General features: G+C 67.2%; 55 protein-coding genes and 2 tRNA genes (1 of these 57 only partly in view). 28 read left to right on the top strand and 29 right to left on the bottom strand.

All coding sequences use genetic code 11. The annotated features are described in order from the left end of the window. Positions 1–204: 204 nt before the first annotated feature. Positions 205–1,497 (bottom strand): MFS transporter, encoded by a 1,293-nt coding sequence (locus RF646_RS08090; RefSeq protein ID WP_206399036.1) that lies wholly within the window; start codon positions 1,495–1,497, stop codon positions 205–207. Positions 1,498–1,672: 175 nt separating this feature from the next. On the opposite strand from RF646_RS08090, the gene RF646_RS08085 reads away from it, so the two are divergent. Then, positions 1,673–2,146 (top strand): MarR family winged helix-turn-helix transcriptional regulator, encoded by a 474-nt coding sequence (locus RF646_RS08085; protein ID WP_368835682.1) that lies wholly within the window; start codon positions 1,673–1,675, stop codon positions 2,144–2,146. 24 nt (positions 2,147–2,170) lie between these two features. Here RF646_RS08085 and RF646_RS08080 read toward each other — a convergent pair whose 3' ends face one another. Then, complete coding sequence (locus tag RF646_RS08080; protein WP_368835681.1) at positions 2,171–2,671, bottom strand: helix-turn-helix domain-containing protein; 501 nt, start codon at positions 2,669–2,671, stop codon at positions 2,171–2,173. A 619-nt stretch (positions 2,672–3,290) separates the two neighbouring features. Beyond that, positions 3,291–3,482, bottom strand: a complete 192-nt coding sequence (locus tag RF646_RS08075; protein ID WP_368835680.1) for a hypothetical protein — start codon at positions 3,480–3,482, stop codon at positions 3,291–3,293. Here RF646_RS08075 and RF646_RS08070 point away from each other — a divergent pair. The 3 genes from RF646_RS08070 (at position 3,465) to RF646_RS08060 (ending at position 5,441) form a co-directional block, all read left to right on the top strand. Continuing rightward, positions 3,465–3,845 carry an amidohydrolase family protein gene (locus RF646_RS08070; RefSeq protein ID WP_240919021.1) on the top strand — a complete coding sequence of 127 codons (381 nt, stop codon included), beginning with the start codon at positions 3,465–3,467 and terminating at the stop codon, positions 3,843–3,845. The two genes, RF646_RS08075 and RF646_RS08070, sit on opposite strands and share 18 nt — an antisense overlap. Before the next feature lie 530 nt (positions 3,846–4,375). Beyond that, a complete protein-coding gene (locus tag RF646_RS08065) occupies positions 4,376–4,516 on the top strand; it encodes a hypothetical protein (protein WP_167319054.1) in 141 nt (46 codons plus the stop codon). 76 nt (positions 4,517–4,592) lie between these two features. After that, entirely contained in the window at positions 4,593–5,441 is an 849-nt protein-coding gene (locus tag RF646_RS08060; RefSeq protein ID WP_167319055.1) for an alpha/beta fold hydrolase, read from the top strand. A gap of 28 nt (positions 5,442–5,469) precedes the next feature. On the opposite strand, the gene recQ is transcribed toward RF646_RS08060, so the two are convergent. From recQ to RF646_RS08045, 3 genes are all read right to left on the bottom strand, one after another. Then, on the bottom strand, positions 5,470–7,320 hold the full coding sequence (recQ, locus tag RF646_RS08055) for a DNA helicase RecQ (RefSeq protein WP_368835679.1): 1,851 nt from the start codon (positions 7,318–7,320) through the stop codon (positions 5,470–5,472). Positions 7,321–7,390: 70 nt separating this feature from the next. Further along, positions 7,391–7,738 carry a hypothetical protein gene (locus RF646_RS08050; RefSeq protein ID WP_368835678.1) on the bottom strand — a complete coding sequence of 116 codons (348 nt, stop codon included), beginning with the start codon at positions 7,736–7,738 and terminating at the stop codon, positions 7,391–7,393. 20 nt (positions 7,739–7,758) lie between these two features. Further along, positions 7,759–8,523: a Fic family protein gene (locus RF646_RS08045; RefSeq protein ID WP_368835677.1), complete on the bottom strand. Its 765-nt coding sequence runs from the start codon at positions 8,521–8,523 to the stop codon at positions 7,759–7,761. A gap of 535 nt (positions 8,524–9,058) precedes the next feature. Here RF646_RS08045 and RF646_RS08040 point away from each other — a divergent pair. Further along, on the top strand, positions 9,059–9,562 hold the full coding sequence (locus RF646_RS08040) for an FBP domain-containing protein (protein WP_085107263.1): 504 nt from the start codon (positions 9,059–9,061) through the stop codon (positions 9,560–9,562). An 88-nt stretch (positions 9,563–9,650) separates the two neighbouring features. Here RF646_RS08040 and RF646_RS08035 read toward each other — a convergent pair whose 3' ends face one another. From RF646_RS08035 to RF646_RS07985, 11 genes are all read right to left on the bottom strand, one after another. Then, on the bottom strand, positions 9,651–11,000 hold the full coding sequence (locus RF646_RS08035) for a threonine/serine exporter ThrE family protein (protein WP_167319057.1): 1,350 nt from the start codon (positions 10,998–11,000) through the stop codon (positions 9,651–9,653). 125 nt (positions 11,001–11,125) lie between these two features. Continuing rightward, a complete protein-coding gene (gene dnaB, locus RF646_RS08030) occupies positions 11,126–12,433 on the bottom strand; it encodes a replicative DNA helicase (protein WP_231885474.1) in 1,308 nt (435 codons plus the stop codon). 310 nt (positions 12,434–12,743) lie between these two features. Beyond that, positions 12,744–13,049, bottom strand: a complete 306-nt coding sequence (locus tag RF646_RS08025) for a hypothetical protein (protein WP_240919022.1) — start codon at positions 13,047–13,049, stop codon at positions 12,744–12,746. Positions 13,050–13,211: 162 nt separating this feature from the next. Next, positions 13,212–13,661: a 50S ribosomal protein L9 gene (gene rplI / locus RF646_RS08020; RefSeq protein WP_035962847.1), complete on the bottom strand. Its 450-nt coding sequence runs from the start codon at positions 13,659–13,661 to the stop codon at positions 13,212–13,214. A 20-nt stretch (positions 13,662–13,681) separates the two neighbouring features. After that, positions 13,682–13,918 carry a 30S ribosomal protein S18 gene (gene rpsR, locus RF646_RS08015; protein ID WP_012399405.1) on the bottom strand — a complete coding sequence of 79 codons (237 nt, stop codon included), beginning with the start codon at positions 13,916–13,918 and terminating at the stop codon, positions 13,682–13,684. A gap of 66 nt (positions 13,919–13,984) precedes the next feature. Continuing rightward, positions 13,985–14,623, bottom strand: coding sequence for a single-stranded DNA-binding protein (locus RF646_RS08010; RefSeq protein WP_193519212.1), 639 nt, complete (start codon positions 14,621–14,623; stop codon positions 13,985–13,987). Between the two features lie 124 nt (positions 14,624–14,747). Next, positions 14,748–15,053 (bottom strand): 30S ribosomal protein S6, encoded by a 306-nt coding sequence (gene rpsF, locus RF646_RS08005; RefSeq protein WP_012399407.1) that lies wholly within the window; start codon positions 15,051–15,053, stop codon positions 14,748–14,750. A 129-nt stretch (positions 15,054–15,182) separates the two neighbouring features. After that, a complete protein-coding gene (locus RF646_RS08000; protein WP_144997593.1) occupies positions 15,183–15,602 on the bottom strand; it encodes a TM2 domain-containing protein in 420 nt (139 codons plus the stop codon). Positions 15,603–15,652: 50 nt separating this feature from the next. Further along, positions 15,653–16,822, bottom strand: a complete 1,170-nt coding sequence (locus RF646_RS07995; RefSeq protein WP_368835676.1) for a hypothetical protein — start codon at positions 16,820–16,822, stop codon at positions 15,653–15,655. A 9-nt stretch (positions 16,823–16,831) separates the two neighbouring features. Then, on the bottom strand, positions 16,832–18,091 hold the full coding sequence (locus RF646_RS07990; RefSeq protein ID WP_085107246.1) for a glycosyltransferase 87 family protein: 1,260 nt from the start codon (positions 18,089–18,091) through the stop codon (positions 16,832–16,834). A 113-nt stretch (positions 18,092–18,204) separates the two neighbouring features. Then, positions 18,205–19,629 carry a CCA tRNA nucleotidyltransferase gene (locus RF646_RS07985; protein WP_368835675.1) on the bottom strand — a complete coding sequence of 475 codons (1,425 nt, stop codon included), beginning with the start codon at positions 19,627–19,629 and terminating at the stop codon, positions 18,205–18,207. Between the two features lie 213 nt (positions 19,630–19,842). On the opposite strand from RF646_RS07985, the gene RF646_RS07980 reads away from it, so the two are divergent. The 6 genes from RF646_RS07980 to RF646_RS07955 all read left to right on the top strand — a co-directional run bounded on the left by RF646_RS07980 (position 19,843) and on the right by RF646_RS07955 (position 26,895). Further along, complete coding sequence (locus RF646_RS07980) at positions 19,843–20,343, top strand: NUDIX hydrolase (protein ID WP_064845478.1); 501 nt, start codon at positions 19,843–19,845, stop codon at positions 20,341–20,343. 65 nt (positions 20,344–20,408) lie between these two features. After that, positions 20,409–22,064: a murein biosynthesis integral membrane protein MurJ gene (gene murJ / locus RF646_RS07975; protein ID WP_098055754.1), complete on the top strand. Its 1,656-nt coding sequence runs from the start codon at positions 20,409–20,411 to the stop codon at positions 22,062–22,064. Between the two features lie 67 nt (positions 22,065–22,131). Next, the gene (locus RF646_RS07970; RefSeq protein ID WP_368835674.1) at positions 22,132–24,000 is read left to right on the top strand and encodes a hypothetical protein; all 1,869 of its coding nucleotides are present in this window, start codon (positions 22,132–22,134) and stop codon (positions 23,998–24,000) included. 102 nt (positions 24,001–24,102) lie between these two features. Beyond that, on the top strand, positions 24,103–25,140 hold the full coding sequence (trxB, locus tag RF646_RS07965; protein WP_368835673.1) for a thioredoxin-disulfide reductase: 1,038 nt from the start codon (positions 24,103–24,105) through the stop codon (positions 25,138–25,140). A gap of 88 nt (positions 25,141–25,228) precedes the next feature. Then, positions 25,229–25,564: a thioredoxin gene (gene trxA / locus RF646_RS07960; protein ID WP_085107233.1), complete on the top strand. Its 336-nt coding sequence runs from the start codon at positions 25,229–25,231 to the stop codon at positions 25,562–25,564. A gap of 152 nt (positions 25,565–25,716) precedes the next feature. Continuing rightward, complete coding sequence (locus RF646_RS07955) at positions 25,717–26,895, top strand: peptidoglycan-binding protein (RefSeq protein ID WP_368835672.1); 1,179 nt, start codon at positions 25,717–25,719, stop codon at positions 26,893–26,895. A gap of 156 nt (positions 26,896–27,051) precedes the next feature. Here the strand turns inward: RF646_RS07955 and RF646_RS07950 are convergent, their stop codons facing one another. The 8 genes from RF646_RS07950 to rpmH all read right to left on the bottom strand — a co-directional run bounded on the left by RF646_RS07950 (position 27,052) and on the right by rpmH (position 33,522). Next, entirely contained in the window at positions 27,052–28,302 is a 1,251-nt protein-coding gene (locus RF646_RS07950; RefSeq protein ID WP_368835671.1) for a ParB/RepB/Spo0J family partition protein, read from the bottom strand. Between the two features lie 824 nt (positions 28,303–29,126). Next, on the bottom strand, positions 29,127–30,176 hold the full coding sequence (locus RF646_RS07945) for a ParA family protein (protein ID WP_368835670.1): 1,050 nt from the start codon (positions 30,174–30,176) through the stop codon (positions 29,127–29,129). A gap of 72 nt (positions 30,177–30,248) precedes the next feature. After that, complete coding sequence (gene rsmG / locus RF646_RS07940; protein WP_239320721.1) at positions 30,249–30,839, bottom strand: 16S rRNA (guanine(527)-N(7))-methyltransferase RsmG; 591 nt, start codon at positions 30,837–30,839, stop codon at positions 30,249–30,251. Positions 30,840–30,976: 137 nt separating this feature from the next. Further along, the gene (locus RF646_RS07935) at positions 30,977–31,519 is read right to left on the bottom strand and encodes a R3H domain-containing nucleic acid-binding protein (RefSeq protein ID WP_167319065.1); all 543 of its coding nucleotides are present in this window, start codon (positions 31,517–31,519) and stop codon (positions 30,977–30,979) included. Between the two features lie 13 nt (positions 31,520–31,532). Beyond that, on the bottom strand, positions 31,533–32,513 hold the full coding sequence (gene yidC, locus RF646_RS07930) for a membrane protein insertase YidC (protein WP_064845485.1): 981 nt from the start codon (positions 32,511–32,513) through the stop codon (positions 31,533–31,535). Beyond that, positions 32,510–32,947 carry a membrane protein insertion efficiency factor YidD gene (yidD, locus tag RF646_RS07925; protein ID WP_064845486.1) on the bottom strand — a complete coding sequence of 146 codons (438 nt, stop codon included), beginning with the start codon at positions 32,945–32,947 and terminating at the stop codon, positions 32,510–32,512. Before yidD ends, yidC begins: the two co-directional genes overlap by 4 nt. Before the next feature lie 67 nt (positions 32,948–33,014). After that, entirely contained in the window at positions 33,015–33,356 is a 342-nt protein-coding gene (gene rnpA, locus RF646_RS07920) for a ribonuclease P protein component (protein WP_035962805.1), read from the bottom strand. 28 nt (positions 33,357–33,384) lie between these two features. Beyond that, positions 33,385–33,522, bottom strand: coding sequence for a 50S ribosomal protein L34 (gene rpmH, locus RF646_RS07915; RefSeq protein ID WP_035962803.1), 138 nt, complete (start codon positions 33,520–33,522; stop codon positions 33,385–33,387). Between the two features lie 458 nt (positions 33,523–33,980). Between rpmH and dnaA the strand changes: the two genes are divergently transcribed. The 11 genes from dnaA to RF646_RS07860 all read left to right on the top strand — a co-directional run bounded on the left by dnaA (position 33,981) and on the right by RF646_RS07860 (position 46,786). After that, on the top strand, positions 33,981–35,609 hold the full coding sequence (gene dnaA, locus RF646_RS07910; RefSeq protein WP_167317866.1) for a chromosomal replication initiator protein DnaA: 1,629 nt from the start codon (positions 33,981–33,983) through the stop codon (positions 35,607–35,609). A gap of 600 nt (positions 35,610–36,209) precedes the next feature. Then, complete coding sequence (dnaN, locus tag RF646_RS07905; RefSeq protein ID WP_144997575.1) at positions 36,210–37,334, top strand: DNA polymerase III subunit beta; 1,125 nt, start codon at positions 36,210–36,212, stop codon at positions 37,332–37,334. Positions 37,335–37,338: 4 nt separating this feature from the next. Continuing rightward, the gene (gene recF, locus RF646_RS07900) at positions 37,339–38,586 is read left to right on the top strand and encodes a DNA replication/repair protein RecF (protein WP_167317867.1); all 1,248 of its coding nucleotides are present in this window, start codon (positions 37,339–37,341) and stop codon (positions 38,584–38,586) included. After that, on the top strand, positions 38,583–39,176 hold the full coding sequence (locus RF646_RS07895) for a DUF721 domain-containing protein (RefSeq protein WP_064845489.1): 594 nt from the start codon (positions 38,583–38,585) through the stop codon (positions 39,174–39,176). Before recF ends, RF646_RS07895 begins: the two co-directional genes overlap by 4 nt. Before the next feature lie 239 nt (positions 39,177–39,415). Then, positions 39,416–41,485, top strand: a complete 2,070-nt coding sequence (gene gyrB / locus RF646_RS07890) for a DNA topoisomerase (ATP-hydrolyzing) subunit B (protein ID WP_085107213.1) — start codon at positions 39,416–39,418, stop codon at positions 41,483–41,485. A gap of 74 nt (positions 41,486–41,559) precedes the next feature. Further along, positions 41,560–44,286: a DNA gyrase subunit A gene (gyrA, locus tag RF646_RS07885; protein WP_368835669.1), complete on the top strand. Its 2,727-nt coding sequence runs from the start codon at positions 41,560–41,562 to the stop codon at positions 44,284–44,286. Continuing rightward, the gene (locus tag RF646_RS07880; RefSeq protein ID WP_035962792.1) at positions 44,283–44,765 is read left to right on the top strand and encodes a DUF3566 domain-containing protein; all 483 of its coding nucleotides are present in this window, start codon (positions 44,283–44,285) and stop codon (positions 44,763–44,765) included. The genes gyrA and RF646_RS07880 overlap by 4 nt, the downstream gene beginning before the upstream one ends. A gap of 92 nt (positions 44,766–44,857) precedes the next feature. After that, a tRNA-Ile gene (locus RF646_RS07875) sits at positions 44,858–44,931 on the top strand. 49 nt (positions 44,932–44,980) lie between these two features. Further along, complete coding sequence (locus tag RF646_RS07870; RefSeq protein WP_255359867.1) at positions 44,981–45,103, top strand: hypothetical protein; 123 nt, start codon at positions 44,981–44,983, stop codon at positions 45,101–45,103. Positions 45,104–45,156: 53 nt separating this feature from the next. After that, a tRNA-Ala gene (locus tag RF646_RS07865) sits at positions 45,157–45,229 on the top strand. Positions 45,230–45,490: 261 nt separating this feature from the next. Then, the gene (locus tag RF646_RS07860) at positions 45,491–46,786 is read left to right on the top strand and encodes an Nramp family divalent metal transporter (protein WP_064845492.1); all 1,296 of its coding nucleotides are present in this window, start codon (positions 45,491–45,493) and stop codon (positions 46,784–46,786) included. Between the two features lie 201 nt (positions 46,787–46,987). Here the strand turns inward: RF646_RS07860 and RF646_RS07855 are convergent, their stop codons facing one another. Continuing rightward, a complete protein-coding gene (locus RF646_RS07855; protein WP_098053827.1) occupies positions 46,988–47,893 on the bottom strand; it encodes a hypothetical protein in 906 nt (301 codons plus the stop codon). Positions 47,894–48,060: 167 nt separating this feature from the next. On the opposite strand from RF646_RS07855, the gene RF646_RS07850 reads away from it, so the two are divergent. The 5 genes from RF646_RS07850 (at position 48,061) to RF646_RS07830 (ending at position 53,052) form a co-directional block, all read left to right on the top strand. Further along, complete coding sequence (locus tag RF646_RS07850) at positions 48,061–48,606, top strand: peptidylprolyl isomerase (RefSeq protein ID WP_064845494.1); 546 nt, start codon at positions 48,061–48,063, stop codon at positions 48,604–48,606. Positions 48,607–48,709: 103 nt separating this feature from the next. Further along, a complete protein-coding gene (locus tag RF646_RS07845; RefSeq protein WP_368835668.1) occupies positions 48,710–49,468 on the top strand; it encodes a rhomboid family intramembrane serine protease in 759 nt (252 codons plus the stop codon). A gap of 509 nt (positions 49,469–49,977) precedes the next feature. Continuing rightward, positions 49,978–51,228, top strand: coding sequence for an MFS transporter (locus RF646_RS07840; RefSeq protein WP_144932786.1), 1,251 nt, complete (start codon positions 49,978–49,980; stop codon positions 51,226–51,228). 17 nt (positions 51,229–51,245) lie between these two features. Further along, positions 51,246–52,244, top strand: a complete 999-nt coding sequence (locus tag RF646_RS07835) for an amino acid--tRNA ligase-related protein (RefSeq protein WP_368835667.1) — start codon at positions 51,246–51,248, stop codon at positions 52,242–52,244. A gap of 133 nt (positions 52,245–52,377) precedes the next feature. Next, positions 52,378–53,052 carry a DedA family protein gene (locus RF646_RS07830; RefSeq protein WP_064845497.1) on the top strand — a complete coding sequence of 225 codons (675 nt, stop codon included), beginning with the start codon at positions 52,378–52,380 and terminating at the stop codon, positions 53,050–53,052. Here the strand turns inward: RF646_RS07830 and RF646_RS07825 are convergent. Then, the gene (locus RF646_RS07825; protein ID WP_368835666.1) at positions 53,036–53,413 is read right to left on the bottom strand and encodes a hypothetical protein; all 378 of its coding nucleotides are present in this window, start codon (positions 53,411–53,413) and stop codon (positions 53,036–53,038) included. The two genes, RF646_RS07830 and RF646_RS07825, sit on opposite strands and share 17 nt — an antisense overlap. 140 nt (positions 53,414–53,553) lie before the next feature. Here RF646_RS07825 and RF646_RS07820 point away from each other — a divergent pair, with 140 nt between their 5' ends. Next, entirely contained in the window at positions 53,554–54,810 is a 1,257-nt protein-coding gene (locus tag RF646_RS07820) for an MFS transporter (protein WP_368835665.1), read from the top strand. A 93-nt stretch (positions 54,811–54,903) separates the two neighbouring features. Here the strand turns inward: RF646_RS07820 and RF646_RS07815 are convergent, their stop codons facing one another. Further along, the gene (locus RF646_RS07815) at positions 54,904–56,565 is read right to left on the bottom strand and encodes a thiamine pyrophosphate-dependent enzyme (protein ID WP_368835664.1); all 1,662 of its coding nucleotides are present in this window, start codon (positions 56,563–56,565) and stop codon (positions 54,904–54,906) included. 202 nt (positions 56,566–56,767) lie between these two features. Next, on the bottom strand, positions 56,768–57,250 hold the 3' portion of the coding sequence (locus tag RF646_RS07810) for a sugar porter family MFS transporter (protein WP_368835663.1). The gene runs 948 nt beyond the window's last position; only the last 483 of its 1,431 coding nucleotides appear in the window; its start codon lies off the right edge, out of view; its stop codon occupies positions 56,768–56,770.

Below are 57,250 nucleotides of genomic sequence, written 5' to 3'. Positions count from 1 at the left end.
GACCCCGGACCCGGCGGAGGGCGCGGAGGCGCGGGTGCCGTGCTGGTGGTCCCGTGACCAGTGGATCCAGGAAGAGAGGGCACCGCCTGGCGCGGAGACGACGAGACGCGCCCACCCGGCCCCTCACCGTCGTCGTCCCCGAACGCAGCCGTACAACGGAAAGGGGCCCGCAGTGAAAACCACGGGCCCCCGAAAGAGCGAACCTCAGTCCACCACGAGCCGCCCCCGCTTGGCGTGCGGGTGCCGCCCGTGCACCGCGTGGTATAGCACGGCGGCAACGACTACCAGCACGGCGAGAACCGCGTACATGGCCCCGAAACCGGCGGCGGAGAGCAACAGACCCAGGATCACGGGGCCCACGCCCACGCCCACGTCCATGAGCAGCAGCAGCGTGGAGATGCCGGTGCCCAGCTTGTGGGCGGGCACCGCGTTCACGGCTATGGCCTGCGCGGCCGGCATGAGCGTGCCGTAGCCCAGACCAGTCATGGCGCCGGCCACGACCACCTGCCAGTCCTGGTTCGCCACCGCCAGGAAGCCCAGGGCCACAGCGAAGCAGACGAGGCCCAGGTAGACCACCACGTTGTCGCCGCGCTGGTCCTGCACCTTGCCCAGCACTAGGCGCATGATCAGCATGGCCACGGCGTACGCCACGAAGAACAGGGCGGCACCGGTGGTGACTCCGCGGTCCTCGGCATAGGCGTTGAGGTAGGTGATGACGCCCGCGTAGCAGACGCCCACCACCAGCATGAAGGAGCCGATGGGCAGCACTGCCGGGTGGGCGATGTCGCTGAGCGAGAAGGCGGCGCGCTGCTTGTCCACCTCCTGGTTGGCCTGGGCTTCACGCTTGACCAGGGGCTCCCGCAAGAAGACACCCAGCACCAGGCCGAGCACGGCGGTGACGAGGGTCGTCCAGAACAGCCACGTGTAGTTCAGCGAACCCACCAGGAAGAGCCCCAGCGCGGGCCCCACCGCAGTGGCCAGCGTGGTGCCCAGCGCGAAGTACCCGGTGCCCTCGCCGCGGCGGGAGTCGGGGATCACGGACTGCGCGATCGTCATGACGGCGGTGCTCGCGAACGCGTACCCGAAACCGTGCAGCAGACGCACCCCGATCAGCACGGGCAGAGACCCGGCAGGCAGGTACAGCGCGCACGCGACCACCACGACCACGAGCGCGATCAGCAGCATCTTCCGGCGGCCAAGGATGTCGACAAGGTATCCGGAGACCAGCCGCGCGACGGTCGCCCCCACCACGAATGCACTGGACGCGAAACCGCCCACCGCGTCCGAGGCGGCAAAGCTCTTTACCGCGTACAGCGCCATGGTGGTGACCAGCATGTAGAAGGTCAGGTACTGCAGGAAGTTGACCACCCACGCGACCACGAACGTGGGAGTGACCAGCCGTGCCGGGCCCGCCGAGTGCGCGGGACCGGGCGTGGCCTGCTCCACCACAACCGGCAGTTGACCTGTGGGAACGTCGTCCTTCGCGTCGACCGACACGGGCACCTCCTGGAGTTTTTGGGTTTGTATAGTGCAAGATATTACCCCAGGATTTGTATTATGCAATTTTTGCCGACGACGCCGCTCCGCCGCCTTTCCGCCCCGCCTACCGTTGAGAGCCGCCAGGGCGGCAGTTCCTCGGAAGCCGTCCACCCGGGGATGAAAGGATGGAACCGTGCACAGCGATGACTCAGTGAGCGAACTCGTCTACGAGAACATGTTGCTCTCGAGATACGCCCTCCAGGGAGCACCACCCCAGTCCCGCCGGGAGGCGCTGGACCGCAGCTCCACCGTGCTCCTCGCCCGCCTGCAGGCCGGCGGCCCCATGAGCGTGGCCGAGCTGGCCCAGTCCTTCGGCCTGGACATCTCCACTGTCCACCGGCAGGTCGCAGCCGCCATGAAGAGCGGTCTGATCGAGCGCATCAAGGACCCTGAGGGCGGCGTCGCCAAGAAGCACCAGCCCACCGAGGAGGGCGTGCGCCGCCTCGCGGAGGAACTGGAGGTCCGCCGCGAGTCCTACCAGCGTTTCATCGCGGACTGGCCGCAGGAGGACGTCACCGCGCTGGCCCGTCTCACCCGCCGTTTCAACGAGAGCGTGGAGGCGAGCCTCGGCCACAGCTGGCCGCGCGACTACCCCGCCGAGTCCTAGCGCACGACGCCGCCCGGGCCGTGTTCAGCACCCCTCCACCTCCGCGATCAGCAGCGCCACGTGCAGGGACGTCCGCGACTCCGGATCGTCCAGCGACACCCCCAGCCTGCGTTCCAGCTGGACCAGCCGCCCGTAGAGCGCCGGGCGGGAGAGGTGGATCCGCTGGGCCAGCAGGCTCTTGTTCCCGCCGCACGCCAGGAACTGCGTCAACAGCTCACGGTCCTCGTGGCGCTCCACGTCCAGGACGCTCCCGAGTTCCGCGCGCGCGAACATCTGCACGCGCTCGTCCCCGCGCAGCATCGCGAGCAGCCCGCGCAGCCGCACGTCCTGTGCGCGGAAGCACCACCGCCGAGCGGAACCGGAGCGCACAGAACCGGACCGGGCGGCGTCCTGCCGTGCCGCGCGGTCCGCCACGGTCCCGTCCTGCGAGGGGCCACCTTCCGCGCAACCGTCCCGCACGAGCAGGGACACCGCGGCCTCCGCGATCATTCCGGCCTCGTCCAGGCGGGCGGCCGCGCCGATCATCCCCGACTCTGGATGGAGACCCCCGCGAGCACCCGCCACGCTCCCCCAGGCGCTGCTCCGCCGCCGTAAGCACCCGTTCCACCACCGCGTCCTGCGGGGTGCGCGCGGCCAGCGGCACCAGCACGGCCACGGAGGCGGCGCCGAGACGGCCCGCGAGCGCCGTCGTGCCCTCCCGGCCCAGCGCCCACGCGAGCGCGTCGAGCACGGCGCCGCCCTGGTGCTCGCCCAGCGGGTCCGCGCCCGGGCGCTCCCAGCGCACGACCACCGGTAGCCACGCGGCCGGGGCCGCCTCGCTCAGCACCCCGTGGCGCAGCACGCCGATCCCGAGTTCGTGCGCGCGCCGCCGCGCGGAGTCATCGTCCACGTTCCACGGGCGCCGAAGCTCGTGCAGCAGGGCGGTCTCCGCCTGGCGCTTCTCATTCCGGCGGCTGCGCTCGGACAGCAGCGTGAGCGCCACCGCCTGCCCCGCCCGCTCCGCAGCCCGCGCCCCGGGGACGACGCCGCCGCGTCGACTCCCGGGGCGGCGTCGTCGTCCCCGGAGCACCCGCCCCAGAGAACTGGAGAAGTCCATGGCACCCCCCCCCGTCGTCCACCCGGCCCGCGTGATGCAACCGGGCTACTACGGGGACCAGCCCAACGGGATCTGCAACGTGACCCCGGAGGAGTTCCTGCGGGCCTTCGAGACCTTCCACCGGCACACGTGCACCCACTCGCAGATGACCACTCCCGCCCAGTACCGCCGGATGGCCGCCCCGGGGGCGTGCGCCAACGTGTTCGCCAACCACATCTGGGCGTGGGGGGGGACCAGCACCTGGACCTCACCGTGGGTCCGGACTGTGCGCGCCGGAACAACGCCGCGGCCACCGCGCTGCGCTGCGGAGTGCCCATCAGCCTTCACTCGGACTCCCCCGTGACCCCGCTCGGGCTGCTGCACACCGTCCAGCACGCGGTCACGCGCCGTACCCAGTCCGGCCGCGTGATGGGCGAACACGAACGGATCACCGCGCAGCAGGCCCTGGAAGCCGTGACCATCGGTGCCGCCCTGATCTCCTCCCGCGGTGAGAACACCATCGAACTGACCAAGGGCTGCATCTGCTGCCAAATCACCGACGACGTGCAGCGCACCAGGACCGCCCTTGGCCCGGCGGTCCGACCTCGACCACGTGGTCTGTGAGGTCAGCGGCGTGGGCGATCCGGGTCAGCTGGCCTCGTCCGTCGAGGTCGACGACGCCACCGCACCGAACGTCCGCGTTCACCGTCAGGACCCGCACGACCCCGCGCAGTCGTTGCGGGCCATCGCCGTAGCCCGCCCCGCACACGGAATGCGACGCGGTTCCCCCTGACCACTCACTGGTTCTCCTCGCAGCGGGACCGGATGCCGGAGCGCAGCTGCGGTCCGCCGCGGTGGCGCCCGCTCCGTTCCTGGGATCCGGGCCGACCCCGGGTGCATGAGCCCCCGCCACGTCGCCGTGCCCTTCCCTTGCCGCCCTTCCCTTGCCCCGGGCGGGGGACGATTCCGGATACCCAGCCTGCGTGCCACAGTGGCTCCACCAACTCCGCACGAGCACCCAGGACATGGGCTGCGGTGGCGGACATCGATCCGGGGGAATACGAGCGGGACCGCAGCAAGGCGGCCGCAGCAGCCAGCGAGCACTCCGGGTGCAGTGTGAAGGGGGGACACCCCGCCCGCCGAGGGACTCGGCGTTGGGACCCACCAACAACGAGCTGGACCGCGAGCGCTCCGGTGAGGGCGCCGTGGGCAAGGTCGTGCTGATCGGACTGGCCGTGGTCGTGACACCGTTCACCGTCCTGGCCATCATTGGGCGCGTCATCGGGGGCTTCTAGACCCGCTCCGCCGCAGACCCACCCCAGGTCCGGGGCCACGGCTGACGAGCCCCTCCGTGCGTCATAGGGTGGAGGCATGACTCGGATCACCAGCTTCACGCGACAGGGACTCACGTTCGACGTTCTCGACCAGGGCCCGGAGGACGGCCCCGTGGTCCTGTTGCTGCACGGTTTCCCGCAGGATGCCCGCGGCTGGGACGACGTCGCCGAACGGCTGAACGCGCAGGGGCTGCGCACTCTCGCCATGGACCAGCGTGGGTACTCCCCGGGCGCCCGACCCACCGAGCTGGCCGCGTACCGCCGCGAGGAGCTCTCCGCGGACGCGCTGGCCCTCGCGGACGAGGCCGGAGCGGAGCGGTTCCACCTGGTGGGCCACGACTGGGGCGGGGTGCTCGCCTGGGACATCGCCCTGCGCGCACCGGAGCGGGTGACCTCGCTGACCGTGCTGTCCACCCCGCACCCCACCGCGCTCGGGCACGCGCTCAAGACCCCGGACCAGGTCAAGAAATCCTGGTACATCGGCATGTTCCAGATCCCCGCCGCACCGGAGCGTCTGCTCGCCGGTCGCGTGGGAACCCTTACCCGCCGTGCGGGCATCCCCGAGGAGGCCGCGGAACGCTACGGGCGTCGCTTCGCCACCGCGGACGACCTGCGCGGGCCCATCAACTGGTACCGCGCCATGCTGCGCAAGGACGGCGTGACCGGTAAGAATGCCGGAAACGGCATCATCACGATGCCCACCACGTTTGTGTGGGGCAACCGGGATCCCGCCCTGGGCCGAACGGCCGCGGAGGAGACCGAGGTGTACGTGCACGCGCCGTACGAGTTCATCGAGCTCGATGCCGGGCACTGGCTGCCCGAGCGCGAGGCCCCCGCGGTGGCCGAGGCCATCGTGGACCGCATATCCTCCGTCACGTCCGACTGACGCCGAACGGCCGGGGCAGTTCTCACCGTCAGGACCCCGGGGAGCCCAGCACCTCCAACACGGCGTCCCCGTACTCGGCGAGCTTCTTGGCGCCCACTCCGCTGATGCCGCTGAGCTGCGCGGTCGAGGCGGGGGCGGCCTCCACGATGCCGACGAGCGTGGCGTCCGAGAACACCATGTAGGGCGGGATCTGCTTCTCCTTGGCCACCGATGTCCGCCACTCCCGCAGCGCCTCGAAGGTCTCCTTCGCGGCCTCGTCCAGGGTGTCTGCGGCCCGTGAGCGCCCGCTGCCCCCGCCGCTGCGGGCGCGTCCGTTCGCGCGCGCCGTCGGCGCCCTGTCCACCGCCAGCTCCAGGGTGCCTTCACCGCGCAGCACGGGTCCGGCCTCCGGGCCGGGAACGAGCATGCCGAAATCACCGATGGCCTCCACGACCCGGCGGGCAAGCAGCTGCCGCAGTACCGAGCGCCACTCCCGCTCGGAGAGGTCCTGCCCGATCCCCCACACGCTCAGCTCCTGGTGGCGCGACGCCTCCGTGCGCTCGTTGCTGCGGCCCAGCAGGATGTCGAAGACCTTGCCGGAGCCGAACTGCTCACCGCGTTCGCGTTGCAGCCTGATGAGCGTGGACAGCAGCTTCTGGGCGGGCACGGTGGCGTCCCAGACCTTGGGCGGGTTCAGGCACGTGTCGCAGTTGCCGCACGGCTCGGAGTCCTGGCCGAAGTACCGCAGCAGCTGGACACGACGGCAGTCCGTGGTCTCGCACAGGGCGAGCATGGCGTCCAGGTGCGAGCGCGCATTGCGTTTGTGCAGGTCAGATCCGTCTCCCTGGTCGATCATGCGCCGCTGGTTGACCACGTCGCCCAGGCCGTACGCCATCCACGCCGTTGCGGGCATACCATCGCGGCCGGCGCGGCCTGTCTCCTGGTAGTACCCCTCGATGCTCTTGGGCAGATCCAGGTGGGCGACGAAGCGGACGTCCGGCTTGTCGATGCCCATGCCGAACGCGATCGTGGCGACGACGACGATTCCCTCCTCCCGCAGGAACCGCACCTGCGTGTCCTGGCGCACTGCGGCGTCGAGACCCGCGTGGTAGGGCATGGCGTCGACCCCGCGGGCGCTGAGCCACGCGGCGGTGGACTCCACGCTCTTGCGGGACATGCAGTAGACGATGCCTGCCTCCCCCGGGTGCTCCGACTGGATGAGCCGCAGCAGTTGGTCCTTCGCGCGGTCCTTGGACTCGATCCGGTACTGGATGTTGGGGCGGTCGAAGTTGGAGACGAAGTGCCGCGCGTTCTCCATGCGCAGCCGCTCGGTGATCTCCTGGTGGGTGGCCCGGGTGGCGGTCGCGGTGAGTGCGATGCGGGGAACATCCGGGAAGGCGTCCGCAAGCACGGACAGCCCCATGTAATCGGGGCGGAAGTCATGCCCCCACTGGGAGACGCAGTGCGCCTCGTCGATCGCGAACAGGGCGATCGGTGCGCGCTTCAGCAGCTCAACGGTGCGCGGCAGGATGAGCCGTTCGGGGGCCATGTAGAGCAGGTCAATGTCCCCGGCGAGAAGCTGCTGCTCCACCTCCTGCGCCTCGTAGGGCTCCAGGGTGGAGTTGAGGTACGCGGCGCGGATGCCCACGGCCTCGAGCGCGGCCACCTGGTCCGCCATGAGCGCGATCAGCGGGGAGACCACCACGCCCGTGCCGTCCCGCAGCAGGGCGGGGATCTGGTAGCACAGGGACTTGCCGCCGCCGGTGGGCATCAGCACCACGGCGTCCCCGCCACCCACCACCTGCTCGATGATCTCCGCCTGCTCCCCACGAAAGGCGTCGTACCCGAAAACCTCCTGTAGGACGCCCAGGGATGTGGTGGCAGTGGCGGAGGAAGTCATGCCTCCAGGGTAGGTGCTGAGCACTGGAGCATTGTGCGCTCACCTGCCGTCGCGTGGACAGTCCCGCACCTCAGTCACGCAGGATAGCCGGGAGCATGTCCAACTGGTTGAGGCGGCGCACCACGTGCTTGGTCAGAACGTTGCGATGCAGACTCACCACGTACCGCCCCGGCCCTGACATCTTCTGTAGCAACCCGGACTCGACCATGCGGCGCAGACGGTGGCTCCTGTTCGACGGAGACCCCTTGATCACGTCTTCGAGATCGCCCGCTTTGACCTTCCCTTGGCGCGCCACCGCGTAGATCACATCTGCCTCCGTCTCCGTGAGCTCCCCCGCCGCGAGAGCGGCATTGACCGAAGGCCCCACGACCTCCTCGGAAATGAAGCGGGGGGCAGCAAGCCGACTGACCCTGTCCATGTCGTCCTTGAGGCCGTGAATCACATACCCGGCCCAGGCCAGCACCCCTCCGGGCTCAGGGAGTCCGCTCCCGCGAGGTGGTCGTAGTACGACTGCCGGTCGGCACCAAAAACTGCTGTGGGGTTGAGCGGACGCGCGGCGCTCCTGGAGGTGTAGCCCTGGTTGCTCAGCATGGCGTACGTCAGCAGGCGTGAGACCCGCCCGTTACCATTGGCAAACGGATGTATCCAGACGAACCGGTGGTGGACAAGCGCGATCTGGAGGAGTTGGTGCTGAGCGGGCACCTCCTTGTTTGCAAACTCCAGGAGCTGGCCCATGTCCGCCTGGACGGACCCGGGTGCGGGCGGGACATGGGACGCTCCAGCGATCCCGACGGGGATTGTTCGATAGCTGCCCGGGTGCTCGTCACCTTCACGTTCGAGTCCCTGCACGGCGAGCTGGTGGAGTTCACGGATCAGCCCATGAGTCAGGGACAGCCTTCCACGGGCTGCCAACTCGTCCATGTAGTCAGTTGCCTGCTCCAGCTGCAGAATCTCTCGCACGGCGTCTGCTGCTGGCTGTCCCGTGGCCGCGGCCCGCCGGGCTTCGGCCACGACATTCGCCACCGTGGTCCGGTTCCCTTCGATGCGTGCCGACATGACGCTCGTGAGACCTTGGAACAGCCTGCGCAGCTCCAGGCCAAGAGGGTCCTCAAGGTGCTCAGTACGAGAATCCACGCGCACCCGCTCCAGGGCGAACAGATCCGTCACGAGCGCACTCGCGAAATCGACCTCGGGGAAGACCATGGGTTGCATGTATCAAAATTTAGCCGGGGATCAGACAAATTTGAACATCGGAGTCTCTGTCCCTTAGGAACACGGGGAAAGGAGTCAATACCCACTTGTAAATTCTTGACTTCTACGAGTATGGGAACTTGATGCTCACCTCCAGCGGGATACCCTTCTGGGCGACCCGATGCCAGGTGGCGGGCAGCCCCACGGTGGATTTAAACTGTCCCCGTACGTTTTCGAGATCCACAGCCGTGGGGGAACGAGGCTTTCGTGCGTCAGGGGGTTGCCGGCTTCTTCACCGCCGGCACTAGACAGCGCTGACCGGACGCGGCGGGTGAAGACCAGCCCGTCGCGCGCTTTCACCCACCCTTTTCCACCTCCCCGCGGCGACCGCGCTCCACGAGCGCGCCGAACGCCGTCGCCCTCCCGCACCACGCGGCACGACGATGCCGCCCGCCCCCACCGCGCTCCTTGGCACCCGGGTGCCCGCGCGCCGTCCTGACCCGCACGTGGCAGGCAGGGGGAGACCATCCTCGAAGGACCAAAGAACATGAATACGCATACAGAAACCGAAATCCGCAAGAGCTTCGTCAACTGCTCCAAGGGCGCTGCGCAGCGCATCAACATCCCGCAGGACGTGCTCCACGGGGACTGGGAGTCCCAGATCTTCCTGGGCTGGTACGACCCGAAGTCACCGCGGGCGGGCTACGTCGTCGTCGAGACCGAGCACGGGCTGCGCGGGCTGGTGCTCGAGAAGAACGCGCAGAAGGCGAGCGGTGGCGCACGTATGTGTCAGATCTGCCTGACGTTGCACCCGGCCAGCGGCGTCTCACTGGTGTCGATCCAGCGTTCCAAGACCGCGAAGGACCGCTACAACTCCGTGGGCACCTACGTGTGCTCGAACCTGGCGTGCAGCGACTACACGCTGGGGCGCCGCAAGCCCGAGGGCATCCGGCAGATGGAGGAGACCATGAGCCCGGAGGAGCGCGCCGATCGCGCGCTCGCCAACATGCGCGGGCTCGTGGAGCGCGTGGCCGAGGTCATGGGGAAGTAGCGGCCTCCGCGGCGGGGCGGACGCGGGCAGGACCCACCCCGCCGCCGGGCGCGCAGCGCGGACCGCCCCAGCTTGATCTGCGCCCGCGTCAGCTGGTGAAGGGCTTGGAGAAGATCGGAACCATGATGTCGCTGAAGTTCTCCTCGTTCGCCATCTCGCGGCGGAACTTCTGGCCCGGGCGGTGGCGCTTGAACTGGCGACGCCGCCCGGCCCAGAGGACCTCGGACGCCACGTACTGCCCGAGCATGCCGCCCATGCACAGGCAGAATGCGGTGATCGCGGCCTCGAGGACGTTCTCGCCGGCGTTTTCGAGACCGAAGATCACGCCCAGCACACCCTGGTAGACGAGCATCCCGGGGAAGAGCGGGAGCAACACCACCATGAGCGTGGCGTTCGAGGCCAGGTTCAGGGCGCGGGTGAGGGTGACGCTCAGGATGCCCGCGACGATCGAGGCGATCAGGATGGCACCGAAGGAGCTGATGCCCACGGCTGTGATGGCCAGGACACCCAGCTGCACCAGACCACCGAAGAGTCCGAGGGACGCGAGCTTCCAGCCGCGGCCGCCGGAAGCAAGGGCGAAGCCGGCGGAGACCACGGCCGCACCCAGGATGGAGAGCGCCCAGCGCGAGTCGTCCATCTTGAGGGTCTCGATGTAGTCCACGGAGTCCCCCACAAGCGGCTGCATCGCGTGGATGCCGATGGTCACACCGGCCACCAGACCGGCGGTGCTCGTGACCGCCTCGAAGATGCGCCCGGAGGCGGAGACGTACCACCCGGTGATGACGTCGTGCACCGCACCGTACGCGGCAATCCCCGCGAGCCACGCGGCCAGGGCTGCCACGATGCACACCGCCGTCTGGGTGATGTCGAAGAGGACCCCTGCCACAGTGGCCCCGAGCACTGCGGTCAGTCCCCCGGCCGCGAGGCTGAAGACCTCCGGGGCCTTGATCCGCTGAACGAGGGCGTAGACGCCGTACACGATCGCGGAGACGATCGCGGCAGTGATGGCGGTGGGCCAGCTTCCGCCGAGGATCAGCGCGAACCCGACACCGAACATCCCGAAACCGGTCACCGTCAGACGGTGGCCGATGTGCCGGGACTCCGCGAGGATCTCGTCCATGCGCTGGATGCCCTCCTCTGCAGAGATCCGGCCGAGCACGAAGTCCTCCAGCACCTCGCCCGTGTCCGTGCGTAGCTGGATGTCCAGGGTTCCGGGCTGGGACTCGAACACGCGAGTGCTCGGCGCCTTGTCCGGCGCATCCTGGTGGCTGATGGTCACCTGCCCCAGGCCCACGCTCACCGTGACGTCCCGCAGGTCCGTCTTGCGAAAGATCGACAGCAGGGACTTGGTGGTGTTGGCGGACCCGGCCCCGCTGCGGATCAGGGCGTCCGCAATCTGGAAGGCGAGTTTGTAAGCAGCCTGTTCAGTGGTAAGCACCGACAAAGCGTAGTGGGACGGGCCGGTTACGGGCGAGGTGGGTGCGATCCCAGGGGGTGGGAGGTTGGACGCAAGGCGCAGCTCGGCTTGCCCGGAACGCAGCACAAGACGGGGAGCTGAAGACTTTAGAACCCCTCCAGCGCCATGTTCGCGAACCGTGAGTAGTGGCCCTGGAACGCCACCACGATGGTCTTCGTGGGGCCGTTGCGGTGCTTGGCCACGATCACGTCCGCCTCACCCGCGCGCGGGGACTCCTTGTCGTAGACGTCCTCGCGATGCAGCAGGATGACCATGTCCGCATCCTGCTCAATTGACCCCGATTCACGCAGATCACTCACCTGCGGCTTCTTGTCCTGGCGCTGCTCGGAACCACGGTTCAGCTGGGACAGCGCCACCACGGGCACGTCCAACTCCTTGGCGAGCAGCTTGAGCGCACGCGAGAACTCGGAGACCTCCTGCTGGCGGGACTCCACCTTCTTGCCAGAGCTCATGAGCTGCAGGTAATCCAGCACCACGAGCTTGAGGTCGTGCTTCTGCTTGAGCCGGCGGCACTTGGCGCGGATCTCCATCAGGGACATGTTGGGGGAGTCGTCGATGAACAAGGGCGCCTCGTTCATCTTGCCCATGATCTGCGCGATCTTGGCCCACTGCTCGTCCTGCAGAGTGCCCGCGCGCAGGTCCTGCATGTTCAGGGTGCCCTCCGCGGAGAGCAAGCGCATGGCGATCTCGTTGCGGCTCATCTCCAGAGAGAAGATCACGGACGTCATGTTGTGCTTGATGGACGCGGAGCGTGCCACGTCCAGGGCGAGCGTGGACTTACCCATGGCCGGACGCGCCGCGATCACGATCATCTGTCCGCCCTGGAACCCGTGGGTGAGCTCGTCCAGTTCGATGAACCCCGTGGGCACACCCTGCATCCCGGAGCGGTTGCCTGCGGCCTCGATCTCGTCCACGGTGGCTTCCATGACGTCCTTGAGCGGGACGTAGTCCTCCGCCGTGCGCCGCTCGGCCACCTGGTAGATCTCGCCCTGGGCCTCGTTGACGATGTCGTCCACTTCACCGTCGTGCGCGTAGCCCAGCTGCACGATCTTGGTCCCGGCCTCCACGAGCCGCCGTAGCACCGCGCGTTCCCGCACGATCTCCGCGTAGAACCCCGCATTGGCGGCCGTGGGCACGGATGCGATCAGCGAGTGCAGGTACGCGATCCCCCCGATCCGTTCGATCTCACCGTTCTTGGTGAGCTCGTCCCCCACGGTGATCGCGTCCGCCGGTTCGCCGCGCCCATACAGGGAGACGATGGCGTCGTAGATGTTCTCGTGCGCCGGCTTGTAGAAGTCCACGCCCCGCAGCACTTCCACCACGTCCGCGATGGCGTCCTTGGAGAGCATCATCCCGCCCAGCACCGACTGCTCGGCCTGGTTGTCGTGCGGCATGGTACGGCCGTAGTCCTCGCGCGGCCCGGACGAATATTCCGACACCCTCACTCACTTTCCTTGCAGACGAATGCGCCCACCTCGAGCGGCACACCCGTTCATTCTCCCACCGCTCTCCGACCCCCATAGCCGCCCGTGCTCGTTGCAGAACCGGGCGCTGAGTAGACGACGACGCCGCGCGGCCCGGTGGCGCGGCGTCGTCGTCCACGGCCTGTGGAAAAGTACGTGGAAAACATGTGGAACACGCCGTGCAGTGCTGTGCACAGGCTGTGGAGAGATCTGTGGAAAACCCGTCGCAGCTGTGGGTAACTCACCCAAGCAGCGCGAAGAAGAGCAGCCAGAGCAGGGGCGATGTCACGATGGCCAGGAGCAACACCAGAACGTGACGGCCCCGCAGGGCCGGGAAGGCCACGGTGCCCGCAATGCCTAGGATCAATGCCACAAGGGACGCGACCACGCTCAGGATGAGGCCGACCACCAGGACGGCCACCGCACCGCGCGGCGCCAAGGAATTGCCGGCGAGGAACGCCCCCAGGAAGAACACCAGGGTCAATGCCACGCACCCCAATGCCACCCAGAACAGCGTGCGGCCCGTGCTCAACCTGCGTGCGCTCATGATCATGACCGGCATCCTCCCACGGTGCTCTGCGCGATCTCTGGAAGCCCGAGGACGGCAAGAACCCCGTGGAACGACTGTTCCACGGGGTTCTCATACATCACCCGCGAGCCCCGCGAACCGCGTGAACAGCTCAGGGGCCCGGATGCACTCGAGGTGCGATCAGGCGGGGACGACCTCGAACTCCACGTTCGCGTTGACGTCCTCGTGCAGGTGGATCACGGCCTGGTACACGCCGGTGGTCTTGATGCGCTGGGTCAGGTCCACGCGACGCTTGTCGATGGAACCCAGACCGGCGGTCTCGACCGCGGAGGCGATGTCCCCAGCGCGGACCGTACCGAACAAGCGACCCTCGGCACCGGACTTGACCGGGACGGTCAGGGTGGTGGAGGTCAGCTTGGCGGCGAGAGCCTGGGCGTCCTCGAGGGAGGACAGCTCACGGGCCGCACGAGCCTGCTTGATGGAGTCGATCTGCTTCTCGGCGCCGCGGGTCCACGGAGTCGCGAAGCCGCGGGGGAACAGGAAGTTACGGGCGTAGCCGTTCTTCACGTCCACCACGTCACCCGCGGAACCGAGCCCGGAGACTTCCTGGGTCAAAATGATCTTTGCCATGAATTCTCAGTCCTCTCTGATCAGCGGCCGGCGCCGGAGTAGGGCAGCAGTGCCACTTCACGAGCGTTCTTGATCGCCTGGGCGATCTTGCGCTGCTCCTGAACGGACACGCCGGTCACGCGGCGAGCGCGGATCTTGCCGCGATCGGAGATGAACTTACGCAGCAAGGCGACGTCTTTGTAGTCGATCTCGGTGACGTCGGCCGCCTTGAGCGGGTTCTGCTTCGGTTTCGGCTTGCGAATTTCAGCCTTGGCCATCGTGGTGCTCCTTTTCTGGTGCGGAGCCCGCAGGCGTACCTGCGGGATGGGTTGGAATGGTTGTGTTTAGAAGGGGGGCTCGTCCTCGGCGCCGGTTCCCCAGTCGTAGTTCCCACCGGAGGACTGACCCCAGGGATCGTTGCCCTGCTGACGCGGTTGCTGGCCCCCGCGGCCGCCCTGGTTCCCGTTGAACCCGCCGCCCTGGTTGCCACCACCGGGGTTGCCACCACCGGGGTTACCGCCACCCTGGTTGCCGCCGAAGCCGCCACCCTGGTTGTCGTTGAAACCGCCCTGACCGCCGCCGAAGCCTTGGTTCCCGCCGTAGGAGTTGCCTCCGCCGCGCGAGTTCCGGTTGATCTTGGCGGTCGCGTACCTCATGGAGGGGCCGATCTCGTCCACTTCCAGCTCGGTGCTGGTGCGGCGCTCCCCTTCCTTGGTCTCGTACGAGCGTGCCTTGAGCCGACCCTGGACGATCACGCGGGTTCCCTTGGTCAGGGACTCCGCCACGTTCTCGGCAGCCTCGCGCCACACCGAGCAACGCATGAAAAGGGTCTCCTGATCCTTCCATTCGTTGCTCTGCCGGTCGAAGGCGCGCGGGGTGGACGCAACGGTGAAGTTGGCCACGGCGGCTCCGGACGGCGTGAAGCGCAATTCGGGGTCTGCAGTCAGATTTCCGATCACTGTAATGACGGTGTCGCCAGCCATGTGAACCTCCGGATTCTGTGGACGCTGGATGCGAGACTCAGTGGGGTGAAAAGCATCTCACGGGGACTCTCACGAGCCCGCGGTGAGTGCGTGCTGTGCAGCCCGGGTGGGCCGCACGCTCACCTCACTTGCCGTGGATCTTCTGCTCTTCCGGACGGATGATCTTGGTGCGCATCACGGCCTCGTTGAGGCTCAGCACGCGGTCCAGTTCCTTGGCGGTCTGCGGCTCGGCGGTGAAGTTCACCACGGCGTAGATCCCCTCGGACTTCTTCTGGATCTCGTAGGCCAGACGACGACGGCCCCAGATGTCGAGCTTGTCGACGGTGCCGTTCTCCTTGGTGACGACCTCGAGGAACTTCTTGAGGGTCGGCTCGACGGCGCGCTCCTCCACCTCGGGGTTGAGGATGACCATCAGTTCGTATTCACGCATGTAAAGAACCCACCTCCTTCGGGCTAAGCGGCTGCGGTCCTTCCGCAGCAGGAGGTTCTGTGCGTATGTCGGTGCCGGCAGCGATCGGCGCACGGCACACAGACTTCCCCACTTTACTACAACGGGGGCTCAGTAGCCACCGACGCGTCGGGCCAACCGAGCGTTGAGCGCGCCCACGCGCAGGGGGATCACGAACAGGTCGATCAGCATGAGCAGCCACAACAGACCCAGGAAGAACCAGCCGATCAGGATCCCCACGGTGAGCCACCCGATCGCGGAGAGCACCAGGTAGAAGATCCCTTGGAAGGGCTGGGCCAGGTAGAACTTGTGGACGCCGAAGTTGCCCAGGAAGAACCACAGGACATAGGCCAGCACGATGGACCTGCCGCCCACCACGTTGACGTTGACCGGCTGGCCGACGGGGCGCTGGTGACCCCACCCGGGCGCGGTGCCTGCGGGGCCGAAGCCGGCGCCCTGGCCGTAGCCGCGGGACGGCTCGTCGCGGCGCGGTAGCGGTTGTGCTGTGTAGTACTCCGGTTCGTCGGCCATGATGAACCCCTTTTCCACTCCCCGGTTGCCTTGATGCAACCGATCCCATCCTAGGAGCGCTGGCTGGCCCTCTCCCGCTCGGTCAGCGTCGAGCGCAACTGCACGTCCGTGTCCAGGTCCTCACCGTTGGTCCGGGCCGTCACGTCGATCCCGAAGCCCACGGTCCCCGAGTGCTGCCGCCCGTTCTGCAGCCAGGTCACGGTGGCCACCGCGGGGCGGAACCGCACGGCGTGGAAGGCCAGGGGATCGTCGTCATCCTGTGCCAGGAGCAGTGACGGGCGGGACTGCAGTTCCCACCGAATGTTGGACACGCCCGGCGGGACCTCCGTGGGAGCCCCGGTGGGTGAAGCACTGGGCGAAGCGGAGGGTGACGCCGCGGGCCCGCCTCCCAACTGCGCGGGCAGCGGGCACTGCACAGCGTCGAAGCGCAGCACGCGTTCGCATTGGCCCACGGCGTCCTGAACGGCCCGCTCCGCGCCCTCCCACATGTGCGGCGACGCTGTGAAGTCCAGTTCGACCGCGGCGGACCGGGGATCGCTCATGGATATTTCCGCGGAGGCATGTTCGCTGGCCAGGAGATACGAGTCCTCGGGCATCGCGATGTCGTAGACCCCGGGCAGGCCCTCGAACTGCCACGTGCGCGCGGGTGACCCGGGATCGGAAGGGTCCGTGGGGAAGAGCTCGGAACCGTTCGGACGCACCTTGTTGCCGTTGACGGACGCCGCGTCCACCGCCGCGGGCAGTCGGACGTCCACAATGGCGTTGTCGCGTTCCACCAATCGCCACGAGTCGTTGAAGGGGCCCCAGGACGCCACCTTCTCGACCGTGTACTCACGGTGCACGGTGGAACCGTCCCCCAGGTGGATGTCCACCCCCACCGCGGCGTGTTCCCCGTGCTTCTGGACCCCTACGAAGTCGTGGCCCTGCGGGCGGTTTGCGGCATCCCGGTACACCCCGTTGGACAGCAGCTGCGCCAGGGGGCGGTCCCCGCCGATCAACAACGGTGCGAGGACCTGACGGGAACTGCCGCCCTCGAGGTACCCCAGGTACCTGCCCACGGGAGCCTCGGGATCCCGCGAGACCAGGAAGTAGTTGGCGAGCGCGGCCCACACGGTGGACGCGACCGCGACGAACACCAGCACGAGCAACAGGGGTAGGCGGAGGGAACGCCAGGACGGCAGCCTCAGACGAGCGAGGGTCTCGGAATCGCGCGGTGCCATGCCGGGTTCTTACTGGACCGCGGACGCGCCGAGCGCCGCAGCCTTGCGTCCCCGGAACATGTCCACCACAACCGCCACCACCAGATAGATGAGAAAGACATAACGTACTACGGCCAATATATCTTGGGCACTCCAGCCGAATTCCTCGACCCACGGCAGGGTAGGCCATGCCGAGGCCGGCAGCACCACGGTGGCCCAGTAGAGCACTTCCACCACCTGCCACAGCCCGAACTCGATCCAGTTGCGACGGCACAGGATGACGAGGGGCACGAGCCACACCACGTAGGTCAGGGAGTACTCCTTGGCCAACAGGATGTAGAGCGCGAGCAACAGGAACGTGATCTGCACGGCCGAGGGCTCCCGCTTGCTGAGCAGCGCGATCAGGAGCACAAACACGAGCGCCAGGATCATGCTCAGCAGGACGTACTGACCGTCCGCGCCGGTTCCCAGGGACACCCCGGTGCGCGGTTCAACGGTGGAGCTCCACACGTTCCACAGCGAGGGTTGTTCGGTGTCGGAGCGCACCATGTCCCCGAACTGGGCCCGCCAGCGATCCCACGCCGTGATCATGTACGTCCCGTTGATCAGGGCCCACGCAACCACGGCCCAGATGAACGCGGAGAGGATGTCCTTGAGGAACCGGTGACGCGCGGCCATGATCAGGATCGCGAGCAGCACCACCACGGGGAAGAACGCCACGGAGGCACCGAAGCCCACCATGATCCCCGCGAGCGCCGGGTTCCCGCGTACGTAGCCCAGCAGGGCAAGCATCATGAACAGCACGGCCCACAGGTCCCAGGACTGGAATCCCACGAGCACGATCACGGGGGCCAACGCCATGACCAGGGCGTCGGAGCGCCGGTTGCCGCTCAGCGAGGAGACCACGCCCACGATGGCCAACCACACGAGGGCCAGAAGGATCAGGGAGAGGTCCAGGTAGAAGCCCTGCCCCACGTCCAGACCTAGCAGAGAGGTCAGGTTGGAGGCGAACCACCCGATGATCGTGGTGATCATCCCCACGAGCACCGGCTGATCCCCCGTGGGACCCCCGGTGAAGAACCCCCCGGCCACGTCCGACGAGCGCACACTGAGATCCCCGGTGCCGATCACCGTGGCACACAGCTCGGGAACCTGCTGGGCCATGTTCCAGTCCGGTACCCGGCACGGGATGCGCAACAGGTAGGCCATCATGACCGTGTACAGGCCGAGGCCCAGCAGCATCAGACCGGCATTGCCTCCCGATCTGTTGCGCGCACCTTCCAGGCTCATGCGGGATCTCCTCGGAACGCGGGTACGGATGCTGTCAGTGTTCCACGGGGGCGGGGAGTCCACGCGTCATGGCGCGAGTGTTCCGCTGCGGTACCTCGGCGTGGCCCTCTCCGTCAGGAGTCGATGACGCCCTTCTCACGCGCCCAGGACACGAGGCGCTCGCGTGCCACGTCCTCCCCCACGGCGCCCTCGTCCAGACGCATCTCCAGGAGGAATTTGTACGCGCGGCCCACCTGGGGTCCGGGCGGTATGCCCAGGATCGCCATGATCTGCTGGCCGTCCAGCTCGGGCCGGACGGCGTCCAGCTGTTCCTGCTCGGCGAGCTGGTCGATGCGGTGTTCGAGCTCGTCGTAGTGCCGGGCGAGCCGGGAGGCCTTGCGCTTGTTGCGGGTCGTGACGTCCGAGCGGGTGAGCCGGTGCAGCCGTTCGAGTTCGTCCCCCGCGTCCCGCACGTACCGGCGCACCGCGGAATCGGTCCAGTCGGCGTCGCCATATCCGTAGAAACGCATATGCAGTTCCACAAGGCGGGTGACCCGCTTGATCGTGTCATTGTCGAAGCGCAGCGCCTTCATCCGCTTGCGCGTGAGCTTGGCCCCCACCACCTCGTGGTGTCGGAAGCTCACGGCCCCGGTCGGTTCGAAGCGGCGCGTGGCGGGTTTTCCCACGTCGTGCATGAGCGCCGCGAAGCGCAGCACGAAGTCCGGGGCGGGCACAGGGCCGTCCGGACCGGTCTCCTTCTCCGCGGCCTGTTCCATGACCGTGAGGGAATGTTGGTAGACGTCCTTGTGATGATGCGCCTCGTCGGTCTCCAGCTGCAGCGCGGGCACCTCCGGGAGCACGATCTGCGCGAGTCCCGTGTCCACCATGAGTTCGGTGCCCCGGCGGGGATGGGCGCCGCAGATCAGCTTGACCAGTTCCTCGCGCACCCGTTCGGCGGAGACGATCTCGATCCGCTCGGCCATCGCGGTCATGGCCTCCCGCACGGGCTCCGCCACGGTCAGACCCAACTGGGAGCTGAACCGCGCGGCACGCATCATGCGCAGGGGATCGTCCGTGAACGAGTCCTCCGGGGTCCCGGGGGTGCGCAGCACACCGGCGTGCAGGTCCTTGATCCCGCCGAACGGGTCCACGAGCTCCATGCCCGGCAACCGCAGGGCCATGGCGTTGACGGTGAAGTCGCGGCGTCGCAGGTCTTCGGTCAGATCGTCCCCGAAGGCCACGGTGGGCTTGCGGGAATCGGGGTCGTACGCCTCGGCGCGGTAGGTGGTGACCTCCAGCTGCATACCGGACTTGCGCATCCCGATGGTCCCGAATTCCCGGCCGATCTCCCAGTGTGCATCCGCCCAGTCCCGGATCAGCTCGAGGGTCTGATCGGGGCTCGCGTTCGTGGTGAAGTCCAGGTCCAGCGCGTCCCGGCCCAGCAGGAGGTCGCGTACGGGCCCGCCCACCAGGGACAGCTCGTATCCGGCGCTGTCGAAGAGGCGCCCCAGCTCGTGGGAAACGGGGTGAAGTGAGGAGGTGTCCAGCAACTGCGTCATGATGAGCGTCATTATCGCATCACGGCGAGCGCCGTCGGCCGGCTCGGGGCGGCGTCTGCGGCGGCGGGTGCGAGCGGAATGTGCCGTCGGCTGGCCCGGCCGGAGCGGGCGTCGTCGGGCCCGCGGCGGTACAACCGCTCTCGACCGCGGCGGACGGACCGCCGCCGGGCCCATATCAGGGAGTGTCCCGGGAATGTCGCTAAGGTAGATGGCATGGCTTTCCCCGTACCCAGCGCGCCCAAGAGGCGACCGAACCAACCGGTCTCCGCGCTGCCCACGGTGGAAGAGGTGTCGGCCGGTGGGATCGTGGTGGACCTGTCCGATCCCACGCATCCGGTGGCCATCATTGCTCGGATCAACCGCGGTGGACGGCTCGAGTGGTGCCTTCCCAAGGGTCATCCCGAGGGCGAGGAGACCAACGAGGAAGCCGCCGTGCGGGAGATAGAGGAGGAAACCGGAATCATGGGCCGCGTGCTCTCCCCGCTGGGCAGCATCGACTACTGGTTCACGGTCTCCGGACACCGCGTGCACAAGACCGTCCACCATTTCCTGCTGGAGGCCATCGGCGGATTCCTGACCACGGAGAACGACCCCGACCACGAGGCCGTGGATGTAGCGTGGTCCGGGATCGACGCCCTCGGCCGGAAGTTGTCCTTCCCCAACGAACGGCGCATCGCGGACATCGCCCGGGAATACATCATTCACCAGTTGTAGGCTGTCCCGTCCGATCCGTCGTGCGCCGTACCCGGCCCGTCCCCCCGCGCAGGAGGCCTTGATCCATGCAGAAGTCCGGTGCGCGCTCCAGCGCGATCATGGCCTCCGGGACCCTGGTGTCCCGCATCCTGGGGTTCGTCAAGACGTTCCTGATCACGGTGGCCATCGGTTCCGCCGCGACCATGGCGGATGTGTTCCAGCTGGCCAACACACTGCCCAACCTGATCTACGTGCTGATCGCGGGCGGTGTGTTCAACGCGGTGCTGGTGCCGCAGATCATCAAGGCGTCCAAGGCGCAGGACGAGGGCGCTGATTACATCTCCCGGCTGATCACACTCGCCGTGATCGCGCTGTTGGTGATCACCGCGGCGGTCGTGCTGTTGGTGCGCCCCATCATGAATCTCATGGGCCCGGGGTGGTCGGACGCCCAGCTGGCCATGGGCACCACGTTCGCGCTGATCACGTTCCCCCAGATCTTCTTCTACGGCCTCTACACGGTCGTGGGTCAGGTGCTCAACGCCAAGGGTGCGTTCGGTGCGTACATGTGGGCCCCGGTGCTCAACAACGTCATCGCGATCGCCGCCCTGCTGGTCTTCATCCAGCAGTTCGGTCCGTTCCGCACCAACCCGCACACCCTCGAGAACTGGACCTCCGCCCAGACCTTCTGGCTCGTGGTCATGGCCACGGTGGGTGTCGCCGCGCAGGCCTTCATCCTGTTCTGGCCGCTCGCCCGGCTGGGACTGCGGATCCGCCCGCGCTTCGGGTGGCGCGGGATCGGGCTGTCCACCGCGGCGCGCCTGGGCGGCTGGACGCTCGCCACCGGCGTGATCGCCAACCTCGCGTTCATGGCCCTGTACCGCACCGCGGCGATCCCCACGGGTGCCCGGGCGGACATCGCGTCCGGCCCGGGTGGGGCGCCCCCCATCGCGGGTACGGCCGTCCTGGACCAGGCCACCATGCTCTACGCGTTGCCCCACGGGGTGATCGGGCTGTCCATCGCCACCGTGTTGTTCAACCGCATGGCGGCCGCGGCGTCCGAGAAGGACCGTGACTCCCTGGTCTCGTCCCTGTCCTCGAGCCTGCGGGTCACCGGTGTGGCCACCGTGTTCTGCATGGTCGCCCTGATCATGTACGCGGGTCCGCTGGGCATGCTGTTCTCCGGTGGTGTTCCCGCCGCGGGCGCGGTGATCGGTCAGGTCATCACGGTGATCGCCATCGGCGCGCCGTTCATGTCCACCGCGTTCATGCTGGGCCGCGCGTTCTACGCCCAGGAGGACGCGCGCACCCCGTTCCTCGTGCAGCTGGGGGTGTCCGTCTTCACCGTGATCGCCGCCGTGCTGATCGCCCGGGTCTTTCCACCCGAGCACATGGTGTTCGCCGTCGCGGCCTGTTACGCCATCCAGAACGTGCTGGCCACGGTGATCTACCACTACGCCCTCACGCGGCGGATCGGGGACTACGGCCTGTCCCGGATCGTGAGCAGTCACGTGCGCATCCTGGCCGCCTCGCTCGTTGCGGGCGTGGCGGGAGTCGTGACGCTGTGGTGGCTCGGCGGGTACCGCACCGACGGTTTCCCGTGGGGTAATCAGGCAGCAGCCCTGATCAGCCTGGCCGTGGGCGGGCTCGTGATGGCCGCCGTGTACGCCGTGGCCCTGAAGCTGTTCCGGGTCCAGGAGTTCACGGGTTTGCTGGCCCCGCTGCGCGCCAAACTCGGCCGGTAGACTGCCCGAAAGATCGTTCTCGCGCCCGTGCGACCCCCGTGGCGCCCGATTACCAGAGGGAGCCGCCGTGTCCCAGCCCATTGCGCTTGGAGCCGTTCTGGGGGGCCGTTACAAGGTCACCGCGTCCCTGCTGAGCACCGCCGAAAACGATCACGTGCTCCAGGGCGAGGACCAGATCCTGCGCCGCCGGGTCTCAATCCTGGTGCCTTCCCCGGCTCACGAGTCCCTGCTCGTGGACAACGCGCGTTCCCTGGCCGCCGGCGCCGGGCACAGCGGCTTCCAGGTCCTGGACATGGGTCAGACCGAGGACTCCACCTACCTGGTCACCTCCTATGCACCCACCGCGGACCTGTTGGACGCGCTGCTGGTCCAGGACGACGACGCCGACGACTACTCCCTCTCCGACGACATCTTCGGGGACTCCCGCTCGGCCGCCTCCTCCGCCTACATCTACGAGGAGCCGGACCCCACACAGCCGCAGCAGACCGTCTCCCGGGATCCTGAACCCTCGGCGCGCCCCGCCGTCACGCGCTGGAACGCCTCCGACTACGACGATTACGACGACGCCCCCGCCGCCCCGTCCGTGCGCAACAAGCTCGGCTTCGCGCGCAAGGTCCGCCCCGACGCCGTGCGCTCCACGATGTTCGACCGCGCAGCCACCCGGGGCGCTGCCGCCGGGGCGACCGCAGCAACGTCGGCCGAGGCGATCGATCCCACCTACGACGGCGACAACCGCTACGAGAGCTACGAACGGACCGAGGGCAAGCCTGGGCGCCTGGATGAACAGCCCTCCGCGCCCCGCTCGGCCCGCGATGACGACGCCGCTCACGACGGCACCGCGGCCATCCGCACGGTCGCACCGGCCTCCGGTGCAGCGGCCGGGCATGCTTCGGCATCGGACGACGACGCCGCGTCGCTCCCCGACACGGCCCCTGGTGACGACGCTGCTCCCCTGGACGATCCCGCCGCCCCGGCCAGGACGGCCGCCGGTGGTTCGGATGCCGCCGCGTCCGCCGAGAGCGTGGGTACGGCCCATGCCGCCGGGGGCGGGATGATGAACGCCGCGGCGACCACCGCGGCGGCGGGCGGGATCGCGGGTGCGGCAGCGGCGTCGTCGGCGAATGCATCCGCAGGGCACTCCCCCGCGGGGACGGACACCGCAGCGGCGCGCACCGCGGACGGGGCGAGGGAGCCCGCGGCCGGCGGCGCAGCCGCACGCTCCGCCCACGCCGCCGAACGCGAGCATGCCGCTGATCCGGCGGGCGCGGGTGGCGCCCGGCCCGGCTCCACCGAACGATCCCGCAAGGGTCCGCTGCGGTGGCTGTTGCTGTTGTTACTGATCATCGCGCTGATCGCGGCGATCGTGCTGGGCTTCCGCGGGCTCGGTGCGCTCACCGGGCAGTTCGGACAGGGCGGGGCCCCGCAGGAGAACGCAGCGCCGAGCGGGCCCGCGGCGTCGAACACGCCGAGCCCGGCCGCCACACCGCAGGTCGGGACGGTCACGCGGGTGACCCAAGACCCGAACTTCATGACCGACACGGACGCCACGCTGGGCCAGGCCACGGACGGCAACCCGGGGACCTCGTGGCTGAGCTACGGTTTCTCGAACTCCCAGTTCGGCAACCTAGTCCAGTACGTGGGACTCGCCGCGCAGCTGCAGGACCCCGCACTCGTCCGGGAACTCACGATCCAGCAGGACGGTGGCACCGGCGGACAGTTCACGGTGTACGTCTCGGACAGCCCGTCGCTCGACGGCGCGCAACAAGTGGGCACGGGCTCGTTCACCGGGCCGCAGGTCAGCGTCCCGCTCTCCGAGGCCGCGCAGAACGACCCGCACCGGTACGTCCTGGTGGTGTGGAACGAATTGCCGCGACTGAACAATCCCATCGGCGGCTACCCGTACGGCTTGCGGATCAGCGAACTGTCCGTGCACTGAACCCGGTGACGCCGCCGAACGGAATATCTGGCGGTACTCCCCACGTTCTTGGGTGTAGTTGACATCCGCACACGCGGTGACTCGTGGAAAGGTTTCGTACCAGTGAGCAATCAGCCCGGCATTTTCGCGAATGCTGTGAACCTCAAGGTCGGCAGCGCGGCGGAGGCCTCCGCTGCGTCCGAGGACGCCCGCACCACCTCCGAGGACGATGCCGTTCACGACGTCGTCATCGTGGGTTCCGGTCCCGCGGGGTACACCGCTGCCATCTATACGGCGCGCGCAAACCTCAACCCCGTGGTGCTGGCCGGGTCCGTGACCGCCGGTGGTGAACTCATGAACACCACGGACGTGGAGAACTACCCGGGGTTCATCGACGGCATCATGGGCCCGGACCTGATGAACAACATGCAGCAGCAGGCCGAGCGCTTCGGGGCGGACATCCGCTACGAGGACGTCGTCTCCGCGGAACTCGAGGGAGAGATCAAGACCGTGACCGTGGAGGACGGGACCGTGCTGCGCGCCCGCGCGGTCATCATCTCCACCGGTTCCGAGTACCGCAAGCTCGGTCTCGAGGACGAGGAACGGCTCTCCGGCCACGGTGTGTCGTGGTGTGCCACGTGCGACGGGTTCTTCTTCAAGAAGCAGAACATCGCGGTGGTGGGCGGCGGTGACTCCGCGATCGAGGAGGCCACGTTCCTGACCAAGTTCGCGGACAAGGTGACCCTGATCCACCGCCGGGACCGGTTCCGTGCGTCCGAGATCATGCAGCAGCGTGCGTTCGACGACCCCAAGATCGAGATCCTCTGGAACACCAAGGTCACCGGGATCCAGGGCGCGGACAAGGTGGAGTCCCTGGCCCTGGAGGACACCGTCACGGGTGAGGCCTCTGAGCTGGCCGTGACCGGTCTGTTCGTGGCCATCGGCTCGGACCCCCGCGTAGGACTCGTGAAGGATCAGCTCGAGTTGACGGTGGACAACACGATCGCCGTGGACGGGCGCAGCTCCACGACCTCGCTGGCCGGTGTCTTCGCCGCCGGCGACGTGGTGGACGCGACCTACCGCCAGGCGATCACCGCCGCGGGCTCGGGCTGTGTTGCCGCGGTGGACGTGGAGCACTACCTCGCGGCCCTCGACAGCTGATCCGAACCCACCCGACAACCCACTCCCGCCCGGAACCGCCGGAACGATTCGGCGACCGAGCGGGGAAACCCATCGAAAGGAAACGCACATGAGCTCTGCAAAGGACGTCACCGACGCCAACTTCAAGGCCGAGGTGCTCGAGAACTCCAAGCCCACCATCGTGGACTTCTGGGCCGAGTGGTGCGGTCCGTGCCGCCAACTCGGACCCGTGTTGGACGCGATCGCCGCGGAGCACGCGGATCACGTGGACGTGGTGAAGGTCAACGTGGACGACAACCCCGCGATCGCCTCCCAGTACGGCATCACCTCGATCCCCGCGGTGTACCTCTTCGCGAACGGCGAGGTCGCCAAGACCTCGATCGGTGCCAAGCCCAAGTCCGCGCTCGAGAAGGAGTTCGGGGACTACCTCAACCCCTCCGCGTGACACATCCGACCCGGGCCCGCATCACTTACGTGCGCGGGCCCGGGTTTTCTCGAACCCAATTGCAGTGTGCGAACCACACCGTGGGAGTGGCTCGCCGACCCCAGGGAGACCACGTGCCGCCATCCACCCCCGGAGCCGCGCTCAGACACGGTATGACCGACCGCCGCATCACGGGTCTCAGGGAACGCCTCGTCAGGGCAGAGGGCGAAGACCTACCCCTGGCCGGCGACAGCGTGCCGGACCCCACGGTCTTCGACGACCGTGTGGACCACGCCGTGCGGGTGTTCCAGCAGCGCAAGGGGCTCATTGTGGACGGCGTGGTCGGTCCGGAGACCGAGGCAGCACTCAACGACGCCCAGTACAGGCTGGGTGACCGTCCACTGTTCTTCGACGAGGTAGCCCCGTTGCACGGCGACGACGTCGCGGAGCTGCAGGACAACCTTTCGCTGTTGGGTTTCTACTACGGGCACCTGGATGCGGTGTTCAACCGACAGACCGAGTACGCCGTAAAGGAACTCCAACACAGCCTGGGTGTCCCGAGTGACGGCACCGTGGGTCTCGATACCCTCTCCGGACTGGCTCGCGTGCGCAAGAAGATCACCTCGGCCAAGGCCTTCTCCTTACGAGATCACCACCGGCTGGAGAGCCTCCAGGAGGCCCTCCGTGATCGCCTGGTGCTCCTGGTGCCCTCCGGTGCCGGTCCTCAGGTGTCCCCAGCCGGGGCCCCGGAATCGTTCGCCGCGGATCAGGATGCTATCACCCTCGACGTCGCGCAGCGCACCCGCGACCTTCTCCGCGCGGTAGGCGCCAAGCCCGTGATCGCAGCAGCCCAGGGCGCCGGCGCTTCATCGTCAGGTGCTGGACCGGAGGACTCGGACGGGAGCGTCCCAGAGGCCCCCGAGGTCCTCCCCGACGACGCCCTTGTGCTCACCCTGCAGTGTGATTGGAACTCCTCGCCCCTAGCCCAAGGTGTGGCCACCTTCTTCTGGGGTGCACCGGACACACGTCAGGCGTACTCCCCCGTGGGTCAGCTCGCGTCGGACATGATCCTGCGTGAGCTGGTGGCCCGCACGGGTGCCCTGGACCTGGGGAGCCATGCGCGGCAGTGGAGCGCACTCCGTGAGGTCCGTACCGCGGCGGCATGGATCGATCTGGGATACCTTTCGAACGAGGATGAGGCCTCCCGGCTGCGGAGCGCTGAGTACCGCGCCCGCTTGGCGGAGGCGCTTCTGTGTGGCCTCCAGCGCGTCCTGGCGTCCACTCCGGAACCCACCGCCACGGGAACCATGAGCCTGGCGGACATCCAGGACTATTACCGTAGGGACGGCTGAACGCACCTCATCATGGGGCGATAGCGACGCGTTGGAGACAAGGCTGATCGCCTTGCTGCTGACACTCGATCGCCCGGCTGATCTGTTGAGGTGATGGAAGTAGGGCCGCGATGTTTCACGTGAAACATCGCGGCCCTTATTCGTGGCTGCGAAAGCTCAGTTCGCATCCAGCTTGGGGTCCAGCACGTCGATGATGCGGTTGAGGTCCTCGACCGATGCGAACTCGATCGTCATCTTGCCCTTGCGCGCACCAAGCTGGATCTTCACGCTCGTATCCAACTTGTCGGAGAAAGCATCTGCGATGTAACCCAGTCGGTCATCGTGGCGGGTTGCGGGGGTCTTCCGCTTGGTCGCGTGTCGCTTGAGACCGTCGGAGAGGGCGACGAGCTCCTCCGTGGCGCGCACCGACAGCCCCTCCGCCACGATCCGCTGGGCGACCCGCTCCATCTCGGCGGGATCCGTTAGCGCCAACAGGGCACGCGCATGTCCCGAGCTCAGTACCCCCGCGGCCACGCGACGCTGCACGAGCGCCGGGAGTCGGAGCAGGCGCAGAGTGTTGGAGATCTGCGGCCGGGAGCGTCCGATCCGTAACGAGAGCTGCTCCTGAGTGGCCCCGAACTCCTCCATGAGCTGCTGGTACGCGGCGGCTTCTTCAAGGGGGTTGAGCTGAGCCCGGTGCAGGTTCTCCAGCAGGGCATCCCGCAGGAGATCATCGTCCGCCGTGTCCCGGATGATGGCAGGGATGACGGCCAGACCGGCCTCCTGAACGGCTCGCCAACGCCGTTCGCCCATGACGAGCTCGTACTTCTGCTCTCCCCCCTCATGACTGGGACGCACGACGATGGGCTGCAGGACACCGAGTTCTTTCACCGAGAAGGCGAGCTCGGCGAGCTCGTCCTCATCGAAGTCCTGGCGCGGCTGTTTGCGATTGGGGTGGATGTCCGTGACCGAGATCTCCGCGAAGGTCGCTCCGGGGATGCTCTGCAGGTCTTCCTGGGCAGAGTGTTCGGTAGTCACGGCCTGTCGCTGTGATGCGATGACATCCGCCGCGGGGATACTCTCTCCGACGGTGTCTGCAGCACCATCGGCGGAGGCGGAAGGAGGCGCTATGTTCTGCGTGGTAGAAAATTGGACCGATGTTTCACGTGAAACGTCGGCAGAGCCGGACTTTACCTGCTGGTTCTCCTGACCGGCATTCGTGGGTGTATTGCGCACGGTCTCCTGGTGGGACCCATCCGCTGCACTCGAGGGGGTCACCTCTCCGGCCTGCGAAGAGTCACGGACTTCGTCGGTACGCGAAAAGTCGTCAGAGTTTTTCGCATCAGTTTCTTCGTCACCACTCGATGGTAAGAAGAACATGTCCACCGGGCGGCGCACATTCGTTGTACTGCGTAGGGCCTGGCCCATGTCCCTCCGGGTCCGTGGCGACTTGCTTCCACGTGATGCCGGAGCCTTCGGGGAATCGGATGTTTCACGTGAAACATCGTCGGATCGTGACCCAGCGACGTCGGCACCGTCTTTGGTCGTACTCACCTGCGTCTTAAGCTTGGCCGCGTCTGGTTTAGTGCCCACACCCTTGTCGGAGCCCGCCTCCCCCGCTTTATTGGATCGCGACGACCGACGCACTGAGGTTCCGGTTTGATTACCGTCACCGGTCGGGCCGGCTTTCTTACCAGCTGCCTCAGCGTCGGGGCCTGATGCCTCGGTCTTGTTGCTCTTTGTCGCGGTCTTCTTGGGGGTCGCCGTCGCGCGTGGAGTTGCCTCCTGGCGATTCTCGTCGACAGACTTCGAGGCGGGGGTGGCCCGTACCCCGTTGGCAGCACCTGCTATACGAGACGAGCTCCGATCGGGGGTCTCGGTCGCGCCGCTTCGAGAGGACTGCTCGCCACGACTAGCGGTCTCCCTAGGGTCGACCGCTGGCGGTGTCGTTTGCTCCTGGGCGTCCCCGTTGGGGATGAGAGCGCCTAAACCGCGCCCGAGGCCACGACGTCGTTCTGCCACGATGAATTCCTCCCGGTGATGATGGTGTATCCATCGTAGTCAAGAACGGATCCTTCGTATGACCCATTCACCGGCGGTAACCGCGCGCCTGACACACGATTACCTCGATGTTTCACGTGAAACATCGGGGTCATGATGGAAGGAACTATCAGCGCAGCGTTATGCGACCTGGCGCCCGCCAGCTGCAACTACGCAGAAAGTGGCTGCCTCGTTCGCGGTATCGAAGATGCCTACTCGGCCGCGTCGGATCCGCGGCTGGCCAGTTCCGCCGCAGCCTCCAGGTACGACAGCGCTCCGGTGGAACTGGGGTCGTAGGTGATGACGCTCTGCTGATAACTCGGCGCCTCCGAGACTCGCACCGACCGGGGGATCATGGTCTCCATGACCTCCCGGGGGAAGTGCTGCCGGACTTCGTCGGCCACCTGCGACGCCAGGTTGGTCCGCCCGTCGTACATCGTCAGCAGGATGGAGGACACCACGAGCTTCGGATTCAGGTGCTTCTGGATCATGGCGATGTTGTTGAGCAGCTGGCTCAGCCCTTCGAGCGCGTAGTACTCGCACTGGATGGGGATCAGTACCTCGGTCGCCGCGACGAACGCGTTGATCGTGAGGAGGCCGAGGCTGGGCGGGCAGTCGATGAACACGTAGTCGAGACGGGGGAGCCCATGCTCCTCGCGCGATGTCGCGTACTCCGCCAGAGCCCGCTGCAATCGCTGTTCACGAGCCACCACGGACACGAGTTCGATCTCGGCACCGGCAAGGTCGATGGTCGCCGGGAGGACCCACAGGTTGGACACCTCGGGGGACTCCTTGACCACCTCGGCCACCGGCACCTCGTCGATGAGCACGTCATAGACGGAGTCCGCATCCGCACCGTGGGGAATCCCGAGTGCGGTGGACGCGTTGCCCTGCGGATCGTTGTCCACGACCATCACGTTCTGGCCCTGCTGCGCGAGCGCCACGGCGAGGTTGACCGACGTACTGGTCTTCCCCACACCACCTTTCTGATTGCTGATGGTGATGTAGCGCGTGTTCTCGGGGCGGTCCAGGTGCACGTTCTTGAGCTTGGCGCGGCGCTTGTTCTCTTCCACGAGTTTCCTCCCCAGGGCGGTATCCGCCACCGCGTCTTGTGCCGTCACTCCTGCATGACCGTCTGTTTCACGTGAAACATGGCGTCCGCGATCAGGAACAACTTTTTTTGTTTGCGAAATTGGATCAGGCGGCAATCCGAAGTCGTGTCCACGGGTAGGTCCTGCTGTGGGCCGTTCCGGCTCGGTCATCGACTGTCCCTTCCGTGACTGGTGCGGTGCTCCTAGTAGCTTATCGACAAGGCCGCACCGGCAACGACGGATTCACAGCACGAGCCGGACCACCGTGGTGGGTTCCTCCAGGAGGTCCTCGCCCACGGTCACGACCTCCGAGGACCGGACCCCGAAACGATTGAACTTCTTACTCGCCTTGCGCAGCTCGTCCTGGGCGGAGCGTCCCTTGAGCGCGAGCAGCTCACCGGAACCCTTCAACAGCGGCAGGGTGATGTCCACCAGGCCGATGAGCGCGGAGACGGCTCGGGCCGTGACCACATCCACCGGGCCCACCTGGTTCTTCGCCTGTTCGGCGCGCGCCCGCAGCATACGGACGTTGTCCAGGCCGAGATCCGCCACAATCTCCTCGAGCCATGCGACACGGCGCTCCAGCGGCTCGATCAACGTGATCGACAGATCGGGCCGGGCGATCGCGAGGCACAGGCCGGGAAGGCCGGCCCCCGAGCCCACGTCCGCGACGTGAGCGTTCCGCGGGATCAGCCTCTCCACCACCGCGCAGTTGAGTACGTGACGTTCCCACAATCGCGGGGCCTCACGGGGACCGATCAGTCCACGGACGATGCCCGAGGACGCCAGGTGCTCCGTGTAGCGCCGCGCCAGGTCGAGGCGGTCATCGAAGATCGTGCGCGCCGCGGCCTCGTGCTCACCGAGCTCAGGGGCTGGCTGGGGCTCGGGAGCGGGACGCGACGCGCCCTCGGCGCCCGACCCGTTCTTGTCCTGCCCGGGCACGGCGGGGTGCGGGGTGGAACGCGACACGGTCACTGAGCCGCCGAGACCACGATGTGGCGCCCGGCGCCGTCGCCCTCGGACTCGGAGACCAGACCGGCGTCCGCGACGGCGTCGTGGACGATCTTGCGCTCGTACGGGGATAGCGGGGGCAGGTGCACGCTGCCGCCCTCGGACTCGACCTTGGCCACGGCGTCCTGCGCCATCTCGCGCAGCTCCGAGGCTCTCTCGTCACGGTGCCCCGCGATGTCCAAGATCAACCGGCTGCGCCGCTGCGTGGCGCTGAGGACGGACAGCCGCGCGAGTTCCTGCAGCGCCTCGACCGTCTCGCCGTTCTCGCCCACGAGCTCTCGCAGAGGGGAGTCGTCACCGTCCTCCGCGACCACGGAGACGTACGTGCGCCCGTCCCGGACCTCGATGTCGATGTCGCCGTCGATGTCCGCGGTGTCGAGGAGCTCCTCGATGTAGTCCGCGGCGATCTCACCCTCCTCCTCGAGGGGGGAGAGCTCGGGGGTCTGCGTCTCGGCGGACGCGTCCTGCGAGGGTAGCTGCTGCTGTTCGTCGATGTCGTTCATCGGGTGCGACCTCTCAGCCGTTCTTCTTGGCCTGCTGCTTCTGGCGCTTCTTGGACACGGGCTGCTGACGCTGGCCCGCCGCCGCGCGTTCACGCTGCTCCTCGAGCTTCTCCTCGTGCTCCTTCTTGGTCATGCCCACCGGGGGCAGACCCTTGGCCGCACGGCGCTCGTTGAGTTCACGCTCCGCCTGGGACCCCTTGGTGGGGTTGTTGCGGATGACCCACCACTGCTGGCCCATGGACCACAGGTTCGAGACTGTCCAGTAGATGAGCACACCCAGCGGGAAGTTGATGCCACCGATCGCGAAGATGAGCGGGAACAGGTAGAGCATCATCTGCTGCTGGCGGTACATGGGCGATTCCTTGGCGGCATCGCTCATGTTGCGCGCGGTCAGCTGCTTCTGCGTGATGAACTGCGTGGCACACATGGCCACGATCATGACGATCGCCAGCACGATGGTGGCCATGTGGTTGCCCGCACCCGGCTGCATCAGGGTGGAGAACAGGGGAGCGCCGAAGATCGTGGAGTCGTTGAACTGGTGGACCAGCTGCGGCGTGAGGACGTGGATGGACTCGTTGTTCTGGGCGGCCTGCGGGACCGAACGCAGCACCTGGAACAGCGCGAAGAAGATGGGCATCTGCACGATGATCGGCAGGCACGCCGCGAACGGGTTGGATCCGTGTTCCTTGTACAGGGCCATCTGCTCCTCGGCCATGGCCTGGCGGGAGAGCTGGTCCTTCTTGCCCTTGTACTTGGCCTGCAGCTTGGCCATCTCCGGTTGCAGTTCCTGCATGCCGCGCATGGACTTGATCTGCTTGAGGAACAGCGGGATGGTCAGTGTACGCATGACCAGGGTCAGGCCCACGATGCACAGCACCCAGGTGACACCAGAGGCCGGATCCATCCCGAGGGTGGTGAACAGTTCGTGGAACACCCACAGCACGGCGGAGACGATCCACCTGAAGGGGAAGAGAATAATGTCGAAGAAGTTCATCGAGCGTTGGCTCCTTGAGCCGCGTGGTCGTCACGGGCCGGGCAGTCGTGCACGTGGTCGCGCACGAGGGTCGGGTGGTTGAGCAGAACGATTTTGGGGGTCGAGGCCACGGAGGGGAACTCCCGACCGCCGCTCGGGACCCTATCGATCCCGCCGGCCGCCCACGGGTGGCAGCGCAGCAGACGTCTGACGCTCAGTCCCAGTCCGCGCACCGCGCCGTGCACGGTGAACGCCTCCAGCGCGTATGCGGAACAGGAGGGGAAATACCGGCACACGTCTCCGTACAGCGGGGAGACGATCGTGCGGTAGAGCTTGAGCAGGGCGATGCAAAGATTCTGCGGAAGATGCTTCATGGTGCGCACGAGGCCGCCGCCAGGGTTGTACTCGTGCGGCGCGCGCGCGAGGAGTTGCTCGGGAGACGGACGTGATGTCACGTGCGGGCCTCCTTCTCGACTCTGTACAAGCAACGTTACGGCATCCGCCGCGTACGCAGCGGGGAGGTCATCGCGCCTTGCGCAGCGCGGCATGCAGGGCGTCGCGGTAGTCACGCCCCAGTTCGTCCCACCCTGCCGCGGCGGCCGCGGGCAAAGCACGGACGACGACGTCGAGCCCGGCCGGGTGTTCGCGGACGGTCACGGCAGCGAGTTCACGCAGGCGGCGCTTCACCTTGTTCCTGACCACGGCGTTACCCACCGCCTTGGAGACGATGAACCCCACGCGGGACGCTTGCTCCGTGGTGCTTCGCACGGATACGACGACGTTCCGGCGGCCACTGCGGGCGCCGGAACGTACGGTGTCTGAGAACTGCGCCGAGGTCCGCATCCGATGCCTGGTGGGCAGCACGACGCGAACCTCGCGAGTTGACGATGAGTTAGGCCGACAGGCTGGCGCGGCCCTTGCTGCGGCGGGCGCCGATGATGGCGCGGCCGGCACGGGTGCGCATGCGAGCACGGAAGCCGTGCTTGCGAGAGCGGCGGCGGTTGTTGGGCTGGAAAGTCCGCTTGGGCATTAGTCACTCCACGAGGTTGGACAACGGCGCGCCAACTGCGACGGATCACAGGGGACGCACGCGGTACGTATTTGGGGGCATGCGGACGCGCAGAAATCGCAATCCTACACGCACAAGACTGATTCACAGTAGTCAAAAGGGCCACACCGGTCAAATTGCCGCACACTACGATCGGCGGTCCGGTGGGCTGCCGGACGGGCGGCCGCGTCCTTCCACAAGTGTGTACACCGCCTCCCGGGAGCATGTGGAAAAGCGCCGGATCACACCCCGCCGGAGCGAGTTATCCCCAGGTGGGAACTACACAGTTGTAGTTCTGTGCACCGGCTCCAACGGGCTATGACGAGCCCGGAACCATGCTCTAGGCTGAGGTTTGCGGCCGCCCCCACGAAGTTATCCACCGCTGTGTACAAGTCTGTGGAAAACTGGGGCTTCCCCGTATCTCACGTCAGGAGTCGTTCATGCAGCAGGACAACAGGGCTTTGCTCGAGCAATGGGCAGAGTGCGTCCGCGTCATGAACGAGAACCCGCGGGTCACGGGACGGGCACGCGGGACCATCGCGGTGTGTGAACCCCGCGGCCTGATGGGCACCACGCTGCTGATCGCGGTCCCGAGTGAGGCCACGCGGGAATTCCTACAGAACCGCCCCATGTCCGAGATCCTGGACGAGAGCGTGGGCCGGGTCCTGGGAGCGGACACGCTCGTGGCATTCGTCGTGGACCCCGAGCTCGAGGTCCAGCCGCCCACCACGCGCGCCGCGACCGACGCACGGTCCTCCGACCGCACCATCCCCTCGCTCAACGAGCTCGAAGCCGAACGTACGCCCGGGTCCTTCCAGCCCGCTCCCGGCCGCGATGCGCCGTCGGGCGAGAGCGTCTCGCGCTCCCCGGCCGGCCTGGCAACCACCGAGCCCGGCGACGGCGCCGGCGAGTACGACGATCTGCCCCCGCGCCGCCTACCCGAAGCCGCGCCCCCGGTGCCGCAACAGCGCGAGGTGCTCAGCACCGGCAACGGTTCGGACACCAGCCCGGCGGATTCGGAATGGGACAGTTCCGCCCGGCTGAACCCCAAGTACGTCTTCGACTCCTTCGTGATCGGCCAGTCGAACCGGTTCGCCCACGCCGCAGCCTTCGCGGTCGCAGAGACCCCCGCCAAGGCATATAACCCGCTGTTCATCTACGGGGATTCGGGTCTCGGCAAGACCCACCTGCTGCACGCGATCGGGCACTACGCCAAGCGGCTCTACCCCAAGCTGCGCGTGCGGTACGTGAACTCGGAAGAGTTCACCAACGACTTCATCAACTCCATCCGCGACGACGAGGGCTCGTCCTTCAAGGGCATCTACCGCAACGTGGACCTGCTGCTGATCGATGACATCCAGTTCCTCGCGGGCAAGGAGCACACGCAGGAGGAGTTCTTCCACACCTTCAACGCGCTGCACAATCACGAGAAGCAGATCGTGATCACCTCGGACATGCCGCCCAAACAGCTCACGGGATTCGCCGAGCGGATGCGCTCCCGCTTCGAGTGGGGACTGATCACGGACGTGCAGCCGCCCGAGCTCGAGACCCGGATCGCGATCCTGCGCAAGAAGGCGATCAGCGAGGGGATGGACGCCCCGGACGATGTCATGGAGTACATCGCCTCCCACATCTCCACCAACATCCGCGAACTGGAAGGGGCGTTGATCCGGGTCACGGCCTTTGCGTCCCTCAACAAGCAACCGGTGGATCTCCCGCTCGCAGAGCTCGTGCTGAAGGATCTGATCACCGACGACGGGGGACAGGAGATCACCGCGGCCTCGATCCTGGGGCAGACCGCTGCGTTCTTCAACATCACCCTGGACGAGCTGAAGTCCAAGTCCCGCACGCGCACCCTGGTGACCGCGCGCCAGATCGGCATGTACCTGTTGCGGGAACTCACGGACATGTCCCTGCCCAAGATCGGTCAGGAACTGGGCGGGCGGGACCACACCACGGTCATGCACGCGGACCGTAAGATCCGCACGCTCATGGCCGAACGCCGGCAGATCTTCGATCAGGTCACGGAGCTGACCAACCGGATCAAACAACAATCGCGCGAGGGCTAAGACCCGCCCCGATCACGCGATACCCGGAGACGGGCCCTCGGAACACGGTTCCGGGGGCCCGTTCTTCTTGTGATTCGTCCACAGGCCGAGCCCGCGGATCCACTGCTTTCGCCGCCCACGGTGCACAGGAAAATTCGGGGGTGTGGACGCGCTGTGCACAGTCCTGCTCAACGCCGTGTGGAAAAATCTGTGGACAACGCAGAACAGGCGGTGGACAACCGCCGCGCATCGGTGGGCGAGCCTGTGGAATCCGCGGAATCACGCGGAAGTTGTGCACTCGGCACGCACAAGGCAATCCACAATCGTCCACACCGGATCAACACCCTCGAACCGCGGGATTCCTGAGGAACAGGCAGTTATCCACAGAGTCCACAGGGGTTATTAACACTTCTACCCCTTAAGAAAAGATCGACCGAATAACAAAAATCCGGTCCTCCCTGACCGAACGGGTCCCCGGGATCTCTGTAATTACAAGAATCCAGGAACCGCCACGGGCGGATCCTGTCCGAACCCGACGATCCGGGGGGTTCGGATGACGTCCTCGCAGCCGGATACCATGCAGACAAAACACTTCGGTTCCGAACCAAAGAGGGGCACCCCGTGAAGTTCTCGGTCGAGCGCGACGTACTGGCTGAAGCAGTCACCTGGACTGCCCGTTCGCTGTCACCGCGGCCTCCCGTCCCCCTGTTGTCCGGACTGCTCATCAAGGCGGAGAACGGTTCGCTGTCCATCGCAAGCTTCGACTACGAGATCTCCGCGCGCCTGACCATCAGCGCGGACGTCCTCGAGGAGGGCACCACCCTGGTCTCCGGCCGTCTGCTCGCGGACATCTGCCGCTCGCTGCCCTCCGCTCCCGTGCAGCTCGAGGCCGACGGCGGCAAGGTCACCCTCACGTGCCGTTCCGCCAAGTTCAACCTCGCGGCCATGCCCGTGGACGACTATCCCCAGCTGCCCGGACTGCCAGACCTGTCCGGCGTCGTGGCCGGGGACGAGTTCGCGCACGCCGTGGCACAGGTCAACATCGCGGCGTCCAAGGACGACACCCTGCCGATCCTCACGGGCATCCGCATAGAGATCGAGGGCGAGAAGATGACCCTGCTGGCCACCGACCGCTACCGGCTGGCCATGCGGGAACTGACCTGGCGGCCCTCCGATCCCACGATCTCCACGGCGGCCCTGATCAAGGCCAAGACGCTCAACGACATCGCCAAGACCCTGGGATCCTCCGGGGACGTGAACATCGCGCTCGCTCAGAACACGGAACTCGTGGGATTCGAATCCGGCGGACGACGCACCACGAGCCTGCTGATCGACGGCGAGTACCCCAAGATCCGCTCGCTGTTCCCGGATCACACACCGATCACCGCCGTGGTGAAGACCTCGGAACTCGTGGAAGCGGTGCGCCGCGTGTCCCTCGTAGCCGAACGCAACACCCCCGTGCGGCTCGCGTTCAGCGAGTCCCGGGTCGCGCTCGACGCGGGAACCGGGGAGGACGCCCAGGCGTCCGAAATTCTGGACGCCCAGCTCAACGGGGACGACATCACCGTGGCCTTCAACCCCACCTACCTCTCCGAGGGACTGCACGCGTTCGACTCCGACTACGTCCGGTTCTCGTTCACGGCCCCTCCGAAGCCGGCCGTGCTCTCGGCCCAGAGCGAGCCCGACGGCGAGGACAGCGTGGACTACAAGTACCTGCTCATGCCGGTGCGTCTGCCCAACCAGTGATCGTGTGTTCGTAGACCACCTGTCGCTCGCCAACTTCCGGACCTACCCCGGTCTGGACCTCCCACTTGCCCCGGGTCTCACGGTGTTCGTGGGATCCAACGGTGTGGGCAAGACCAATATCGTGGAAGCGATCGACTGGGCCGCGACCCTGGGCTCCCACCGCGTGTCGGGCAACGGACCGCTCATCACCACGGGATCGGACCAGGCGATCATCCGGGTACGCGTCAACCGCGGGGGACAGCGCACGGTCCTCGAGTACGAACTCAACGCCGCGCGGGCCAATCGCGTGCGGATCAACCGGGCGGCCCCGGTCCGCGCCCGTGAGGCCCTGGGGACCCTGCACACCGTGTTGTTCTCCCCGGAGGACCTGACCCTGGTTAAGGGGGATCCATCCCACCGGCGGCGGTTCCTGGACGATCTCGCCACGGCCATGCGGCCGGTGCTCGGTGCCGCGCGCTCGGACTACGACCGGGCGCTGAAGCAGCGCAACGCCCTGCTGAAATCGGCGCGGCGCTCCCGGGGGTTCTCGGACTCGGATCGTGCGACGCTCGCGGTGTGGAACGACCAGCTCGCGCGCGCCGGCGCGGCCGTGATGGGTGCGCGGTTGCAGTTGCTCAAGGCTTTGGAGCCCGAGGTGGACCGGGCATACCAACAGCTCACGGACGGACCCAAGCACGTGTCCCTGGGCTACGAGAGCTCGTCCGTGGCACCCGGTGCCGATCAGGAAGCGCTCGAACACTTCTCGGTCACGGACCTCTACGAGCTCATGATGAATGCCTTCGAGCGCATGGCACGTCATGAGCGGGATCGCGGGATCACCCTGGTGGGACCGCATCGGGACGACCTCGTGATCCGGCTGGGCGACACCCCCGCCAGGGGCTACGCGTCCCACGGGGAGACCTGGTCCACGGCCCTGGCCCTCCGCCTGGGCTCGTGGTATGTCCACCTCGCCGACGATCCGGCCCGGGGTTCGGCGCCCGTGCTGATCCTGGACGACGTGTTCGCGGAACTGGACGCGCGCCGTCGACGCCGCCTGGCCGAGCTCGTGCGGCAGGCCGAGCAGGTGCTCGTAACCGCCGCGGTGGACGAGGACCTACCCGCGGCGCTGCTCGAGGACTCGCCCACGGTGATCGAGGTAGAGCCGGGGGCGGTATGGAACCGCGCAGCGTCGTCGGCCGAGCCCGAGCCCGAGTCCGGACCCGAGCCCGGGTCCGGCGGGAACCAGAACGCTCCCCAGGCGGAGCAGCCGTGAGCGAGCCCGTGCATCGCGACGTCGTGGACGCGGCGGCCGTGGCCCTGCAACGGGCCCGGAAGGCCGCCCGCGACCGCGGGGACACGCCCCTGTCCAAGGCGGCCGCGGCCAAGAACATGCGCGCTTTCGGCACGGCCATGGAGGAGGGAACGGGCTCCCCGGCATTGCGCGCGCGGGACCGCTACGGCGTGGATCCGCGGCAGCTCGGGGGCTTCTCGGGACCGGGGCGTTCCGCGCGGGACCCCCGAGCGCTGTCCACCGTGGTGGACGCGCTGATGACCCACAGGGGCTGGAAGACGCCCGTGAACGTGAGCAGTGTGCTCGCGGACTGGCCGTCCCTCGTGGGGGCGCGCAACGCTGAGCACACGTGGCCCGAGAGTTTCGAGGACACCGTGGTGCGCGTGCGCTGCGACTCCACGGCCTACGCGACCCAGCTGCGGTTGATCCAACCCCAGATCATCAGGAAGTTCTCGGACAAGCTGGGGGAGGGGATCGTCACGCGGCTCGAGATCCACGGTCCCGTGGGGCCGAGCTGGAAACGGGGGCGCTGGTCGGTGCAGGGCAGGGGGCCGCGGGACACCTACGGGTGAGCTGAAAGCGCCAAAAACGCGCCAGAAGCGCGCGAGGCGCACCGCACCCCGAAAATGGGTCCACCCAGCGCGGCGGGGCTCCGGGGCGTCTGCGGGCCGTCCAGCGCTTCATGCGGTAGAATGGGAAGCCAAAGATCTTCCCGTCCCGCCAGCCGATGAGCCGCGAGCCGTCTCATCGGCTGTATTCATATGGGCCGGGTGATGATCGCCATCGATTACGCAGGAGGACCGGAGACCCCGTGGCTACAGAGGATCCCCTACAGCACGAGTACGGTGCGAGCGACATCACCGTTCTGGAAGGCCTCGAGGCGGTCAGGAAGCGCCCGGGGATGTACATCGGTTCCACTGGCCCCCGCGGCCTGCACCACCTGGTCTACGAGGTGGTCGACAACTCCGTGGACGAGGCGCTCGCGGGGTACTGCGACCACATCGAGGTGACCCTCCAGTCGGACGGCGGCGTGCGCGTGAGCGACAACGGCCGCGGCATCCCGGTGGACATGCACCCCACGGAGGGCAAGCCCACCGTGGAGGTCGTGATGACCATCCTGCACGCCGGCGGCAAGTTCGGCGGCGGTGGCTACGCCGTGTCCGGCGGTCTGCACGGCGTGGGCATCTCGGTGGTCAACGCCCTGTCCCGGCGTGTGGACACCGAAGTCCGCCGGCAGGGCTACGTCTGGCGGATGAGCTTCGCGAACGGCGGCCACCCCCAGGGTGAGCTCGAACGCGGCGAGCAGACGGACGAGACCGGGACCACCCAGGTCTTCTACCCGGACCCCGAGATCTTCGAGACCGTGGACTTCGATTTCGAGACCCTGCGGGCGCGGTTCCAGCAGATGGCGTTCCTCAACAAGGGTCTGCGGATCACGCTCACGGACGAGCGCGTCACGGACGAGACCGGTGAGGAGATCGCGGGGGAGTCCCCCGTGGACGCCTCCGGTCCGGTCGAGGGACAGGACGGAGGGACGGTCGGCGCGGACGACGCCGCTGTCCACGCCCACGCGGGCGCCCGCCGGGTGGTCTACTGCTACGAGCACGGGTTGCTGGACTACGTCACGTTCCTGAATTCGGCCAAGAAGGTCGATCTGATCCACGACGACGTCATCTCGCTCGAGGTGGACGACCCGGACAAGAAGATGTCCCTGGAGCTGGCCATGCAGTGGACCACGGCGTTCAACGAGTCCGTGCACACGTACGCCAACACCATCAACACCCATGAGGGCGGCACCCACGAGGAGGGCTTCCGCACCGCGCTGACCACGCTCATCAACCGCTACGCGCGGGAGAACAGGCTGCTGCGCGACAAGGACGACAACCTCACGGGCGAGGACGTGCGCGAGGGGCTCACCGCGGTGATCTCGATCAAGCTCGCGGAACCCCAGTTCGAGGGGCAGACCAAGACCAAGCTGGGCAACTCGGAGGCCAAGACCTTCGTTCAACGCGAGATGTTCGACCTGTTCGGGGCGTGGTTGGAGCGCAACCCCAACCCCGCCAAGGACATCATCCGCAAGGCGATCTACGCGTCCCAGGCGCGGTTGGCCGCGCGCAAGGCACGCGAGACCACACGACGCAAGGGCCTGCTGGAGTCCGGGGGCATGCCGGGCAAACTCAAGGACTGCTCGTCCAAGGACCCCACGGTCTCCGAGATCTACATCGTGGAGGGTGACTCCGCGGGTGGTTCCGCCGTGCAGGGCCGCGATCCCGCGCACCAGGCGATCCTGCCGCTGCGCGGGAAGATCCTCAACGTGGAGCGGGCCCGGTTGGACCGGGCGCTGTCCAACGCGGAAGTGCAGTCCATGATCACAGCCTTCGGCGCGGGGATCGGTGACGACTTCGACATCGAGAAAGCCCGCTACCACAAGATCGTGCTCATGGCGGACGCGGACGTGGACGGTCAGCACATCACCACCCTGTTGCTCACGCTGCTGTTCCGGTTCATGCGTCCGCTCATCGAGCACGGGTACGTGTACCTCGCGCAGCCGCCGCTGTATCGCATCAAGTGGTCCAACGCGCCGCACGACTACGTGTTCTCGGACGCCGAGCGCGATGCCGCCCTGGCCAAGGGGCTGGCGGAGAACCGCCGGCTGCCCAAGGACAACGGCATCCAGCGCTACAAGGGCCTCGGCGAGATGGACTACACCGAGCTGTGGGAGACCACCATGGACCCGGAGCACCGCACGCTGCTGCAGGTCACCATGGACGACGCCGCCGCGGCGGACCAGGTGTTCTCGGTCCTCATGGGCGAGGACGTGGAGTCCCGCCGCGAGTTCATCCAGCAGAACGCGAAGGACATCCGCTTCCTGGACATCTGAGCATGTGACGCCCGGAATATTCCGGCGCGAGTATGAACGATGATCCCGGGGACGAGAGAAGGAAACAGCAACCCATGAGTGACGAGACGCAGGACGGCAACGGCCCCGTGGACCCGCAGGACGCACCCGAGGCCGGCGACGGCGTCGTGACCGACGAGGTGGCGATCACGGGCGACCGCGTGGAGCAGATCGATCTCCAGACGGAGATGCAGCGCTCCTACCTGGACTACGCCATGGCGGTGATTGTGGGGCGCGCGCTGCCGGACGTGCGGGACGGTCTCAAGCCCGTGCACCGGCGGGTGCTCTACACGATGTACGACGGCGGTTACCGCCCCGATCGTTCGTTCAACAAGTGCGCGCGCGTGGTGGGCGACGTGATGGGCAACTACCACCCGCACGGTGACTCCGCGATCTACGACGCCCTGGTGCGACTGATCCAGGACTGGATCATGCGCTACCCGCTCGCGCTGGGGCAGGGCAACTTCGGTTCCCCCGGTAACGACGGCGCCGCGGCCCCCCGGTACACTGAGACCAAGATGGCGCCTCTGGCCATGGAGATGGTCCAGGACATCCACGAGGACACCGTGGACTTCCAGGACAACTACGACGGTAAGCAGCAGGAACCCGTGGTGCTGCCCGCGCGGTTCCCCAACCTGCTGGTCAACGGCTCCTCCGGCATCGCGGTGGGCATGGCCACCAACATCCCCCCGCACAACCTGCGCGAGGTCGCGGACGGCGTGCAGTGGTACCTCAAGAACCCGCACGTGGACCGCGAGACCCTGCTCGAGGAACTCATCAAGCGGATCAAGGGTCCGGACTTCCCCTCCGGGGCGCAGATCCTCGGCCACAAGGGCATCGAACAGGCCTACCGCACCGGTCGTGGTTCCATCACGCAGCGCGCGGTGGTCAGTGTGGAGGAGATCCACAACCGCACGTGCCTCGTGGTCACGGAGCTGCCGTACCAGGTCAACCCGGACAACCTGGCCATCAAGATCGCGGACCTCGTCAAGGAAGGGCGGGTCCAGGGCATCGCCGACATGCGCGACGAGACCTCGGGGCGCACGGGTCAGCGGTTGGTGATCGTGCTCAAGCGGGACGCCGTACCCAAGGTCGTGCTCAACAACCTCTACAAGCACACGCAGTTGCAGGAGAACTTCTCCGCGAACATGCTCGCGCTCGTGGACGGGGTGCCCCGGACGCTGTCCCTGGACGCGTTCGTGCACCACTGGGTCACCCACCAGATGGAAGTCATCGTCCGGCGCACCACGTACCGCCTCAAGCAGGCGCAGGAGGAAGCGCACATCCTGATCGGCCTGCTCAGGGCCCTGGACGCCCTAGACGAGGTCATTGCCCTGATCCGGCGCTCGCCCACCGTGGAGCAGGCACGCACCGGGCTCATGGAGCTGCTCGAGATCGACGAGGCCCAGGCCCAGGCGATCCTCAACATGCAGTTGCGCCGCCTGGCCGCGCTCGAACGGCAGAAGATCCAGGACCGGCACGCCGAGCTGCAGCGGTTGATCGCCGAGTACGAGTCGATCATCGCGTCCGAGGAGCGTCAGCGCGAGATCATCTCGGAGGAACTGCAGGGCATCGTGGACCACTACGGTGACGACCGCCGCACCGAGGTGCTCTACGGCTTCGACGGGGACGTCTCCATGGAGGACCTCATCCCGCAGGAGCAGGTGGTCGTGACCATCACGCGCGACGGCTATGTCAAGCGAACCCGCGCGGACGAGTACCGCGCCCAGCACCGAGGTGGCCGCGGCATCAAGGGCGCGCAGTTGCGCGGCGACGACGTCGTGGAGCACTTCTTCGTGACGAGCACCCACAACTGGATCCTGTTCTTCACGACCCTCGGGCGCGTCTACCGCGTCAAGGCCTACGAGTTCGTGGAGGCCGGCCGGGACGCCAAGGGCCAGCACGTGGCCAACCTCATGGAGTTCCAGCCCGAGGAACGCATCGCCCAGGTCATGGAGCTGCACTCCTACCAGGACGCCCCGTACCTCGTGCTCGCGACCCGCAACGGGTTGATCAAGAAGTCGCGGCTCACGGACTACGACACCAATCGTTCCGCGGGCGTGATCGCGATCAACCTGCGCGAGAACGACGAGTTGGTCTCGGCCATGCTCGTGAACACCGACGACGACGTCATGCTGATCTCGCGCCTGGGCCAGTCCCTGCGGTTCACCGCTGACGACGACGCCCTGCGCCCCATGGGTCGCGCGACCTCCGGTGTCACGGGCATGAAGTTCCGCCCCGGGGACGAGTTGCTCTCCGCCAACGTGGTCAGCGACGACTCCTACGTGTTCGTGGTGACCGAGGGCGGCTACGCCAAGCGCACGAGCGTCCAGGAGTACCGCGTGCAGGGCCGCGGTGGCCTGGGCATCAAGGTTGCCAAACTCGCCGAGGTCCGCGGTGGCCAGGTGGGCGGGCTGATCGTGGGCGAGAACGACGAGGTGCTCGTGGTCATGGAGAGCGGCAAGGTCGTGCGCTCCAACGTGAGCGAGGTCCCCGCCCGCGGCCGTGACACGATGGGTGTGATCTTCGCCAAGCCGGGTCCCAACGACGCCATCGTGGGGGTCGCCCGCAACGCCGAGCGGGAGATCGAGAAGGAGGTCGCGGAGGAGGATGCCGCCGAGGCCACCGGGCCGAGCGACGTCGCCCCCGGCTCCGCGATGGACTCCCCCGAAGCCACGACCGCGGACGTCCCCGCGGGCCAGGACGGTGCCGACGCCGCTGCGCCGGTCGGTGACGACGATGCAGTAGCGTTGGAGCACAACGACAACGGAGGTGACGCATGAGCGCGAGCTCAGCCTCGAAGGCGGGCCAGCCCGTGAAGACTTCTTCCCCCCAGAAGCCGTCCCCGCAGAGCGCCAAGAGCTCCGGCAAGGGACTCGTGCGACCCGCCCCCCGGGCCAAGGTGCGCCGCGCACGGCTCGTGGTGTCCAAGGTGGACACGTGGTCCGTGCTCAAGCTGGCCTTCCTGCTCTCCGTGGCGCTCGGGATCATCACGGTCGTGGCGTCCCTGGTGCTGTGGATCGTGCTGAGCCTCACCGGGTTGTTCGACGGGATCAACGAACTGCTGTCCATGCTCGGCGGCAGCGCCGGGGGAGCGGACATCAAGCGGTTCCTCTCGCTCGGCAACGTGGCCCTGTTCGCCACGATCATCTCCGTGGTCAACGTCATCCTGCTGACCGTGCTGTCCGTGCTCGGGGCGCTCGTGTACAACATCGCGGCGTCCCTGATCGGGGGCATCGGGGTGACCCTGACCGACGACTGATCCCGCGGTCCGCCCGATTTTGTGCGGCGGATGAAACTCCGGTAAAGTCTTGGCGTGGCCGATCAGAGGACGATTCTGGCGGTTCACGCTGAGGGCGTATAGCTCAGACGGTTAGAGCGCTTCGCTGATAACGAAGAGGTCCCAGGTTCAATTCCTGGTACGCCCACCCATCGAATTCCCGCCAACCGCGAGATGATCTCGTTCGGAGGGTCCCCATGAAGGCACGAATCGCAGCCCTGGCTGCACTGGCCGGCTTGTCCGTGGCAGCCTTCAAGTCCTGGCGCGAGGCGGAAGCCAAACGAGAGGCGTGGAATTCGGCCGTGGACCCCGTGGACTGACCGTCCCGGTACCGCGATCCGCGTTCTGCAGGATCAGCACCACAATTGAACACGGGGCCTTAGCTCAGTTGGTAGAGCGCCGCCTTTGCAAGGCGGATGTCAGGAGTTCGAATCTCCTAGGCTCCACATCCGAGAACCCCCGGGGACCGCAGCGCCGGTCCCCGGGGGTTCCTTCGTGCCGGGCCTGTTCCTGGTCCGTGCTCATCCGCTTTCATCCGGTTCGTCCTGGCCCGGTTCCTCCTGTCCCCGGCCTTGCGTGCGCGTCCCCGGTCCCCGGCGGGGACACACCATCCATACTTCGCCACCGAAGGAGTGTGGCGCACCCGGCGTGAAAGACTGCATGAGCACAACTGTGACCTGATTCATGCCCGAAGTGTGGAGCCCCCGATGCGCGACAAGACCCCGCTGCAACCCCTTCCGTCCATCGACCCCGATGAGTCGTTGGAGAAGGTCAAACGGTGGCAGCTGATCGGTCCCGGTCTCGTGGTGGCGGCCACGGGCGTGGGTGCCGCGGACATGGTGGCCACGCTGACCGCCGGCTCGCGCTACGGCTACACCCTGTTGTGGGCGGTCATCGCGGGCACGATCATGAAGATTGTGCTCGTGGAGGGCGCCGGTCGGTACTCGCTCGCGAGCGGGCGCACCATTTTCGAGGGTTGGCGCTCCCTGGGCCGGTGGACGTCCTGGTACTTCGGTCCGTACATCCTGATCTGGGGATTCGTGTACGGCGCCACGGCCATGTCCTCCTCCGCCCTGCCGCTCGCCGCGCTGTTCCCCATCCTGCCCCTGTGGGCGTGGGCCATCCTCATGGGCCTGATCGGGTTCGTGATCGTGTGGGCGGGGCGCTACGCGGTGATCGAGAAGATCACCGCGGCCATGGTGGGGATCATGTTCCTGGTCATGGTGGGGCTCGCGATCATCACCCTGCCCAATATCCCTCAGATGCTTACCGGGCTGATCCCCGTGATCCCGCAGGGCGGTGTGGTCTACACGCTCGCGTTGGCCGGCGGCGTGGGCGGCACGATCACCCTCGCGGCTTACGGTTACTGGCTGCGGGAGAAGGGCTGGCACCAACCGCGGTGGATGCGCGTGATGCAGCTCGACAACACCGTGGCCTACACCGTGACCGGTATCTTCGTGCTCGCGATGCTCGTGGTGGGTGCCGAGGTCCTCTACTCCGCCGGCTATGCCATCAGCGCCGGGGACAAGGGCCTGCTGGACCTGGACCGGGTGCTGCGCGACCGCTACGGGGACGTCATCGGCATCGCGTTCCTCGTGGGGTTCTGGGCGGCCTCGTTCTCCTCGGTGGTGGGTGTGTGGTCCGGGGTGTCCCTCATGTTCGCGGACTACTGGGGCAACATCCGCAAGAAGCCCAGCGGCCACCCGGACACCCGCAACGGCGGGAAGTACTTCAAGTTCTACCTGCTGTGGCTCACGTTCCCGCCCATGCTCCTGCTCCTGTTGGACCGGCCCGTGTTCCTCATCCTGCTCTACGGCGTGCTCGGGGCACTATTCATGCCGTTCCTGGCGGTCACGCTGCTGGGACTGCTCAACACGTCCCGCACGCCCAAGCGCTGGCGCAACGGTGTGTTCACCAATGCGGTCCTGGTGGTCTGCGCCGTGCTGTTCATCATCCTGGGCGTCTACCAGATGTGGGACACGGTCTCCGACATCTTCTCCTGAGTCCCACCGCACGGGCCGCGGGTCTCCCGGCGCGGCCCGTGCGTTCGCAGCGAACGACTCATGCGTTCCTTCCATGTAGCCCGTGCGCTCGCCATGCACGGGTTCGTGTGTTCATTCCGGTACGACGACGGCGCCGCACCCCCGAAGGGATGCGGCGCCGTCGTCGTGCGGGTCACGCGCGGTCGACGCGCGAGAACCGGCTCAGTGCTTGGGATCGCCCGGGTTGTGCTTGGAGCGGTTGTCCGGGGTGCCCATGTCGTCCGTCTTGGAGCCCTTGATCTGCTCCTTGACCTCGTTCACGGTCTGCTTGGCGTCCTCGGCCACGGACTTCACGCTGTCCGAGGCGCGGTGGGCGGCCTGGGACGCGGTGCCCGCCTTCTGGGCGGAGGAGGTGGGGTCCTTGACGTCGTCCACCTTCACACCGGTGCCGGCGGCGACCGTGGAGTTCGTGTTGACCGGGGAAGCCGATACACGCGGGGAGGCCGTGACGGGGGTCTTCCAGGGGTCCTGCACCGGGCGGGACGCGCGCCACGCGGCCACACCGGCCACGCCACCGGCGGCGAGGAGACCGAGGAGCAGCAGACCCTTGTGGCCACCCTGGGCCTTCTTCTGCTGCTTGGCGTATTCCTTGGCCGAGTTCTTCGCGGCCTTCTGGATGCGCTTGACGGTCTTCTTGTCACCGGTCAGCTTGGCCACGAGGGCGTCGAACTGGTCCGAGGTGTCCGCGTGGGCGACCTTGGAGGCCAGCGCGGCCACGGCGCCGGAGTACTTGTCCTGCGCCACGGCACGGCCCTCGGCGGTCTTTTTGGCGGCCTTCGCGGCCATGGGGGCGGCGGCAGCGGCACCGGCGGCCTTGGCCTTCTCGCCGCGGTGCTTGATGTCCTCACCGAGGTTCTGCGCCTTGCCCAGACCGTCCTGGACGTAGGGACCCGTGGCCTCCACACCGCTCGCGAGGGCGGACGCACCCGCCTGCACGCCGTGCTGCAGCTTCTCCCCGAGCTCCCCGATCTCGCTGGAGAGCCAGTCCCCAGCGCTGACGACCTTGGACTCGGCGTTCTTCCTGGCGTGCTCGGTCTGCTTCTGGGCCTTGCTCTTGAACAAGCTCATTGTGTGTCCCTCCTACAGTGGTGACCGTAAAAATCTCCACCTTCAGCATACGGTCTGACAACCCCGGGATTCCCGGGGAAAAGCGACACCCCAGCCCTTTTCACTGTGCGCTGAACACCTCGGGAGCGTTCTGCCGGCCCCGAGGACGCCGTGCCACAATGTGAATCATGACTTCCGCTATCGCCACGCACAAGGCCACCATCCACACCAACCACGGGGACATCGTGGTGGACCTTTTCGGCAACCACGCGCCCAAGACGGTCAAGAACTTCGTGGGTCTCTCGGACGGCACCCAGGAATGGGCGGACCCCCGCACGGGTGAGAAGCAGAACGGCCCGCTCTACAAGGACGTCGTCTTCCACCGCATCATCAAGGACTTCATGATCCAGGGCGGGGACCCGCTGGGCCAGGGCATCGGTGGCCCGGGCTACAACTTCGACGACGAGATCAGCCCTGAACTGAACTTCAACGCCCCGTACATGCTGGCCATGGCCAACGCCGGTACCCGCAACGGCCGCGGCACCAACGGCTCCCAGTTCTTCATCACCACCGCGCCCACCACGTGGCTGCAGGGCAAGCACACCATCTTCGGTGAGGTCGCGGACGACGAGTCCAAGAAGGTCGTGGACGAGCTCAACAACGTGCGCACCGGCGGCCAGGACCGTCCCGTGGAGGACTGCGTGATCACCTCCATCGACATCGAGAAGCTCTGACCCGCAGCTTTCACGCCCGGCACGAAGCCCACCCGGTCCCCGGGTGGGCTTCGTCCGTATTCGAGCCCCGTCCAGCCGCCCCGCCCACTCCCGGAGGATGACCATGACCCACCACCCCGACGACCCGCCGGATTACGGACGGTCCGCCGGCGCCCCGGACGCTCCCGCCCCGTGGAGCGGCGTGCCCGTTCCCGCCCCGCGGTACGGGCAGTACGTCCACGGTCAGCAGTCCGCCCACCCGGGTGGCGCGCCACGCGGCGGGTACGACGGCGCTGCGCCGCGCCGTCGTCGCAGCCCCCAGCGCGTCGGGGGCATGCCCGTGACGTGGACGCTCATCGGGATCTGCGTGGTCATGTGGGGCCTGCAGTGGCTCACGAGCCTGTTCACGCCCTATAGCCTGACGAGCATCCTGGGATACGCTCCCTCGCTCACGGACACCCAGCCGTGGCGGATGCTCACGAGCGGTTTCGTCCACGCGATGCCCTCACCGCTGCACCTACTGCTCAACATGTACACGCTCTATCTCTTCGGTCGGATGCTCGAGCCGCTGCTGGGGACCTGGCGGATGGCCGTCCTGTTCGTGGTGTCCGTGCTGGGCGGATCCGTGGGAGTGCTGTTGCTCGGTAATCCGTGGGTGCTCGTCATCGGGGCGTCCGGCGGCGTCTTCGGGCTCTTCGGCGCCATGTTCGTGTTCATGCGCCACTTCAAGAACAACATCACGCCCATCGCGGTGTTGATCGCGATCAACCTGGCTTTCGGTTTCCTGGTGGGCGGCATCGCCTGGCAAGCGCATGTGGGCGGGTTGATCGCCGGTGGTCTCGTGGCGCTCGCCATGCTGCCGGGGCTGCGTCGCCGACTCTGACCGGGCCCGGCCGCAAGCAGGGAAAGCTCTCCCGTTCCGCCGGATCCGGGTCGGGGATCGCGCTCTGATCCGGGCGTCCCAATGGCTGTCCACAGGGGTTGTCCACACCTGTTAACAACTTACAGATGTGTAATTCCACAACTGTGAACACCCCTGTGGATACCGCGACAGCGCGCTAGGACTGCCCCGTAGGGGACATGTCGATCGCGATATGCACAAGGTTCTCCACACCTGTGGATAACTTTCGTGCACGGGGTGGGGACAGTTCATGATCGTGACCTCACCCACACGTGCGCGGGCTCGTGAATAAATCGCGCGTGCACCGTGTTGTAGTAATCCTGTGCCCGCCCGGGTGCTGCCCGAATGGTCCGCCCGCGCGGTTCACCCGCTACGAGCGCCTGCGCGGTGCGCTGTCATAGGCCACGGACCGATCGCCACGGCCTCTCCGGCCACTCGCCCGCATCCCTCTGGGGAGCTCCACCTGCGAATCCTCGAAAGGTCGCGCGTCCATGACCCAGTTGACCCCCGCCCGTCGCAGACTCGCGCTGTTCGCCCTGGCTCTGGGCGGTTTCGGCATCGGCTGCACGGAATTCGCGTCTATGGGACTGTTGCCCCAGATCGCCCAGAACCTCCTGCCCGATCTCTACGGTGCGTCCTCCGAGACCGGGATCGCACGCGCCGGGTGGCTCGTGAGCGCGTATGCCATAGGTGTCGTGGTCGGGGCCCCGGTCATCTCCTTCTTCGCCGCGAAGTCCTCCCGCACCACGATGCTGCTCGTGATGGCCGCGGCACTGCTCATGGGCAACCTCGCCTCTGCAATCGTGCCCACGTTCGAGTCCCTCCTGGTGATGCGGTTCCTCGCGGGTATTCCCCATGGCGCATACTTCGGTCTGGCGTCCCTCGTGGCCGCCACCGTGATGGGTCCGGGGAACCAGGCCAAGGGTGTGGCACTTGCTTTATCGGGGCTCACGGTCGCCAACGTCGTAGGTGTCCCCGTGATGACGGCGGTCGGTCAGGCCTACGGCTGGCGCATGGCATACGTCGCGGTGGCCGTGGTCTTCGCGGTCACTGCGATCGGCGTGTGGCTGACCGTCCCCCACCAGGACCGGGTGGTCGGAGCGAACCGGCGCCGTGAACTGCGGGCGTTCCGGCTGCCGCAGGTGTGGATCGTCATGGGGATCGCGGGGATCGGTTTCGGCGGGTTCTTCGCGATCTACAGCTACCTGACCCAGATGAGCCGTGAGCTGGCGGGGCTGTCCGGCGCCGGCATCCCGTGGTTGCTCGCGGTCGTGGGAATCGGCATGACCCTGGGCAACATCCTGGGCGGGATCAGCGCGGACCGCAGTGCCCGGCGCACCATGGCCGTGGGTTTCCCGGCCCTCACCGCGGCACTGTTGCTCGTGGGGGCGCTCGCGGGATCCCCCGTGGGGATCTTCGTGGCCGGGTTCCTCATGGCACTGGCCAACTCGTTCATCATGCCCAGCATCCAGAGCTGGCTCATCACGGCGGCGGGGCCCGCCCAGCTCATGGGCGCATCGCTCAACCACGCGGCGTTCAATGTGGCCAACTCGATCGGGGCCCTGCTGGGCGGTGCGGTGATCTCCGCCGGTTTCGGCTACCGCTCCCCGGCCCTCGTGGCGGCCGCGCTGGCCGTGATCGGAGGTCTCCTCGCGCTCGCGGGTGTCAAGCGCCAGAAGGCGGACCGGCGGCGTCGGCTCGAGGCCGGCCTCCCGGTGACGGCCTCGCAACAGGCCGTCTGACGCCCCACCCGCGCGGGATGGACCTGTTGCGTCAGCGCTCGCTCGCGGTGGACACCGTGCGCCGCGTGTTGACCGGGCAGGGCTACCGCGAGGTCGAGACACCGGTGCTGAACACGGTGCACGGTGGGGCCTCGGCGCGCCCGTTCCGCACGTACATCAACGCGTACGGGATGGACCTCACGCTGCGGATCGCACCCGAGCTGTACCTCAAGCGACTGCTCGTGGCGGGCAGCGGGCCCATCTTCGAGGTAGCCCGCAACTTTCGCAACGAGGGCGCGGACGCGACCCACAACCCGGAGTTCACCGCGCTCGAGGCGTACCACCCGTTCGCGGATTACACGGTCATGCGCGAGCTGACCGAGACGATGATCAAGACGGTGGCCCAGGCGTTGCACGGTACCCAGGTGCTGCCCCTGTACGACGTGCACAACCCCGACGCCGTGCCCGTGCTGACCGACGTGTCCGGGCCGTGGCCCGTGATCGCCGTGACGGATGCGGTGAGCAAGGCGGTGGGACGGCGGATCTCGATCGATTCGGACTTCGAGACCCTGCTCGCAGTGGCCGCGCAGCACGACGTGGAGATCGGTCCGGGCATGGGCCCCGGGGCGGTGCTCGAGAGCCTCTATGAGGAGCTCGTGGAACCGCACACCGTGTTCCCCACGTTTTACTGCGACTTCCCGGAGGAGACCTCCCCGCTGACCGCACGCCACCGCTCCGAGCGCGGGCTCGTGGAACGCTGGGACCTGGTGGTCAACGGCATGGAACTCGGTACGGCGTACTCCGAGCTGACCGACCCGGTGGTCCAGCGCCACCGGCTCACGGAGCAGTCGCTCAAGGCCGCCGCGGGGGACCTCGAGGCCATGCGGGTGGGCAATGATTTCCTGGACGCCCTGGAGGTGGGCATGCCCCCGGCCGGTGGCATGGGGATCGGGCTGGACCGGTTGGTCATGCTCATGACCGCCACGACCATCCGCGACGTCCTGAGTTTCCCGTTCGTGAAGCCGCAGCAGCCGTGATCGCGCCCCGCGCGACCCCGGTTGCGGGCACACCCACGGGACGAACGAGCTACCCCGGGCGAGCGCCGTCGTCCGGGGAGGAACAGGACCGTGGTGCGCGGCACCCGGCCCACGAGGAGAAGAGTGGGTCACCATGACGCTTGAACTGCTGCACACCGCGGGAACGCTGATCCCGCAGCTGCCACCGCTAGGCGATCCCGCCCAACTGCTCGAGCAGCTGGGGCCGTGGGCGCTCGCCGGGACCACCCTGATGGTGTTCGTGGAATCGGGGCTGTTGTTCCCGTTCCTGCCCGGGGACTCCCTGCTGTTCACGGGTGGACTGCTGCACGAGGCGTTGCAGGTCCCGCTGTGGCTCATGATCCTGGTACCGTTCATCGCGGCGGTCGCGGGGGACCAGGTGGGCTACTTCCTGGGTAACCGGTTCGGCCGGCGCTTCTTCTCCGACGACGCCCGGTTCCTGAAGACCTCCTACCTCAACCGCACGGAGGACTTCTTCCTGCGCTACGGCGGCAGGGCGATCGTGCTCGCGCGCTTCGTCCCGATCATCCGCACGTACGTCCCGCTCGTGGCGGGCACGGCGCGCCACCCGTACCGCCGCTTCGTGGGGTGGAACGTCCTGGGTGGCTTCCTGTGGGTGACCATCATGGTGGTGGCCGGGTCCCTGCTGGGCGGGATCCCGCTGATCCGTGACCACGTGGACCTGATCGCGATCCTGATCGTGGTGATCTCGGTGATCCCGGTGGCCCTGCAGATCCTCAAGGGGTTCCGGGACCGGGGACCGCAGGAGAGTGCTACGGGACGATCGTGAACTTGACGTGGCCGTCCCCGCCGCGTTCGACGATCCGCAGCACCTCGCCGGCCTCCTCGAACGGGTATACGGGGCCCAGGCAGTAGTCCACGGTCACCTCGCCGTCGTGGATGCGGCGCACGGCCTTGTGGAAGGATACGAGACCGGGCTCGGACCGGGCGGCCACGGAGGCCAGTTCCTCGTCCGGGACCCGGACCGTGTGCGCCCCCAGCTCCCGGGCGATCCGCAAGCGTGATTCCTGCTTGTCCGAGACGATCACCTGCTCGAAGCCCCGGCGCAGCGCGTCCTGGAGGAAGAACAGATCCGCGAAGCCCGCACCCATGATCACGCACGTGCCCGCGTGGCCTCCGGGGTCGGTCACTGCTCGGTCAAGATGATCCCCTTCTCGAGGACATGGGTTGCGCGCACGATGACTCCTCCACGGCGGGGACGGACAGGCTTCCGTCCTCACCGTATGGCACCGGTGTGGTCCCCGTGACAACGTACCGGTAACCTGTGCGGGTGAAACTTCCCCGGGCCCTGCGGCCGTTCTCGTCACGTGCGTACACGGTGCTCGCCGTGGCCATGTGCATGAGCGTCTTCGGCTCCGGGTTGTGGGCCGTGGCCCTCGTGGCGCGGGTCATGGCGCTCGGGGGTTCCGCGGTTCAACTGTCCCTCGTTATGGCCGCCGGCGCGGTGGGCATGGTGTGCTTCGTGCTGCTCGGCGGGGTCACCGCGGACCGCCTGCCCCTGGGAGTCATCCTGCGGTGCGTGGAGGTCACCAACCTGGTCACGGCGTTGACCATCGTGATCCTCACCTGGACCGACACCCTCGCGCTGTGGCACCTCGCGCTCGCCGCGTTCGTCTTCGCCGGCACCGTGGGGTTCTTCTACCCCGCCTACTCCGCGGCCCTGCCCAGGATCCTGCCGCCCGATCAGCTGCTCGCGGCCAACGGCGTGGAGGGCACGGCCCGCCCCCTGCTGCAGATCGCGGCCGGGCCCGCGGTGGGCGGGGTCCTCACGGGCCTGGCCCTCCCTGGGGCGTCCGTCCTGGCGATCGCGGTGTGCCACGCGATCGCGCTGTCCTTCATGCTGCGGTTACGGATCCCGGAGCGCGAGGTCACCGGACCGATCCCTGCGGTGGACACCGCCCGGCCCTCCGTCCTTCGCGATCTCGTGGACGGGTTCCGGTACTGCGTGCGCACCCCGTGGTTGCTGTGGACGCTCTTGTGGGCCATGAGCGCGGTGTTCCTGTTCATCGGCCCGCTCGAGGTGCTCGTCCCGTTCCTGGTGGTGGACCGGCTGGGCGGATCGCTCGCGAGTTACGGCGCCATGCTGGGGCTGTACGGCGTGTCCACGGCCGTGGGCTCGAGCATCATGGCATCAGTGCAACTGCCCCGCAAGTACCTCACGACCATGATCTGGCTGTGGGGTTTCGGCACCCTGCCGTTCGGTCTGGTGGGTAGCACCGACTCGTGGTGGGTCATGGCGGCGGCGCTGTGCATCTTCGGGGCCACGGGTGGCGCGGGTCAGGTCATCTGGGGCACGCTCCTGCAACGGCGGGTGCCCGGGCACATGCTGGGGCGGATCTCGTCCCTGGACTTCTTCGTTTCGTTGTCCCTCATGCCCATCTCCATGGCCGTGGCCGGACCCGTCTCGCAGGCGCTGTCACCGGAAGCGATCTTCTGGGGTGTCGCACTGCTGACCCCCACGCTCGGCGTGGTCGCGGTCGTCGTCGGGCGGATGTACCGGGATCAGGCCGCCCACCCCTTGCGGTGATCCTCGCGCGCGTGTCCTGAACGGACGACGCCGCCGCGGTGCCCCTCCCTGGGGACGGGCGACGCGGCGTCGTGACAAGTATTTATATCGGGATCAGTATGCCTTGTTGCGCTGCTGGACGACCAGGTGGATCAACGCGAACGTGTGGTCCTCGTCGATCGCCTTGTAGGCTTGCTCAAGCGCCCCGGGGATCTCGGACTCGCGCTCCACACGCACGCCGAAACCGTGGAACGCCGTGGCCATGGCCGCGAAGTCCGGGTTTTTCAGCTGGGTCCCGGAGACGTGACCCGGGTAGTGCTGTTCCTGGTGGGTACGGATGGTGCCGTACTCCTGGTTGTCCATCACGATGACCAGGGGAGTGGCGCCGTACTGCGCGGCGGTCGCGAGTTCCTGGCCGTTCATGAGGAACTCGCCGTCCCCGGCGATCGAGATCACGCGGCGGCCGGGGTAGTTCAGGGACGCCGCCACAGCGGAGGGGATCGAGTAACCCATGGAGCCGTTGCGCGCGGAGATCATGGACGCGTAGCCGTTCGTGGGGAAGTAGCGGTGGGCCCAGTTGGTGTGCTCGCCCGCGCCGAAGGTGACCATGGCGTCCTCGGGGAGGGTCGCAACGAGGTTCGCCATCATGGTGTCCATCGAGGCCGGGCCGTCCGCGGGGGAGGCGTTCTTGGGGGTGGAGAAATCCACCTGCTGCTGACGCATCCGCGCGCACCAGTTCCGCCACACGTCCGAGACGGGCAGGTTCATGCGCACCAGGTCACGCACGAACACGTCCGGCTTGGCCACGATCTGGTAGGTCACCGCGCCGGAACGCCCGCGCATGGAGGGGTCCATGGTCACGATGAAGTTCTTCTTGGTCCAGTCCTGGCGCACCAGGAAGCCGTTGGTGATCACATCACCGGGGACCGTGCCCACGAACACCAGCAGGTCGGTCTCCTCCAGCAGATCGTGGGTGGGCTTGGGGCGGCCGTAACCGATGGGTCCCACGTACGAGGGGGAATCGAACGGGACGGTGCCCTCGCAGCGCCACTCCGCGGCGGCGGGGATGTGGTGTTCCTCGAGCCACGCGGTGAAATGCTGCGCGCCCTGCGAGGTCCAATCGTTACCACCGAAGACAAACAGGGGCTTCTGGGACTCCTTGAGCGCGGACTCGAGGGCCTTCCAGTCCTCCACGGTCATCCCCCCGCCGGCCACCGGGATCTCCGGGTGCACCGTGGGTTCGATTTGCCGGGTGATGATGTCCTCGGGCAGGCCCACCACCACGGGCCCCGGACGCCCGGAACGCGCGGCGAACATGGCCTCGGCCACGTACTCGGAGGCCCGCTCCGCGTGGTCCAGGACCATCACGCGCTTGGCCCCGGAGGCGAACCACTGATGCGGGTCGAACTCCTGGAACGCTTCCTTCTCACGGTGCTCGAACGGGATGAGTCCCACGAACAACACCATGGGCGTGGAGTCCTGCCACGCGGTGTGCAGGCCCACGTGCGCGTTGGCTGCGCCGGGACCACGGGTCACCATGGCCACGCCCGGGACGTCGTTCATCTTCCCGTCCGCTTCCGCCATGTACGCGGCGCCACCCTCCTGACGGCACACCACAGTGTCGATGGGGGAGTCGTAGAGCCCGTCCAGGACGTCCAGGTAACTCTCGCCGGGAACCACGTAGGCGCGCTCGACCCCGTGCGCCGCGAGGGAATCCACGATCACGTGGCCCGCGGACTTGCGTCCTGAGGTCGAGGAGTCGGTGTGCTGCGTCATGGGAGGCTCTCTTTTCGTCGTTGAATGTGTCGTGCTTCCCGGGCCCCGATGCCCGGGCAGCGGCAAATCTGTCTTGAAAATACCCGAACACCCGACCCCTACCGGTATTACGACGAGCTGTTATCACGGCCGTGAACCCGGTGTGACGATGCCCCGGTGCGCGTGTCACGCGAACCGGGGCATCGGGACGGGGAGAGTGGGATCAGGCGTGCATGTCCTCAAGTTCCACGTTGTTGGTCTCCCGCACCATCTTGATGGTGAAGACCAGGGACACCAGCGCGAAGAACGCGTAGATGCCGTAGGTCAGTCCCAGCGAGAAGTTGGACAGTGAAGGGAAGGAGACGGTCACGGCCCAGTTGGCGATCCACTGCACCGCACCGGCCACGGCCAGCGCCGCGCCGCGGATGCGGTTGGGGAACATCTCACCGAGCAGGACCCACATGAGCGGACCCCACGAGACACCGAAGAACACGACGAACAGGTTGGCGGCGATCAGCGCCACGGGTCCGGCCACGGGGCCGAGCTCGGGGGTGAGCTGGCCGTCCACCATGACCTTGGTGGCAGTCGCGAACACCACGGACATCACACCCAGGGACAGGGCCATGCCGGCGGAGCCCAGGAGCAGCAGCGGTCGGCGCCCGATCCGGTCCACCAGGAAGATGGCCACGATGGTCACCGCCACGTT

The organism is Kocuria sp. CPCC 205261 (assembly GCF_040981025.1).
GTDB lineage: Bacteria > Actinomycetota > Actinomycetes > Actinomycetales > Micrococcaceae > Kocuria > Kocuria marina.
This window is presented reverse-complemented; position numbering and strand designations above follow the sequence as displayed.

Coding starts and splice junctions, on each gene's coding strand:
- RF646_RS07950 (WP_368835671.1), bottom strand. CDS start 28,302: ATGGGCCAGGCCCTACGCAGTACAACGAATGTGCGCCGCCCGGTGGAC.
- RF646_RS07860 (WP_064845492.1), top strand. CDS start 45,491: ATGCGCGACAAGACCCCGCTGCAACCCCTTCCGTCCATCGACCCCGAT.
- dnaB (WP_231885474.1), bottom strand. CDS start 12,433: ATGCCGCACGACAACCAGGCCGAGCAGTCGGTGCTGGGCGGGATGATG.
- RF646_RS08045 (WP_368835677.1), bottom strand. CDS start 8,523: ATGGTCTTCCCCGAGGTCGATTTCGCGAGTGCGCTCGTGACGGATCTG.
- RF646_RS07850 (WP_064845494.1), top strand. CDS start 48,061: ATGACTTCCGCTATCGCCACGCACAAGGCCACCATCCACACCAACCAC.
- RF646_RS08000 (WP_144997593.1), bottom strand. CDS start 15,602: ATGGCCGACGAACCGGAGTACTACACAGCACAACCGCTACCGCGCCGC.
- yidC (WP_064845485.1), bottom strand. CDS start 32,513: ATGAACTTCTTCGACATTATTCTCTTCCCCTTCAGGTGGATCGTCTCC.
- RF646_RS08025 (WP_240919022.1), bottom strand. CDS start 13,049: ATGAGCGCACGCAGGTTGAGCACGGGCCGCACGCTGTTCTGGGTGGCA.
- gyrA (WP_368835669.1), top strand. CDS start 41,560: ATGAGTGACGAGACGCAGGACGGCAACGGCCCCGTGGACCCGCAGGAC.
- RF646_RS07945 (WP_368835670.1), bottom strand. CDS start 30,176: ATGACCGAGCCGGAACGGCCCACAGCAGGACCTACCCGTGGACACGAC.
- RF646_RS07845 (WP_368835668.1), top strand. CDS start 48,710: ATGACCCACCACCCCGACGACCCGCCGGATTACGGACGGTCCGCCGGC.
- rplI (WP_035962847.1), bottom strand. CDS start 13,661: ATGGCAAAGATCATTTTGACCCAGGAAGTCTCCGGGCTCGGTTCCGCG.
- murJ (WP_098055754.1), top strand. CDS start 20,409: ATGCAGAAGTCCGGTGCGCGCTCCAGCGCGATCATGGCCTCCGGGACC.
- RF646_RS07995 (WP_368835676.1), bottom strand. CDS start 16,822: ATGGCACCGCGCGATTCCGAGACCCTCGCTCGTCTGAGGCTGCCGTCC.
- trxA (WP_085107233.1), top strand. CDS start 25,229: ATGAGCTCTGCAAAGGACGTCACCGACGCCAACTTCAAGGCCGAGGTG.
- rpmH (WP_035962803.1), bottom strand. CDS start 33,522: ATGCCCAAGCGGACTTTCCAGCCCAACAACCGCCGCCGCTCTCGCAAG.
- RF646_RS07830 (WP_064845497.1), top strand. CDS start 52,378: ATGACGCTTGAACTGCTGCACACCGCGGGAACGCTGATCCCGCAGCTG.
- RF646_RS07985 (WP_368835675.1), bottom strand. CDS start 19,629: ATGACGCAGTTGCTGGACACCTCCTCACTTCACCCCGTTTCCCACGAG.
- RF646_RS07990 (WP_085107246.1), bottom strand. CDS start 18,091: ATGAGCCTGGAAGGTGCGCGCAACAGATCGGGAGGCAATGCCGGTCTG.
- RF646_RS07815 (WP_368835664.1), bottom strand. CDS start 56,565: ATGACGCAGCACACCGACTCCTCGACCTCAGGACGCAAGTCCGCGGGC.
- RF646_RS08050 (WP_368835678.1), bottom strand. CDS start 7,738: ATGGACAGGGTCAGTCGGCTTGCTGCCCCCCGCTTCATTTCCGAGGAG.
- RF646_RS07880 (WP_035962792.1), top strand. CDS start 44,283: ATGAGCGCGAGCTCAGCCTCGAAGGCGGGCCAGCCCGTGAAGACTTCT.
- RF646_RS07980 (WP_064845478.1), top strand. CDS start 19,843: ATGGCTTTCCCCGTACCCAGCGCGCCCAAGAGGCGACCGAACCAACCG.
- rpsR (WP_012399405.1), bottom strand. CDS start 13,918: ATGGCCAAGGCTGAAATTCGCAAGCCGAAACCGAAGCAGAACCCGCTC.
- RF646_RS07840 (WP_144932786.1), top strand. CDS start 49,978: ATGACCCAGTTGACCCCCGCCCGTCGCAGACTCGCGCTGTTCGCCCTG.
- RF646_RS07835 (WP_368835667.1), top strand. CDS start 51,246: ATGGACCTGTTGCGTCAGCGCTCGCTCGCGGTGGACACCGTGCGCCGC.
- RF646_RS08080 (WP_368835681.1), bottom strand. CDS start 2,671: ATGATCGGCGCGGCCGCCCGCCTGGACGAGGCCGGAATGATCGCGGAG.
- RF646_RS07955 (WP_368835672.1), top strand. CDS start 25,717: ATGACCGACCGCCGCATCACGGGTCTCAGGGAACGCCTCGTCAGGGCA.
- RF646_RS07855 (WP_098053827.1), bottom strand. CDS start 47,893: ATGAGCTTGTTCAAGAGCAAGGCCCAGAAGCAGACCGAGCACGCCAGG.
- RF646_RS07935 (WP_167319065.1), bottom strand. CDS start 31,519: ATGAACGACATCGACGAACAGCAGCAGCTACCCTCGCAGGACGCGTCC.
- RF646_RS08040 (WP_085107263.1), top strand. CDS start 9,059: ATGAATACGCATACAGAAACCGAAATCCGCAAGAGCTTCGTCAACTGC.
- recQ (WP_368835679.1), bottom strand. CDS start 7,320: ATGACTTCCTCCGCCACTGCCACCACATCCCTGGGCGTCCTACAGGAG.
- RF646_RS08060 (WP_167319055.1), top strand. CDS start 4,593: ATGACTCGGATCACCAGCTTCACGCGACAGGGACTCACGTTCGACGTT.
- rpsF (WP_012399407.1), bottom strand. CDS start 15,053: ATGCGTGAATACGAACTGATGGTCATCCTCAACCCCGAGGTGGAGGAG.
- RF646_RS07870 (WP_255359867.1), top strand. CDS start 44,981: ATGAAGGCACGAATCGCAGCCCTGGCTGCACTGGCCGGCTTGTCCGTG.
- RF646_RS08010 (WP_193519212.1), bottom strand. CDS start 14,623: ATGGCTGGCGACACCGTCATTACAGTGATCGGAAATCTGACTGCAGAC.
- dnaA (WP_167317866.1), top strand. CDS start 33,981: ATGCAGCAGGACAACAGGGCTTTGCTCGAGCAATGGGCAGAGTGCGTC.